This window comes from Stenotrophomonas sp. Pemsol (assembly GCF_003586545.1).
Lineage (GTDB): Bacteria > Pseudomonadota > Gammaproteobacteria > Xanthomonadales > Xanthomonadaceae > Stenotrophomonas > Stenotrophomonas sepilia.
Genome location: NZ_CP025780.1, coordinates 62033 through 117716 on the forward strand (window position 1 = coordinate 62033; position 55684 = coordinate 117716).

The 55684-nt window shown below is 63.3% G+C and carries 55 protein-coding genes (2 of these 55 cut by a window edge); 27 read left to right on the forward strand and 28 right to left on the reverse strand.

The features are described 5' to 3' along the window. A protein-coding gene (locus PEM_RS00285) for an acetyl-CoA hydrolase/transferase family protein (protein ID WP_005415038.1) crosses the window boundary here: on the reverse strand, window positions 1-383 show its start. The gene continues 1132 nt to the left of window position 1, outside the view; 383 of the gene's 1515 nt are visible here — the first part of the coding sequence; its start codon is at window positions 381-383; the stop codon falls past the left edge of the window. Between the two features lie 386 nt (window positions 384-769). Here PEM_RS00285 and glnE point away from each other — a divergent pair, with 386 nt between their 5' ends. Continuing rightward, window positions 770-3565 carry a bifunctional [glutamate--ammonia ligase]-adenylyl-L-tyrosine phosphorylase/[glutamate--ammonia-ligase] adenylyltransferase gene (gene glnE / locus PEM_RS00290; protein ID WP_119706032.1) on the forward strand — a complete coding sequence of 932 codons (2796 nt, stop codon included), beginning with the start codon at window positions 770-772 and terminating at the stop codon, window positions 3563-3565. 175 nt (window positions 3566-3740) lie between these two features. On the opposite strand, the gene PEM_RS00295 is transcribed toward glnE, so the two are convergent. From PEM_RS00295 to PEM_RS00320, 6 genes are all read right to left on the reverse strand, one after another. Continuing rightward, window positions 3741-4301 carry a queuosine precursor transporter gene (locus tag PEM_RS00295; RefSeq protein ID WP_005415040.1) on the reverse strand — a complete coding sequence of 187 codons (561 nt, stop codon included), beginning with the start codon at window positions 4299-4301 and terminating at the stop codon, window positions 3741-3743. A 75-nt stretch (window positions 4302-4376) separates the two neighbouring features. Continuing rightward, window positions 4377-4889, reverse strand: a complete 513-nt coding sequence (locus PEM_RS00300) for a hypothetical protein (protein ID WP_065197240.1) — start codon at window positions 4887-4889, stop codon at window positions 4377-4379. A gap of 32 nt (window positions 4890-4921) precedes the next feature. Next, complete coding sequence (locus PEM_RS00305; RefSeq protein WP_032953871.1) at window positions 4922-5425, reverse strand: hypothetical protein; 504 nt, start codon at window positions 5423-5425, stop codon at window positions 4922-4924. A gap of 19 nt (window positions 5426-5444) precedes the next feature. Then, window positions 5445-6296 carry a DUF2145 domain-containing protein gene (locus PEM_RS00310; RefSeq protein WP_119706033.1) on the reverse strand — a complete coding sequence of 284 codons (852 nt, stop codon included), beginning with the start codon at window positions 6294-6296 and terminating at the stop codon, window positions 5445-5447. A 48-nt stretch (window positions 6297-6344) separates the two neighbouring features. Continuing rightward, window positions 6345-6575, reverse strand: a complete 231-nt coding sequence (locus PEM_RS00315) for a hypothetical protein (protein ID WP_005415044.1) — start codon at window positions 6573-6575, stop codon at window positions 6345-6347. Window positions 6576-6729: 154 nt separating this feature from the next. Beyond that, the gene (locus tag PEM_RS00320) at window positions 6730-7689 is read right to left on the reverse strand and encodes a mitochondrial fission ELM1 family protein (RefSeq protein ID WP_005415045.1); all 960 of its coding nucleotides are present in this window, start codon (window positions 7687-7689) and stop codon (window positions 6730-6732) included. A gap of 126 nt (window positions 7690-7815) precedes the next feature. On the opposite strand from PEM_RS00320, the gene PEM_RS00325 reads away from it, so the two are divergent. Beyond that, complete coding sequence (locus PEM_RS00325; RefSeq protein WP_005415046.1) at window positions 7816-8406, forward strand: malonic semialdehyde reductase; 591 nt, start codon at window positions 7816-7818, stop codon at window positions 8404-8406. Between the two features lie 86 nt (window positions 8407-8492). Next, a complete protein-coding gene (locus PEM_RS00330; RefSeq protein WP_005415047.1) occupies window positions 8493-9200 on the forward strand; it encodes a YceI family protein in 708 nt (235 codons plus the stop codon). A 199-nt stretch (window positions 9201-9399) separates the two neighbouring features. Here PEM_RS00330 and PEM_RS00335 read toward each other — a convergent pair whose 3' ends face one another. Next, a complete protein-coding gene (locus PEM_RS00335) occupies window positions 9400-9801 on the reverse strand; it encodes a hypothetical protein (protein ID WP_119706034.1) in 402 nt (133 codons plus the stop codon). A 206-nt stretch (window positions 9802-10007) separates the two neighbouring features. Between PEM_RS00335 and PEM_RS00340 the strand changes: the two genes are divergently transcribed. After that, window positions 10008-10829 (forward strand): hypothetical protein, encoded by an 822-nt coding sequence (locus PEM_RS00340; RefSeq protein ID WP_119706035.1) that lies wholly within the window; start codon window positions 10008-10010, stop codon window positions 10827-10829. Window positions 10830-10891: 62 nt separating this feature from the next. Here the strand turns inward: PEM_RS00340 and PEM_RS00345 are convergent, their stop codons facing one another. Both PEM_RS00345 and PEM_RS00350 read right to left on the reverse strand, forming a co-directional pair. Beyond that, window positions 10892-11689, reverse strand: coding sequence for a siderophore-interacting protein (locus PEM_RS00345; protein ID WP_119706036.1), 798 nt, complete (start codon window positions 11687-11689; stop codon window positions 10892-10894). Window positions 11690-11747: 58 nt separating this feature from the next. Then, window positions 11748-12308: a PadR family transcriptional regulator gene (locus PEM_RS00350; protein WP_119706037.1), complete on the reverse strand. Its 561-nt coding sequence runs from the start codon at window positions 12306-12308 to the stop codon at window positions 11748-11750. A gap of 545 nt (window positions 12309-12853) precedes the next feature. On the opposite strand from PEM_RS00350, the gene aceE reads away from it, so the two are divergent. The 3 genes from aceE (at window position 12854) to PEM_RS00365 (ending at window position 19437) form a co-directional block, all read left to right on the forward strand. Further along, the gene (gene aceE / locus PEM_RS00355) at window positions 12854-15541 is read left to right on the forward strand and encodes a pyruvate dehydrogenase (acetyl-transferring), homodimeric type (RefSeq protein ID WP_012478970.1); all 2688 of its coding nucleotides are present in this window, start codon (window positions 12854-12856) and stop codon (window positions 15539-15541) included. A gap of 390 nt (window positions 15542-15931) precedes the next feature. Next, window positions 15932-18103 (forward strand): ATP-binding protein, encoded by a 2172-nt coding sequence (locus PEM_RS00360; protein ID WP_119706038.1) that lies wholly within the window; start codon window positions 15932-15934, stop codon window positions 18101-18103. Next, window positions 18100-19437: a hypothetical protein gene (locus PEM_RS00365; RefSeq protein WP_119706039.1), complete on the forward strand. Its 1338-nt coding sequence runs from the start codon at window positions 18100-18102 to the stop codon at window positions 19435-19437. Before PEM_RS00360 ends, PEM_RS00365 begins: the two co-directional genes overlap by 4 nt. 348 nt (window positions 19438-19785) lie before the next feature. On the opposite strand, the gene PEM_RS00370 is transcribed toward PEM_RS00365, so the two are convergent. The 3 genes from PEM_RS00370 to PEM_RS00380 form a co-directional block, all read right to left on the reverse strand. Continuing rightward, window positions 19786-21528 (reverse strand): DUF262 domain-containing protein, encoded by a 1743-nt coding sequence (locus PEM_RS00370; RefSeq protein ID WP_119706040.1) that lies wholly within the window; start codon window positions 21526-21528, stop codon window positions 19786-19788. A 645-nt stretch (window positions 21529-22173) separates the two neighbouring features. Then, a complete protein-coding gene (locus PEM_RS00375) occupies window positions 22174-22629 on the reverse strand; it encodes a very short patch repair endonuclease (protein ID WP_119706166.1) in 456 nt (151 codons plus the stop codon). Between the two features lie 101 nt (window positions 22630-22730). Next, the gene (locus PEM_RS00380; protein ID WP_162911560.1) at window positions 22731-24230 is read right to left on the reverse strand and encodes a DNA cytosine methyltransferase; all 1500 of its coding nucleotides are present in this window, start codon (window positions 24228-24230) and stop codon (window positions 22731-22733) included. A gap of 329 nt (window positions 24231-24559) precedes the next feature. On the opposite strand from PEM_RS00380, the gene PEM_RS00385 reads away from it, so the two are divergent. Then, entirely contained in the window at window positions 24560-25684 is a 1125-nt protein-coding gene (locus PEM_RS00385; RefSeq protein WP_162911561.1) for a DUF3883 domain-containing protein, read from the forward strand. A 575-nt stretch (window positions 25685-26259) separates the two neighbouring features. On the opposite strand, the gene PEM_RS00395 is transcribed toward PEM_RS00385, so the two are convergent. Together PEM_RS00395 and PEM_RS00400 are read right to left on the reverse strand one after the other, a co-directional pair. Then, on the reverse strand, window positions 26260-26628 hold the full coding sequence (locus PEM_RS00395) for a hypothetical protein (RefSeq protein WP_119706043.1): 369 nt from the start codon (window positions 26626-26628) through the stop codon (window positions 26260-26262). A 487-nt stretch (window positions 26629-27115) separates the two neighbouring features. Beyond that, complete coding sequence (locus tag PEM_RS00400; protein WP_119706044.1) at window positions 27116-27331, reverse strand: hypothetical protein; 216 nt, start codon at window positions 27329-27331, stop codon at window positions 27116-27118. A 170-nt stretch (window positions 27332-27501) separates the two neighbouring features. Here PEM_RS00400 and PEM_RS00405 point away from each other — a divergent pair, with 170 nt between their 5' ends. The 8 genes from PEM_RS00405 to PEM_RS00445 all read left to right on the forward strand — a co-directional run bounded on the left by PEM_RS00405 (window position 27502) and on the right by PEM_RS00445 (window position 36422). Further along, window positions 27502-28146 carry a DUF1629 domain-containing protein gene (locus PEM_RS00405; protein ID WP_119706045.1) on the forward strand — a complete coding sequence of 215 codons (645 nt, stop codon included), beginning with the start codon at window positions 27502-27504 and terminating at the stop codon, window positions 28144-28146. A gap of 98 nt (window positions 28147-28244) precedes the next feature. After that, window positions 28245-28886, forward strand: coding sequence for a DUF1629 domain-containing protein (locus PEM_RS00410; RefSeq protein WP_119706168.1), 642 nt, complete (start codon window positions 28245-28247; stop codon window positions 28884-28886). 87 nt (window positions 28887-28973) lie between these two features. Next, the gene (locus PEM_RS00415; protein WP_119706046.1) at window positions 28974-29618 is read left to right on the forward strand and encodes a DUF1629 domain-containing protein; all 645 of its coding nucleotides are present in this window, start codon (window positions 28974-28976) and stop codon (window positions 29616-29618) included. 374 nt (window positions 29619-29992) lie between these two features. Beyond that, window positions 29993-30649, forward strand: a complete 657-nt coding sequence (locus PEM_RS00420; protein ID WP_119706047.1) for a DUF1629 domain-containing protein — start codon at window positions 29993-29995, stop codon at window positions 30647-30649. A gap of 104 nt (window positions 30650-30753) precedes the next feature. Then, window positions 30754-31398: a DUF1629 domain-containing protein gene (locus PEM_RS00425; RefSeq protein WP_240431573.1), complete on the forward strand. Its 645-nt coding sequence runs from the start codon at window positions 30754-30756 to the stop codon at window positions 31396-31398. A gap of 297 nt (window positions 31399-31695) precedes the next feature. Further along, window positions 31696-32337, forward strand: a complete 642-nt coding sequence (locus PEM_RS00430; protein WP_119706049.1) for a DUF1629 domain-containing protein — start codon at window positions 31696-31698, stop codon at window positions 32335-32337. 31 nt (window positions 32338-32368) lie between these two features. Continuing rightward, a complete protein-coding gene (locus tag PEM_RS00440) occupies window positions 32369-35740 on the forward strand; it encodes an XVIPCD domain-containing protein (protein WP_162911562.1) in 3372 nt (1123 codons plus the stop codon). 73 nt (window positions 35741-35813) lie between these two features. Beyond that, window positions 35814-36422, forward strand: a complete 609-nt coding sequence (locus PEM_RS00445; protein WP_162911563.1) for a hypothetical protein — start codon at window positions 35814-35816, stop codon at window positions 36420-36422. 78 nt (window positions 36423-36500) lie between these two features. Here the strand turns inward: PEM_RS00445 and PEM_RS00450 are convergent, their stop codons facing one another. Further along, the gene (locus PEM_RS00450; RefSeq protein WP_162911564.1) at window positions 36501-37094 is read right to left on the reverse strand and encodes a hypothetical protein; all 594 of its coding nucleotides are present in this window, start codon (window positions 37092-37094) and stop codon (window positions 36501-36503) included. 193 nt (window positions 37095-37287) lie between these two features. After that, window positions 37288-38157, reverse strand: coding sequence for a hypothetical protein (locus tag PEM_RS00455; protein ID WP_119706054.1), 870 nt, complete (start codon window positions 38155-38157; stop codon window positions 37288-37290). A gap of 215 nt (window positions 38158-38372) precedes the next feature. On the opposite strand from PEM_RS00455, the gene PEM_RS00460 reads away from it, so the two are divergent. The 4 genes from PEM_RS00460 to PEM_RS00475 all read left to right on the forward strand — a co-directional run bounded on the left by PEM_RS00460 (window position 38373) and on the right by PEM_RS00475 (window position 42276). Further along, a complete protein-coding gene (locus PEM_RS00460; RefSeq protein WP_119706055.1) occupies window positions 38373-39299 on the forward strand; it encodes an XVIPCD domain-containing protein in 927 nt (308 codons plus the stop codon). After that, complete coding sequence (locus tag PEM_RS00465; protein WP_119706056.1) at window positions 39296-39931, forward strand: hypothetical protein; 636 nt, start codon at window positions 39296-39298, stop codon at window positions 39929-39931. Before PEM_RS00460 ends, PEM_RS00465 begins: the two co-directional genes overlap by 4 nt. Before the next feature lie 180 nt (window positions 39932-40111). Continuing rightward, entirely contained in the window at window positions 40112-40945 is an 834-nt protein-coding gene (locus PEM_RS00470; protein WP_240431574.1) for an XVIPCD domain-containing protein, read from the forward strand. Between the two features lie 185 nt (window positions 40946-41130). After that, complete coding sequence (locus PEM_RS00475; protein ID WP_111174678.1) at window positions 41131-42276, forward strand: YncE family protein; 1146 nt, start codon at window positions 41131-41133, stop codon at window positions 42274-42276. Between the two features lie 68 nt (window positions 42277-42344). On the opposite strand, the gene PEM_RS00480 is transcribed toward PEM_RS00475, so the two are convergent. Then, window positions 42345-42737, reverse strand: a complete 393-nt coding sequence (locus PEM_RS00480) for an XVIPCD domain-containing protein (protein WP_111174677.1) — start codon at window positions 42735-42737, stop codon at window positions 42345-42347. Between the two features lie 75 nt (window positions 42738-42812). Beyond that, window positions 42813-43292 (reverse strand): nuclear transport factor 2 family protein, encoded by a 480-nt coding sequence (locus PEM_RS00485; protein ID WP_111174676.1) that lies wholly within the window; start codon window positions 43290-43292, stop codon window positions 42813-42815. A 227-nt stretch (window positions 43293-43519) separates the two neighbouring features. On the opposite strand from PEM_RS00485, the gene PEM_RS00490 reads away from it, so the two are divergent. Further along, window positions 43520-44332: an alpha/beta hydrolase gene (locus tag PEM_RS00490; protein ID WP_061478594.1), complete on the forward strand. Its 813-nt coding sequence runs from the start codon at window positions 43520-43522 to the stop codon at window positions 44330-44332. 9 nt (window positions 44333-44341) lie between these two features. After that, a complete protein-coding gene (locus tag PEM_RS20195; RefSeq protein ID WP_005415066.1) occupies window positions 44342-44515 on the forward strand; it encodes a hypothetical protein in 174 nt (57 codons plus the stop codon). A gap of 112 nt (window positions 44516-44627) precedes the next feature. On the opposite strand, the gene PEM_RS00495 is transcribed toward PEM_RS20195, so the two are convergent. Further along, window positions 44628-45308 carry a hypothetical protein gene (locus PEM_RS00495; protein ID WP_111174675.1) on the reverse strand — a complete coding sequence of 227 codons (681 nt, stop codon included), beginning with the start codon at window positions 45306-45308 and terminating at the stop codon, window positions 44628-44630. 134 nt (window positions 45309-45442) lie between these two features. On the opposite strand from PEM_RS00495, the gene PEM_RS00500 reads away from it, so the two are divergent. Together PEM_RS00500 and PEM_RS00505 are read left to right on the forward strand one after the other, a co-directional pair. Further along, window positions 45443-46102, forward strand: coding sequence for a hypothetical protein (locus PEM_RS00500; RefSeq protein WP_111174674.1), 660 nt, complete (start codon window positions 45443-45445; stop codon window positions 46100-46102). A 103-nt stretch (window positions 46103-46205) separates the two neighbouring features. Next, entirely contained in the window at window positions 46206-47174 is a 969-nt protein-coding gene (locus tag PEM_RS00505) for a polysaccharide deacetylase family protein (protein ID WP_111174673.1), read from the forward strand. 3 nt (window positions 47175-47177) lie between these two features. Here the strand turns inward: PEM_RS00505 and PEM_RS00510 are convergent, their stop codons facing one another. The 4 genes from PEM_RS00510 to PEM_RS00520 form a co-directional block, all read right to left on the reverse strand. Beyond that, window positions 47178-48020 (reverse strand): MnmC family methyltransferase, encoded by an 843-nt coding sequence (locus tag PEM_RS00510; protein ID WP_053498994.1) that lies wholly within the window; start codon window positions 48018-48020, stop codon window positions 47178-47180. Between the two features lie 64 nt (window positions 48021-48084). Then, entirely contained in the window at window positions 48085-48462 is a 378-nt protein-coding gene (locus tag PEM_RS00515) for a hypothetical protein (RefSeq protein WP_095379426.1), read from the reverse strand. A 115-nt stretch (window positions 48463-48577) separates the two neighbouring features. Then, complete coding sequence (locus PEM_RS20200) at window positions 48578-49246, reverse strand: hypothetical protein (RefSeq protein ID WP_141239403.1); 669 nt, start codon at window positions 49244-49246, stop codon at window positions 48578-48580. 145 nt (window positions 49247-49391) lie between these two features. Then, complete coding sequence (locus PEM_RS00520) at window positions 49392-49811, reverse strand: hypothetical protein (RefSeq protein WP_111174928.1); 420 nt, start codon at window positions 49809-49811, stop codon at window positions 49392-49394. A 90-nt stretch (window positions 49812-49901) separates the two neighbouring features. Between PEM_RS00520 and PEM_RS00525 the strand changes: the two genes are divergently transcribed. Next, complete coding sequence (locus PEM_RS00525) at window positions 49902-50186, forward strand: hypothetical protein (protein ID WP_005415073.1); 285 nt, start codon at window positions 49902-49904, stop codon at window positions 50184-50186. Window positions 50187-50273: 87 nt separating this feature from the next. On the opposite strand, the gene dmeF is transcribed toward PEM_RS00525, so the two are convergent. Next, entirely contained in the window at window positions 50274-51239 is a 966-nt protein-coding gene (dmeF, locus tag PEM_RS00530) for a CDF family Co(II)/Ni(II) efflux transporter DmeF (protein ID WP_111174930.1), read from the reverse strand. A 50-nt stretch (window positions 51240-51289) separates the two neighbouring features. Here dmeF and PEM_RS00535 point away from each other — a divergent pair, with 50 nt between their 5' ends. Further along, on the forward strand, window positions 51290-51574 hold the full coding sequence (locus tag PEM_RS00535) for a metal/formaldehyde-sensitive transcriptional repressor (protein ID WP_095379406.1): 285 nt from the start codon (window positions 51290-51292) through the stop codon (window positions 51572-51574). Here PEM_RS00535 and PEM_RS00540 read toward each other — a convergent pair. Next, window positions 51562-51948, reverse strand: coding sequence for a MerC domain-containing protein (locus PEM_RS00540; RefSeq protein WP_111174931.1), 387 nt, complete (start codon window positions 51946-51948; stop codon window positions 51562-51564). The genes PEM_RS00535 and PEM_RS00540 overlap by 13 nt on opposite strands. A 69-nt stretch (window positions 51949-52017) precedes the next feature. Here PEM_RS00540 and PEM_RS00545 point away from each other — a divergent pair, with 69 nt between their 5' ends. Beyond that, window positions 52018-53343, forward strand: coding sequence for a GTP-binding protein (locus PEM_RS00545; protein ID WP_005415077.1), 1326 nt, complete (start codon window positions 52018-52020; stop codon window positions 53341-53343). A 186-nt stretch (window positions 53344-53529) separates the two neighbouring features. Here PEM_RS00545 and PEM_RS00550 read toward each other — a convergent pair whose 3' ends face one another. Both PEM_RS00550 and PEM_RS00555 read right to left on the reverse strand, forming a co-directional pair. Then, the gene (locus PEM_RS00550) at window positions 53530-55137 is read right to left on the reverse strand and encodes an ATP-binding cassette domain-containing protein (RefSeq protein ID WP_111174932.1); all 1608 of its coding nucleotides are present in this window, start codon (window positions 55135-55137) and stop codon (window positions 53530-53532) included. Between the two features lie 225 nt (window positions 55138-55362). Beyond that, window positions 55363-55684, reverse strand: the final stretch of a protein-coding gene (locus PEM_RS00555; protein WP_111174935.1) for a LysR family transcriptional regulator. The gene runs 578 nt beyond the window's last position; the window shows 322 of its 900 coding nt (coding positions 579-900); its start codon lies beyond the right edge, outside the window — the gene reads right to left on this strand; its stop codon occupies window positions 55363-55365.

A 55684-nucleotide genomic window follows, 5' to 3' on the forward strand; every position in this document is an offset into this window, starting at 1 on the left:
CCATAGAAGCCGAACCACACGTGCTGGGCGACGTGGCTGAGGTGGATGTCGATGTAATCCAGCTTGCCCTCGTTGATGCGGTTGCGCGCATCCGGGTCGCTCTGGAACGGCATGCGCATGGCGATGCCATCGGCCTTGGCCAGCGCGCCATCGAGTTCCGGCGCGGTCGAGGCGCCGGTCATCAGCTTGATCTGGAAGGGATTGCCCTGGGCATGCACCGCTTCGATGCGGCGGGCCAGTTCGACGGGAACGGCCTTGGGATACCCGGAGCCGGTAAAGCCGCTCATGGCCACGGTTTCACCGGGCTGGATCAGCGCGGCTGCGGCCTCGGCGGAGACCACGCGGTCACGGAGACGCGCGTTGGCGATGCGATCAACAGACATGACGACAGTGTTTCTGGGGGGAATCCCGATTATCGGCCATCCTCATCCGTACGGGGGGTTCTACCTTCGTGGAATGGCTTTTCCCCCAGGGGCTCACCCATACCCACCGGTTCTGTTTTGCAGTGCAGCGTGCAAAGTGCTTTCGCAGCCCGCACGATGGCCCTGCATCCCGACGTGGGGGAGGGAGCAGAGCCCGCTGGCAGTTCGCTGCAAGCGGGCTTTTTTATTGCCTGTGGCCCAGTGTGAATACGCGGCTTCCCTTCAGGGTCGGATCCTTTTGCCAAGGGCAAAAGGCTCTGACCCCACCAGCGGCATCAAGCGGCGGCATCTCGGGGGCAGAGCCCTTCGCCGTTGGCAAAGGGATCCGACCCCGCGAGAATCAGGGCATGACCCTCGCCCCCGCTGACCTGCCCGCCCCGCTGCAGCCCCTTGTCGACCGCGCCCTGGCGCGCCTGGCCCAGGTCCTGCCCGAGCCCGTTCCTGCCGAACTGCTGCCGCTGCTGACCCGACTGGCGGTGGCCAGCGACTTCGCGCTGGACACCCTGGTGCGGCAACCGGCGCTGCTGGCGCAGCTGGCTACCCCCGGTTGCCCGCCGATCCCGCCACCGGTGCTCGATCCGCTGCAGCCCAGCGACTGGCCGGCGCAGATCCGGCGCTGGCGTACTGCCATGTCGACGCGGCTGATCTGGCGCGACCTGACCGGCCTGGACGACGTGACACAGACCCTGGCCGGCGCCACCACCCTGGCCGAGGACTGCCTGCGGCTGGCGCTGGACGCGCTGCAGCAGGAATTCGCCCAGCGCCACGGTGTGGTCCGCGATGGCGAAGGCGCCGCACAGCAGCTGGTGGTGTTCGGCCTCGGCAAGCTTGGCGGCGGCGAGCTCAACTTCAGTTCCGATATCGACCTGGTCTACGCCTATCCGCACGGCGGCGAATCCGACGGCCCGCGCGCGCTGGCCGCCGAAGAGTATTTCGCCCGCCTCGGCCAGCGCCTGGCCAAGCTGCTGGACGAAACCACCGTTGATGGCTTCAGCCACCGCGTCGACCTGCGCCTGCGCCCGTTCGGCAGCGCCGGCCGCGTCGCACTGTCGTTCGCGGCGATGGACCAGTACTTCCAGCGCGAGGGCCGCGACTGGGAGCGCTATGCGTGGCTGAAGGCGCGCGCGGTCGCCGGTGATATCGAGGCCGGTGAAGCGTGGCTGCAGACCCTGCGCCCGTTCGTGTACCGCCGCTACCTGGATTTCACTGCGCTCGATGGCCTGCGCGAGATGAAGGCGGCGATCACCGCCGAAGTCGCGCGCCGCGAGCTGCACGAAGACATCAAGCGCGGCGCCGGTGGCATCCGCGAGATCGAGTTCCTGTGCCAGGCGCTGCAGCTGATCCGCGGTGGCCGCGAACCTGCGCTGCGCGAGCGCCGCCTGCTGGTGGCGCTGGACGCGCTGGTGGCTGCGGGGCAGATCGCGCCCGGGGACGGCAGTGCGCTGCGCGAGGCCTACCTGTTCCTGCGCCGCCTGGAGAACCGCCTGCAGATGCTGCGCGATGCGCAGACCCACGTGCTGCCCAGCGATGCACTGGACCGCGAGCGCATCGCCGTCGGCCTCGGCTACCCCGACTGGGACGTGCTGCGCGCGGCGCTGGCCGAACAGCAGCAGCGGGTCAGTACCGAATTCGCCGCGCTGCTGGCACCGCGCAAGGGCCAGGCCGCGCCCGACGCGCTGGCCAATTACTGGCGTAGCCTGCCCGAGGGCAGCAACGCGCCGTTGCTGGCCGAAGCCGGTTTCCTCGATGCCAATGGCGCCGACCAGTCATTGCGTGACTTCGCGCAGGGCACCGGCGTGAAGTCATTATCCGATGCGGCGCGTGCGCGGCTGGATCGCGTACTGCCCGCGTTGCTGCATGCGGCTACGCGTTCGCCGCAACCCGACGCTGCGCTCAAGCGCGTGCTTGGCCTGCTGCAGGCGGTGCTGCGCCGGACCAGCTATCTCGCGCTGCTGGACGAACAACCGAGCGCGTTGGCGCGGCTGGTGGATGTGCTGGCGCGCAGCGCGCTGCTGGCCGAGCGGCTGGCCGCGTACCCGCTGCTGCTGGACGAACTGCTGGACGTGCGCGTGTCCGGACCGATGCCCGATGCGGCCGGTATGCTGGCCGAGTGCCAGCAGGTGCTGGCGGTGGAAGATCCCGAATCCGCACTGCGCTGGCTCAACGAGACGCGGCTGGCGCTCAGCTTCCGCATGGCGATGGCCACGCTGGATGGCCGCCAGGGTGCGGTGGACAGCACGCGGCAACTGGCCGAGCTGGCGCAGGCGGTGGTCACCACCGTGCTGGCGATGGCCGAAGCGGACATGCGCGCCGCGCACGGCGGGATTCCCGGTGGACGTTTCGCGATCATCGGCTACGGCAGCCTCGGCGGGCTTGAGCTGGGCTTCGGTTCCGACCTGGACCTGGTGTTCCTGCACGACAACCCGGCTGGCGTGGAGGCCAGCGATGGCGCACGTCCGCTGGAACCGGGGCGCTGGTATGCACGACTGGCACAGAAGGTGATGGCGCTGCTTGGTGCGGTCACCGCCGCCGGGCGCCTGTACGACATCGACGTGCGCCTGCGCCCGGACGGTGGCAAGGGTTCGCTGGTGTCTTCGTTGGCCAGCTACACCGAATACCAGCGCGAACGCGCATGGACCTGGGAACACCAGGCCCTGGTGCGCGCACGCGGCGTGGCCGGTGATGCCAGCCTGCTGGCCGATTTCGAACAGGTGCGTGCACAGACACTGGGGCGTGAGCGAGATCCGGCCACGCTGTATGCCGATGTGCTGAAGATGCGCGGCCGCATGCGCACCGAACTGGACCGCAGCGACGCCGCGCGGCTGGACCTGAAACAGGGTGCCGGTGGCGTGGTGGACCTGGAGTTCCTGCTGCAGACCGGCGTGCTGGCGCGTAGTGCGCAGCATCCCGCGCTGCTGCAGCCACGCGACACGCCGTCGTTGATCGATGCGTTGGCGGTTGCCGGTTTCCTTCCGGAAGACACTGCGCAAGCACTGCATGGCGCGCATGCCACGCTGCTGGATGTTGGCCTGGCCTGCACGCTGGACCGGCGCCCGCGACTGGCACCGACCACGCCCGCGATTGAAGACGCGTGTGCGGCGATTACGGCGGCGTGCAGAGCGGCGGAGCTGCCGTTCGGGTGAGTGGGTGCACCCATTAGAGCAATTGCCCGGGGATGATCCGCTGTTGGTAGGTGCCGACCGTTGGTCGGCACAATCTGTCAGCGGTGATGAACTCTGATGGAGCGTGCCGACCAACGGTCGGCACCTACCGTGCTCATGTGCCATCCAAGGTTGGCACCTACCAGAGCATGTGCGTTCAGCTGGTGGCGCGCAGCGGCGCCATCTTCCACAGCAGCGCGCGGAACGGGGCCAGCAGGCAGACGCCGATCGCCAGCTTCACTGCCAGGTCGCCGGCGGCCCAGCTCACCCACGGCAGGGTGGAACCGGCAAACGCGATCGACCAGAAAATGGTGGTATCCACCGTCGCACTGCAGGTCGTGGCCACCATCGGCGCGCGCCACCAGCTGCCGCGGCGCAGGCGGTCGAACACGGTGATGTCCAGCAACTGCGCCACGATGAAGGCCGAGCACGAGGCAACGGCGATGCGCGGCGTGGCCACCCAGATCGACAACAGCACCGCCACCGCGAAGCCGATCCACGCCACGCGGCGCGCCGGGCCCGGGCCGAAGCGGCGGTTGATCAGGTTGCTGACCAGGAACGCGACCGGATAGCTGAAGGCGCCCCAGGTCAGCCAGTCATTGATCGGGTACTGCACCAGCACGTTGGACAGCAGCACCACCGCGCCCATCGCCAATACCGCCAGCACCAGGGCGCGGGCGGTCAGCGGGGCAAACACAGGGGCAGGACGCACGGACATGGCGAGCCAGGGGGACAAAGGGGATCGCCCATTATCCGCCCGGCCCGCGGCAAAGCCAAAACCGCTTGTTCAGCTTTACAACGCTTCGCTCATCACATCGCCCGCGGCGTAGGCCGTCGGCACGTAGGCCAGTGCCTGGCCCTGTGCGCTCTTCACGGTCCAGCCGGCACCGGCCTCGGTGGGGTCGAAATGTACCTGCTGGCCGACCACGAAGGCCGCCGTCTGGTCTTCATGCACGCGCGCCGGCCAGCGCAGGGTGGCGGTCTGATCGGCCTTGTCGGGCACCTGCAGCTGCACCTGGCGCTCGCCGGCCGCCGTGATCTCCACCTTCTTCACGTCCATCGGCGGCAGTGGCACCGCCTTGGTGCGGGCAACCCTGCCATTGCGTTCGCTGGCCTTGAACGGCGCCTTGGACAGTTCGGACAGGCCCGCCGATGCAGCGAGCGGCACCGAGACCACGATCAGCGAGGTGATCAGCACGCTGGCTTCGCTGCTGTTCAACTGCGGCGCGGCGCCGGCATGGACGGTGGGCACCAGCAGCGCGGAGAGCAGCAGGGCGGAAGCGGGAACGCGCAGGCAACGGAACATGGAGACCTCCTGGTCAGCGTGGGGACGGCGGCTCAGCGCCTGGTATCGAAGATATCGCGCGGGCCGGTGGCCTCGGGCAGGTATTCCAGCGGGCGGCCCTGGTTGTCCTTCAGCTGCCAGCCCTGGTCGGCGCCGGTTGGCTCGAAGTTCACGGTCTGGCCCACGGTGAACTGCACGGCCGGGTCGCCGACGCCGCGCGGATACTGCATCGATGCGGTGTTCTGCGGATCGTTGGCATCACGCAGCAGCACTTCGCGGCGGCCATCGACGGTGGTGGCGATTGCGCTCACCTCCATCTGCGGCAGCTTGATCTGCTGCGGGCGGGCCAGCGGCTGGCCGGCATCGGCCGCATCCTGGGCTTCCTTCGCTGCTGCGGCGCGGGCCGAGGCCACCATCTGCGTGGACATTTCCAGGCTCGGTCCCTGCGGGCCCGGGTCATGGATGATCACGATGCGGCGTTCGGCGTGGGCGGCCGTCGACCACGCCAGGCCGGTGACGATCACCATCGACAACACAGAGGTAAGCAGCGGACGCATGTCGTTCTCCTTGCGGGATTCAGGGCGTGGCGGCGGTGGCACCGGCCACCGGCACATGGGGGATCACCAGTTCCTGCTGCAGCTGGCTGCGCTGGTGCAGGAAGTCGAACACCGATTCCACCGTCACCACCGAATAGTTGCCGGAGATGCGTTCGCCGGCTGGATGGTCGGTGGTGGTGGCGTTGGCTACGAACAGGCGCGCACCCACGCGCTTGCCGAGGCCGATATGCAGCACGCTGGGCTGGTACTTCTGCTGGCGCAGCCACTGCTGTGCCTGTTCGCGCTTGACGATGGCCGGCGCGCCTTCGGTCTGCGCCATCGCCGCCGCCAGCACTTCCAGCACCCACTGGTTGGAGTTCTGGTAGTCGGTGGCGAACGGGTAGGCGACCACGTTGTACCTTGCTTCGTGCAGCGCCTTGGGCTGGATCGAGGGCGGCACCAGCATCGCGCGCAGCGCCGCACGCAAGGGGGCCGACGGCACGCCGATGCGCAGGTCGGTATGGCCGCCGCTCTCGCCGACGAAGTTGCCGAGGCCCTCGTGGTACAGCTGCGAGCTGTCGGTCTTGCAGCGGTTGAGCAGGTGCATCGCGCGCCAGCGGCCGTCGTCCTCGCGCAGCAGGAAGGCCAGGTGGCTGTGGCGCAGGCCGTAGCGGCGCAGGTCCTGGCCACCGCGCGCGGCCACCACCACGTCCACATCGAGCAGCGCGTCCAGGCGTTCGGCGGTGGTCCAGGCCACGTCCAGCATCGCCGCCTGCGACGCCACGCTCGGGTAGCGCTCGCGGCAGGCGGTGCTGTCGGCCCAGGCCGGTGCGGTCGCCAGCAGGCTGGCGATCAGCAGCGCGGCGCGGCGCAGGCGGGAAAAACGATCCATGTCGGTACCTTCAACGGCGGGCAGGCCCGCGCGCCGATCATACGCTGCTCAGCGCAGCGGGCGATCCACGCCCTTGCGCTGGAGTTCCCTGTCGCAGGCATCGCTGATCGGGGCGATCGGCAGCGGCGGGCGCTCGCCCGTCTTCGGATCGCGCAGCGCCGGCTGTTCGCGGTACGCATCCAGCTGCTGCTGGCATTGATAGGAGATCGGGTCCAGCTCGGTGGGCGCGGTCGAACACGCGGCGAGCAGGGCCAGGGGCAGCAGGAGCAGGGTACGCATGAAGGCATTCGGTCCGGTGGGGGGCACCGGACTCTAACGGTATGGGCAGATTGAAATGTTCAGAAATCGCTGCGCACCCCGGTAGTGCCGGCCGCTGGCCGGCATCGGCAGGGTGTCCGGTAATGCGCACAGCGTTGCCGGCCAGCGGCCGGCACTACCCCAAGGCCAGGCGCTGCTTTACTTCCGCCGCCACGCGCGCGGTTTCGCGCAATGGCTCGATGCGGTCGTACTGCCAGTCCAGCCAGTGCGGCTGCAAGCGCCCGCGTTCGCGCAGCTGCTGCTGGAACCGGGCCAGCCGGCCCTGCGCGGCATCGGCCAGCGCCACCATCACCGGCATGCGCGTGGCGCAGGCTTCAGAGAGCAGGTTCACCGAATCGGGCGAGACCACCACCCGGTTGGCCCAGCCGAGCAGGCCGCCATAGGGATTGGTACCGTCGCCACCATCGCCCCAGATCACGTGCGGCAGGTCGGCGAACTTCGCGCGTAGGATCTCGGCCAGGGCTGGCGGCGTGCGTCGCGAGGTGGTGGCCAGCAGGCTGCCGCCTTCGCTGCGGATCTGCTCGGCCAGCGCCTGGAACACACCGACCATCGCCGTCTCGTCCCACGGCGCCAGCGGCGTCGGCCCGCCCACCAGCAGTGCCGTGCGCGGACCGGGCAGGGTGCTGAAGCCGGCGAACGCGGCGCGACCCCAGGCCAGCCAGTCGTCGTCCACCGGGTTGAGGCTGCCGAGCAGGGTCAGCACATTGCTGCCGCGCAGGGCGTCGTGTTCGGGCACCACCACCACGTCCCAATGGCGGGCGCCGATGCGCGGGTCGAGGATCTGCACCACCTGGCTGCCGCGTGCACGCAGCACGCGCAGGGCACCGGCCGCCTGGCGACCACAGCCGATCGCCAGTGCCGGCGCCTCGGCCGCCAGCGTCGCCAAGGCCTCGCCGTAGCCATTCACATCGCCGGGCAGGCGCCGCGGCGACAGCCAGCGCCAGGGTGCGCGCGGTTGCAGGAGCAGCGGTCGGTGGGTGCCCTGGCGCAGTGCCGAGGCCAGCGCGACCGCCTGGCGGACATTGCCCGCACGGCCGTCAGTGACCGTCCATGGCGCGCTCGATCGTTTCACCATTGGCATTAATTCGTTTCAGCCCTGCTGGGTGTTGCAACAGTCGCGACACTCTACACTGCGGCTCGTCGTTTCGCCCCGCGCCGCCCGCGGGCACTGACTTCCTTTCGCCGCCCTGGAGATCCACCGATGTCCCACGCGCTCGACGCCGCCGCCCTTGATCAGCTGTTCCGTACGGCCCGCACCCAGAACGCCTTCCTCGACAAGCCGGTCCCCGAGAGCCTGCTGAAGGAACTGTACGACCTGGTGAAGTGGGGCCCCACCGCGGCCAACACCACGCCGGCGCGATTCGTCTTCGTCACCTCGAAGGAGGCCAAGGACAAGCTGGCCCCGGCGCTGTCCGAAGGCAACCTGGCCAAGACCATGGCTGCGCCGGTCACCGTCATCATCGGTTTCGACCTGGACTTCCACGAGAAGCTGCCGTACCTGTTCCCGCACACCGATGCCAAGGCCTGGTTCGATGGCCCGCAGGAAGGCCGCCACGAAGCCGCCATCCGCAACGGCAGCCTGCAGGGTGCCTACCTGATCCTGGCTGCGCGCGCGCTGGGCCTGGATGCCGGCCCGATGTCCGGTTTCGACCCGGCCAAGGTCGACGAAGCCTTCTTCGCCGGCACCTCCATCAAGTCGAATTTCCTGGTCAACCTGGGTTACGGTGACCCGGCGGGCCTGTTCCCGCGCCTGCCGCGCCTGTCGTTCGACGAAGCGGCGCGCATCGCGTAAGTCGCTGTATCGGTTTCGGGCCCGCTGTTCCGCGGCGGGCTCTTGCTGCACCGTGTACCCACCCTACGATCCGGAGAGTTCCTCAGATGAGCGCCACCCGTAAACTGCTGCTGCCGCTGGCCCTGACCCTGGCCATCGCCGCCTGCTCCAAGCCGGCCGACACCGCTGCCCCGGCTGCCGATGCCGCCGCCCCGGCCACCACCGAGCAGGCTGCCACCCCGGCGGCTGATGCCGCCGCTGCTGCGCCGGCTGCCGAAGCGATCAAGATCGCCTCGGGCACCTACAAGCTGGACCCGAGCCACACCGACGTGCTGGCGCAGTGGAGCCACTTCGGCTTCTCCAACCCCAGCGCGCACTTCGGCAACGTCGAAGGCACCCTGGTGTACAACGCCGAAGACGTGACCAAGTCCACCGTGGAAGTGAAGCTGCCGCTGAGCGGCCTGAACAGCTTCACCGCCAAGTTCGACGAGCACCTGAAGAGCGCCGACTTCTTCGACGCCGCCAAGTTCGCCGATGCCACCTTCAAGAGCACCAAGGTGGAAGCGGCCGGCACCAACAAGCTGACCGTCACCGGCGACCTGACCATCAAGGGCATCACCAAGCCGGTCACCCTGGACGTCACCGTCAACGGCGGCGGCGAGCACCCGATGGCCAAGGTTCCGGCCGCCGGCTTCGATGCCACCACCACCCTGAAGCGCAGCGATTTCGGCGTCGGCGCCTACGCCCCGAACGTCAGCGATGAAGTGAAGATCCGCATCACCACCGAAGCCACCGGCGAAAAGCCGGCCGCTTGATGCACCCAGCTCACTCGTCGTGAGAAGGCAGAAGGCCCGCTGAAGAGCGGGCCTTCTTTTTGGGTGCCGGTAGAGCCGGCCGCTGGCCGGCTGCATGCGGGGCACCCGATGCCGATGGGGTTGCCGGCCAGCGGCCGGCACTACCCGGCAGGTGCCAACCTGCATCTGGTGGGTGCGGACCGTTGGTCCGCACGATCCTTCAGCGCAGCGCGCCCAACCACACGCCACACGCTTCGCTCGGGCTCTGCTTGGCCTTCACCACCAGCCCGCTTACGCGCACGAAGGTCTGCGCGGCCTGTGCCACGACCTGGCGTGCGATCAGCGCCGCCTGCTTGGTCGCGGCCTGCTGCTTGCGCAGCTGCACGATGTTGATCGAAGGCCGACCCACCGGCGCGTACTTCTGGTCGCGGCGCAGCACGTCGGCCACCTGCGCCACTTCGAATTCGGCCTGCAGGTAGCGGTGCTGTGCTTCCACCAGGTCGCGCAGCGGCGCGCGCAGTGCAGCGGTGTCGGCGAAGGCGGCCAATGCCGCGTCGCAGGCGGCGTCATCGGCGAAGCGGGTACGCAGCGCGTCCACGCTGGCCAGGGTCAGTTTGGCCATGTGGGCCTCGTTGCTGCAGGAAAGGAGCGCGATTGTCGCATTGCCAGCTCGGTAGTGCCGGCCGCTGGCCGGCAATTGCATGGGAGTGTGCGGACCAACGGTCCGCACCCACCAGTCGATGGCGGTCCGCACCCACCGACGGCGGCGCAGCCGAGCGTGGGCTCGGTTCTACAATGGCTGCGGTATCACCCACGGAAGGAAGACCCATGCAGGACGCGCAGTACTGGTTGAACGAATTCTGGTCGGGCCTGAGCGTGCTCGATCTGGTGGGCGGCAGCGTGCTCGGTACGCTGCTCGGCCTGGTGCTGGGCATCGCCGGCTGGCGCTGGCTGCATCGCCGTGGTTGGTTGCAGCGGCGCAAGCGCTGGCATCACTGGCTGCTGGCCAGCTACGTGGTGCTGCTGCCGCTGGCCACTGCCTTCTTCGGCCTGCAGCTGGGTTTCACTGCCGGTGCGCACCGCGCGCTGTTCAAGCAGCTCGATCATTTCCAGCCGCACCTGCAGACCCTGGTGGAAGGCTGGAGCGAAGGCTTCACCGATTCGCTGGACGACCCACGCATGCGCGAGGCATTGCGCAGCCAGGGCACGGTGGGCGACGTCGCCGACACCATCGCCTCGGCCTACCTCAGCGAGCATCCGCTGCCTGGCCTGGACCGTCTTGGCAACGGCCCATTGGCACGCGGCACCGGCTGGGTGATCGGCAAGGTGCGCGAGGGCCTGCTGCGCAGCATGGTGGAAGACACGCTGGTGGACAGGGCCGGTACCCTCGGCCTGGAACCCAAGGTGGTGCGCGAGGCGCTGACCATGCACGTCGATGAGCTGCTGCACACCCGTGGCGTGTTGCGGCTGGTGAAGGCGCAGATCAACGGCATGATGCCGGGCGTGTACTTCGGGCTGCTGTTGCCGTTGCTGATCATCGCCCTGCTGGTAGCGCTGGAGATCTGGGCTGCGCAGCGGTTCGGGTGGATGCGGCAGGGGGTAGTGCCGGCCGTTGGCCGGCAATTGCAGGTTCCTGCCGAAGGTTCATGAGGTTGCCGGTGCATGGGGTCAGATCCCTTTTCCACAGGAAAAGGGATCTGACCCCGAGCCGGTCAATCGCCGTCGGTTTCGTCCGGGTGGGCCTTCCAGTAGCCGGTGGAACGAATCCAGTCGCGCGGCACGCCCAGGTGGCCTTCGATGAACTTGCGCATCATCCGTGCGCGGCGCGATTCGGTGGCGATCCAGTAGAAGACATCGCCGTCCGGGGCCTCGAAGTCGGTCAGCATGTCTTCCAGCAGCGTACTGCTGGCCGCTGGGAAGCCGTTGCGCTCCAGCCAGTGGATGCGCACGTTCTCGTACTGCGGCAGGTCCTGGCGCTCGGTCTCGTCGCGCACTTCGATGAAGGCCTGCACCTCGGCACTGTCCGGCAGCACGTCCAGCCAGCGGGCGATGGCCGGCAGTGCGGTTTCATCGCCGATCAGCACGTAGGCGTCGTAAGTGTCGGCCACCACGAACGAGCCGCGCGGGCCGCCGATCACCAGCATGTCGCCCGGCTGTGCGCGTTCGGCCCACGGCCCGGCCACGCCCTGGTCGTGCAGCACGAAGTCGATGGCCAGCTCGCCGGCTTCGTGGTCCCACCAGCGCGGGGTGTAGTCGCGCGAGGGCGAAGGCACCTTGCCTTCCGGGTAGCTGCGGCCTTCGGCGGTCAGCACCGGCAGCACCATCTCGCCCGCAGCGTTGGGGAAGAACAGCTTGATGTGGTCGTCGGCGCCGGGCGAATCGAAGCCGGCCAGGTCGTCGCCACCCAGCACCACGCGGCGCATGTGCGGGGTGACCTCTTCAGTGCGCAGCACGGTCAGTTCACGGAAGCGCACATCCAGGCGCAGGCGCGTGTTGTTGTGTTCGGTCATGGGGGTTACCTGTAAAGGTGTCGCGCGGGCGCGCGGCGTAGGGGAGACCTGGCTGGCGTCAGTCTGGCTGGGTCGTTGAAATCGGTGGTTGCTCGCTACCGGCCGTACCGTTGAGCAGGGCCGAGGCCCGCGTCAGCAGCGCCGCCACTTCGTCCGCCTCGCCCTCGGCCCAGCGGCCGTGGTGATGCACCAGCGCCCGCTTGAACTCGCGCAGGGCAGTGGCCAGCGGCGGCGGCAGCGAGGCCTTGGTGATCTCGCGGGCACGGTCGAAGGCACGTCGCTGCGCCAGGCGTACATGGGTGCGCTGCACCTTCAGCTCGAACTCGCCGGCAGCGGTGATGCGGAAGATCCGCTTGCCATCCACTTCCTCGGCCTCGATCCAGCCGGCCTGCTCGAAGCTGGCCAGCAGCGGGTACATGGTGCCGGCGCTGGGCGTGTAGGCCTGCATGAACTGGTTGCTGATCAGCTGCATCAGCTCGTAGCCATGGCGCGGCTGCTCGCCGATCAGGGCCAGCACCAGCAGGCGCAGGTCGCCGCGGCTGAGGACGCGTGGCTGGCCGTTGCGGCGCGGCACATTCGGATCGGTGGAACGGGCTCTGGCAGAAGCGGTACGGCTCATTTCGATATATCGGTAAACGAGTGTGCAAACGATATATCGATATGTCGAAAGCGACAACATCCGATCCGGCCACAAGCAGGTGCAATTTGGGCCACGGACCTTCGTGCGCACAGCAAAAGGGGCGCCCCCTGCGAGGCGCCCCGGCGATGCTGTGGAAGGGAGCAGGGCCATCGGGCCCATCACTCGCGACCCACCCTGGGCCCGCGACTGGCAGCGATCCAGAGGCAGGTGCGACATGTTGTCGCCGGTTCAGAACCGCTGCCCGGCGCCCACCTACGGTGGTTCCGGAGTTGCCCTACAACCGTCATCGGCAGCAGTAACACTGCGTCCTGCGGATGGGCGCAGCGGCCCGCAAGCGACAGCCCGCGCCGCCGCCAAGGCCCGCCGCAGGGCCATCAGCGGGCCCGGCAAGCCCCTTGCGGACACTGGCCGGTTGCATCCATACGCCTGCGTAGCCAAGTGACGAAAGCCCTTGGTGCGCTACACTTTGCGGTCTAGAAATCTATACAACAGTCGCGCGCGTGCGTGCGGTTATGGGAGCGCTAATGAACTGGTTGAACGAGGTGCTGAACAACGACCCGAATCCTGTGGAAACCCAGGAGTGGATCGAGTCGTTGAAGGCCGTTATTGATGTCGAGGGCTCCGAGCGCGCGCATCAGCTGCTGGAAGGCATGGTGGAACTGACCCGTCGTTCGGGCGCCTACCTGCCGTTCTCTCCCACCACCGAATACGTCAATACCATCGAGCCGCAGTTCGAGGCCAAGAGCCCGGGCAACGCCGAGCTGGAATGGCGCATCCGTTCGATCATCCGCTGGAACGCGATGGCCACCGTGGTGCGCGCCAACCGCAAGCCGGGTGACCTGGGCGGCCACATCGCCTCGTTCGCCTCCGGCGCCACCCTGTACGACGTGGGCTTCAACCACTTCTGGCGCGCCCCGAGCGAAAACCACCCGGGCGACCTGCTGTTCATCCAGGGCCACAGCGCCCCGGGCATCTATGCGCGTTCCTTCCTGGAAGGCCGCATCAGCGAAGAGCAGCTGGACAAGTTCCGCATGGAAGTGGACGGCGGTGGCCTGTCCTCGTACCCGCACCCGTGGCTGATGCCGGACTACTGGCAGACCCCGACCGTGTCGATGGGCCTGGGCCCGCTGGCCGCCATCTACCAGGCGCAGTTCATGCGCTACCTGGAAAACCGTGGCCTGATCGAGAAGTCCGACCGCAAGGTGTGGTGCTTCATCGGCGACGGCGAGAGCGACGAGCCGGAAACCCTGGGTGCCATCGCCCTGGCCGGCCGTGAAGGCCTGGACAACCTGATCTTCGTGGTGAACTGCAACCTGCAGCGCCTGGACGGTCCGGTGCGCGGCAACGGCAAGATCATCCAGGAACTGGAAGGCGTGTTCCGTGGCGGCGGCTGGAACGTGATCAAGCTGCTGTGGGGCGGTTACTGGGATGCCCTGCTGGCCAAGGACACCAACGGCGTCCTGAAGAAGCTGATGATGGAAACCGTCGACGGCGAATACCAGAACTGCAAGGCCTTCGGTGGCGCGTATACCCGCGAGCATTTCTTCGGCAAGTACCCGGAAACCGCTGCGATGGTCGCCGGTCTTTCCGACGACGACATCTGGCGCCTGAACCGTGGTGGCCACGACCCGCACAAGGTGTACGCCGCCTACCACCAGGCCGTGAACACCAAGGGCATGCCGACCGTCATCCTGGCCAAGACCGTGAAGGGTTACGGCATGGGCAGCGCCGGTGAGGCACTGAACCCGACCCACCAGACCAAGAAGCTGGACGACGAAGCGGTGCGCCACTTCCGCGACCGCTTCAACATTCCGGTGACCGACGCGCAGCTGGCCGACGGCCAGGTGCCGTTCTACCACCCGGGCCCGGATTCGCCGGAAGTGCAGTACCTGCAGGAACGCCGTGCCGCCCTGGGTGGTTACCTGCCGCAGCGCCGCCGCAAGGCCGACAAGACCTTCGTGGCGCCGAAGCTGGAAGCCTACGAGCGCCTGCTGAAGAGCAGCGGCGAGCGCAGCTACTCCACCACCATGGCCTTCGTGCAGAGCCTGAACATCACCCTGCGTGACAAGGAACTGGGCCCGCACATCGTGCCGATCGTGGCCGACGAAGCCCGTACCTTCGGTATGGAAGGCCTGTTCCGCCAGATCGGCATCTACGCGCCGTTCGGCCAGAAGTACAAGCCGGTGGACGCCGACCAGCTGATGTTCTACCGCGAAGACCAGAGCGGCCAGGTGCTGCAGCAGGGCATCAGCGAGCCGGGTGCGATCAGCTCGTGGATGGCCGCTGGTACCAGCTACTCGGTCAGCAACGTGCCGATGCTGCCGTTCTACATCTACTACAGCATGTTCGGCTTCCAGCGCGTGGGCGACATTGCGTGGCAGGCCGCCGACATGCGTACCCGCGGCTTCCTGCTGGGTGGCACCGCCGGCCGCACCACGCTGAACGGTGAAGGCCTGCAGCACGAAGATGGCTTCAGCCATCTGGTGGCCGGTGGCATCCCGAACGTGCGCAGCTACGACCCGACCTTCGGCTTCGAAGTGACGGTGATCCTGCAGCACGGCACCAAGCGCATGATGGAAGACCAGGTGGACGAGTACTACTACGTCACCCTGATGAACGAGAACTACACCCACCCGGAAATGCCGGAAGGTGCGGCCGAAGGCATCGTCAAGGGCATGTACCTGCTGACCGACGCCGGCAAGCCGAAGAAGGGCGAGCTGCGCGTGCAGCTGCTGGGTTCGGGCACCATCCTGCGCGAAGCCATTGCCGCCGCCGAGCTGCTGGACAAGGACTTCGGCGTGACCGCCGATATCTGGAGCTGCCCGAGCTTCAACGAACTGCGTCGCGATGGTTTCGACGTGGAACGTGCCAACCGCCTGCATCCGGAAGGTGAGCAGCGCAAGGCCTACGTGACCGAGCTGCTGGAAGGCCGCCAGGGCCCGGCGATTGCCGCCACCGACTACGTGCGTGCGTATGCGGACCAGATCCGTGCGTTCGTGCCGATGTCTTACACGGTGCTGGGTACGGATGGCTTCGGCCGTTCGGATACGCGTGCGAACCTGCGCCGGTTCTTTGAGGTGGATCGCTACTACATCGCGCATGCCGCGATTGCGGCGCTGGCGAAGGAAGGGAAGATGACCGCGAAGGATGTGGCCCGGGCGATCAAGCAGTACAAGATTGATCCGGAGAAGGCTAATCCTGTTGGGGTTTGATTGATAAACTCAAACAGGAAGGGCAGGGCTGATTGGGTCGCGAACAAGAGTACTTCGAGGCTTGTAGTCACTGACTAGTCACTGGACTTGCGCAATGAGGCGGCTCACTGAGCCGCCTCATTGCGTTTTTTACTTCAGTTTGCAAACGAGATCAGAGTGCCGGAAGGTGGGTGGCCACCGCCCAGCTAGGGCTGGCGCAGTGAACTCAGAAGCCTGTGCTAGAAATCCTGGCTGCCGTCGGATTGAACTCAGCTGCCTGCCAAGCCAATCTAACCATCCGGTTTGCTAACATTCCCTGGCGAACCGGTGAACTGGTGCTGCCGGTTGCAGACTAAAGCGAGATTGGGCTTGGTGCAGAAAATGATGCTCGGCCCGGACAAGGAGCTGTAAATGCAAACTTCAGATAAGAAGGACCCAGTTTCAGAGACTTTGTCGTTCCGGCCAAGGGCTCGTTTGCTGCAGCTTCTTGGAGACCAGCTTATCGGTAGCCCAAGGCTCGCAGTCTTCGAGCTTGTAAAGAATGCCTATGATGCAGATGCCGAACATGTCACGGTAACGCTGAGCTCACTTGGCACCACTCAAGCCAGTATCACGGTGCAAGACGATGGCGATGGGATGACTCTCGCCACAGTTAAAGACATTTGGCTTGTACCTGCGCACGACCATCGGGGGGTGCAGCGATCAAAGCTGAAGCGCACTAAGTTGAATCGTTTGCCCTTGGGCGAAAAGGGGCTGGGCCGCTTTGCGGTGCACAAGCTCGGAGACGCAATCGAGCTGGTAACTCGTGCTCCGGGTGAGCAAGAGTGCGTTATTCAAATTGATTGGGCCGCACTCATAGCAAAGGAGTTTCTTTCGGAGGCTGAGGTTAAAGTAGAGACTCGGGAGCCCTTAGTTTTCACCGGAGATAAGAAGGGGACACGCCTAACGATTGGCGAACTTCGAGAAGCAAATTGGACTCGAGGAGAGGTAAGGCGTTTGCTGAGGCAGATTACCTCCATATCTTCACCATTCAATGCCCGCTCCGACCAGTTTAATACCGAGCTCAAGATTCCTGAGCATCCGGAGTGGGTCTCTGGAGTTCCCGATATTGGTGTGCTTCTAGAAAGGGCGCCGTGGCGTTTCGTGTTCTCCTTCGAGAACGGAAAGATCGACTGGGATTACGAATTCCGCGGTATCGCAGGTATCAAACTGGAGAAGCGTGCAGTAAGTGATAACGCAGGAAATCTCCAGATCGTGGCTGATCGTGATGTTGATGATCTTGGAACCAATCAAGGTGCCACATCTAAAACTGCGAGAAAGCTAGTGGCCGATGAATCCATGACCGATGGCGTAGGGCCAGTTACTGGAGAGTTCTACGTTTTTGACCGAGATCGGGAAGTTCTACAGCTGCTTGGAGATAGTCAGCTAATTCAGAGCTTCCTTGACGAAAATGGTGGTGTTAGGGTGTATCGAGACAGCATCCGAGTGTACAACTATGGCGAGGCCGGGGATGACTGGTTGAGCTTAGATCTTCGTCGTGTAAATACCCCGACTCGAAATATCAGCCGAAATATCATCGTTGGTGCGATAGATCTATCTCTCGAGAAAAGCACCAGTCTCGTGGAGAAGACGAATAGAGAGGGCTTTGTTGAGAATACTGCCTATGCAAATCTAAGGCGTATAGTTCTTGGCGCGCTCGCCATACTCGAAATTGAACGAAAGATAGACAAAGATAACATTCGCGCCATCACCGGGAGAGGTAAGGATCGTGAGGTCGCTAACATAACGATGCCGCTTCAGGCGCTTCGCGACGCGGCCAAGAAGCACCAACTCTCTGCAGAGCTGGATCCCCTGATCAATAAGGCAGAGAAGAATTACAATGAAATGCGCGATACCATGCTTCAGGCGGGAATATCTGGCATGGGGCTCGCGATCGTGTTTCATGAGATCGAGCAAGGCGTCCGGCTTCTGTATGACGCAATCGAGGACGGACGCAATCTTCAGAACGTTCAGGTTCAGGCCCGAGAGCTAGTTCGGGTACTCGACGGGTTTAGCGAGCTTCTGCGCAAGGGCGACCGCCGAGATCATAGTCTCAAGCATTTGATCAGACGAGCGAGAGATCTTAATCGTGTCAGATTCAGAAATCACGGCGTCAGTCTTGTCTGTCCAATTCTTGAGGATGACTCGCCTGGAATAGAAAGAAGGTTCTCGTTCGGATTGCTACTCGGCGCGCTTAACAACCTCCTTGACAATGCGTTTCACTGGCTTCAGGTCAGGTGGCCGGAAGGCTCTCAGAATGACCGAAAGATTTACATCGGCATCGAGCCAGATCTCACTGGTTACCCAGCTATCATCGTTGCCGACACTGGCCCGGGCTTCCAAGATGATCCAGAGCGGCTGATAAAGCCGTTCTTTAGTCGACGCCCGGATGGTATGGGTGTCGGACTCTATTACGCGAACATGGTGATGGAGCTAAATGGTGGACATCTCGCTTTCCCAGATGCTACGGAAGTTGGGTTGCCCGACGAATTTACTGGGGCTGTTATTGCCCTTATGTTTCCGAAGGAAGGGACCTCCTCATGATGATCGTAGCGCCGCGCTTCATTGCAGTAGATGACAAGAAGGAGCATCTCGAAGCAATCGTTTCTTCCCTGCAGAAACTGGGGGCGCCTTGCATAGGTGTGCAGTACGATCTTGAAAATGACCTAAATGTCAGTCATTTTCGCGGTGTCCGATGCCTATTTATGGATCTTCATCTAACAGGTGGCAACCTCAAGACCGACCACAAGGGTGACTTCAGTAGAATTCAGCAGATCCTCGAAGAATGCATCGACTCTCGTGGCGGCCCTTTTATTCTGGTCATGTGGACTCAGCATCCCGATCTGAAGGATCAGTTGGTTGAATACCTGGAGAGGAACATTGATCCGGCCCGTCCGTACGCGCGTCCGCTTGCTGTACTTAGCCTCGCCAAGGACAGGTACTTGGTGAATTTGGACGAAGGTGTAGTTCGCGATCCGGCGGAGCTTCTTGGTGCTATTCAGGAATCCATACTTGGAAATCCACAGCTTGCCGTTCTTCTTCAATGGGAAGCTGATGTACTCAGGGCTGCGGGTGCGACGTTGGCATCGTTGTTGGAGCTAGTGCCAGTCGGTTCACGGACGAACGCGCATTACTCTGACGCGCTGGATTCGCTTCTCAGTCGCATGGTGACTGAGGCGGTCGGGACGAATCATGTCGCCGCAGATCCGCGAGCGGCTATCACGACGGCCCTTGCTCCAATACTTTCTGACCGTGTCCAAAACCAGGACGTCGCAGATGCCGAAGCCACTATATGGAGCGCGGCCGTAACCAAGCATGACGCGAGGATGCCGAGGGCCGATTCCTTCGAGGCTGGTAGCATTAACAGGATGCTTCACCTTGCCATACCTGGTACAGAGAGACTGACGGCCACAGATTGGGGAGCTGTGGTAGCTTGGCCATTCAAGTGGGACGATCCGACCTTCCTTCGTATTACTGGAATGAGCATTAAGGATATGCTGTGCCAGCAGTTCAAGATGAGAAGCGCGTCGATTGCAGATTGTCGTCCGATTCTCGTTCGAGTTGGGGCTGCGTGTGACTATGCACAAAGCAATACTGGCCCTATTACCTACTTATTGGGTTTCGAGATTCCCGAGAATGCTGCGCGTCAGGATGCCAAAGCCACTGATGCGATATGGGTCTCGCCTGTGTTTGTTCTGGATCCAGCACAAGGTCCTTACCGGATTCATGCGCATATCAGGTTTCCACAGACTCACCTGCCTGCGGACGCTGGTCAGTGGCGGGTTACTAGCCGGTTGCGCGAGCAGCTGCTTATGCAACTTATTAGTTCTGCAAGCAACTACGTGGCACGTCCGGGGATTGTTCGAATTACATGTTGAGGGGGCGCTGATCCGGAAGCATGATCTTAGTTCTCGAGTTGCGCAGCGTCGGGTCCTGTCTGAGTCATGCCGGATGACCTGAGCAGGCACCAGTGTGTCATTAGGCGCTCTTGGACCCCTGTGCTGCGGGCTCTGCGAATCTTGCCGCATAGGTCGATCAGCACAGGGGGGGGGCACATAAGTGCCCTCTCCAGATCATCTCGATTAGAATGCGCGGAAATCTCAGAACTCGTTAGGCCCGCTGCGCGACGCAGTAAGTCATGCGCGTAACTCAGAGCGAGCCGGGGCGGCGCCGCTGGTGATCAGTTGCAGTAGGTTCCAAATCATTGGCGGGCGACTATGTTCGTATCATGCCCACCTTTTGACTGCCCAGTCAGCGAGAATTTGGGAGCGCTCGGAAATCAGAGCTGGGGTCCAATTTGCGTAATCCCGTGCAAAATTTCGCGCAGCCTTGAACCCTGAATCGTCCTGGTAGACGTTTTTCTTCTTCTCATATGGGCCATTGCTTAGTGATTGATTCATTTCTCTAGATAGTGGGAGTAGGTTTGCTAAAAGGCCCTTCAAATCTTCATGCTGTTGCGTCGTGAAGTGCTCCTTCCATGTCTCCGACAGCTTGTCCGGCAATACATGCTCAATCCACATTGTTCCCTGGGGCTGGTCACCGCCAAGGTGACGATTCCATTCCAGAAGGACGAATCTCGTTACCGATGCACCATAGAGTGGTCGCTCCGCTATTGCTTGTCGCACATCATTGTCGTCGGGCCAAACAACGGTCTTGTGCTTGCGAATACATGCCTCCACCGAATCTTGTGTTGGGTTGCCATCGCAATCCTGCCACAGTCGCTTAAAGACGGCGTGGAGTCCAGTGGGCTCGTGCCCACAAACAGCTCGACGGATAAGGAACGATTCAACCTTTCCGGCAACTTCAACGGCTACCGTCGGAGCTATGGAGCCCTCTCGCACGGCATTGGTGAGCTGCATCAGGAATGGATAGGTCGAGCTTGGTGCATCGCATTCGCTGAGGCGGAGTAGGGCCTTGGCTACATCTGTAGGGAGGCCTTGCTGATTCGTGCCATTCACCACATCGAGGAATGCATCTTGGTACTTCGCGAGGTCGTTAATGATTGATCTTGGATCAGAAAGGTCTTTCCATCTGAGGCGAAGCTTGTCAAATACCTCAGACTTTTTCACATTGGGATCGTAGATTAGGCCGTATGGGAAGAAGTAGGAATCGAATAGGCTCTTCTCATCGCGCAAGAACTTGCTGTAGAAGGGCTGCCAGTCGTTTTGATCAATTTCTTCGATTCGGTCCGGTGCTTCATTTGCAACTTTCGAAAAGATCTCGTTGCGGACCAAGTCGCCAGTGGTAATTGGCTCCTGGCGCGAATTAAGGCTGTCAAATATCTTGGGGCCATCGGTTGGATTCCGGACCACAATCTGCACAACGCTCACGGCCCCCAACAGGGCGCGATAAATCCCATGTAGGCGCTCCTCTCCCTCAAGCTCAACTTGGTCTTTAAGAAATCGATGCGCTGTTCGATAGTTGTTCCATAAGCGTCCGTTGTTATGTCCTGTCGCAGAGAGTGGCTTGTACCTGAACGAGCCAAGCTTCTCCGCAAACTTGGTATCAGAGAGCATGTGTTCGAATACTCTGTTGAGCTGGGCGCGGTCTTCCTTGCACGAATGGAGCTTGGAATTGGATGCCAAACGACCTTCCCGCCCGATGCCGATGACTAGGTACTTAAGGAAAAGACCGGCTGCATCGTCATAGAGGCCATTGTCGCAGAGTGTTTTTACAATTGCGCAAATGTAAAGAAAGATGGTGGTAGTCCGCTGCTGACCATCGATAACCTCGTATACGCTCGGATCTGCAGGATTGCCGCGGCGCGCGTACATAATGATCGCCCCCAGAAAGTGCGTGTCTTCAGCATCGATAATGCTGAGGAGGTCCTTCTCGAGCTGCCGGAGCCTTTCTGGCTTCCATTTATAGGCGCGCTGAAAATAAGGAATACTGAAAACTAAGTCTCCAGAGAGCAAGTTGGAGAGCTCGGTTTCATCTGAGCTATTGGTGAGGCGCTGTGCTGTTGACATCAGGGGCCATGCTCCATGCGGAAGGTTGCTTGAGTGGGTCTTGCTTTCCTAGTGCTGCAATGGATCGATATCTGGTCTCTTAAGTGCTAATGCAACTGTAGTCAAAAAGGGTCCTGAGGGTCGTCGCCCGTTCGATCATGCCGCAACGGGGCAACACAGAACAAAGGGATTCACCCTAGCTTTCAGCGACACACTTGGCGGCCGGCCGGCCTAGCCTGAGCGCAAGCAATGGGGGTTCGATCTAGGCAAGCATCGGCTACCTCTGTACCACTTGCTTTATCTAGCCAGGAGGATCTCACGGCGGGCCCGCATGCGTCCTGCCAGGCTCTCGGCGTCGCCAAATGTCAGCTGGATGATGGCTCCTCAACATGTGCCGCCATTGTCGCCCAGGAAGCCGGTCAGCGGCCGGCACTGCAGGAGGGGGGCAGTGCATCACTAACGCCATCGCCTAGCAGCCGTTGACGATTCGGAGAAGAACACCATGGTTAGAGTGATTCGAACTCCGAGGGAAGGGTTTGTATATCTGAAGGAAGTCCCACAAATGATGACGCCATGACTGATGCTGAGGATAATATCCCAGACGCGACCTATGGCGACACATCAACCAAATGGACCAGGGTGGCAAGCTGTTGGTCACTGCATGGCTTACTGTGTTGAAATTTCGATCTTCGTGTCCTTGGTACAACCTAGAAACGACGCACATCGGATGGCTGCTGCTTGAGCTCCAATCCTCCTACTGCCTCGTAGGGCGCATTCCCATACAATGATGACTCGCCAGCCCAGCACTGTGAGCATCCTTTCGACCCGTTCGTCTCGCGCCCGGTTGCCCGCAATCTTCTTGGTCCAGAAATCCGTTCTCGTCGAGGGAATCTTTGCACGGTGGCAATTATGCCCATGCCAGAAGCAGCCATGAACGAAGATGACAGTTCGGTACTTTGTCAGTGCAATGTCCGGCGAGCCTGGAAGATCTTTCTTGTGCAGTGCATATCTGAACCCAAGCGAATGGAGGGCTCTTCTGAGCAACATCTCGGCCTCGGTGTCACCTTTGCGAACCCGACTCATGTTCCAACTACGTTGTGCCCGATCGCTGCGATCGGTCATCACCGCCACCTCTGCGTGCAGGGAAATGAAAATGACCGTCCAGCAGAACTCGGTACGAGACACCAAGGTTGCAACTGAACGGTCGTCGTGACTGGAATCTTCTAAGTGCCGACCCGCTCAGTCGGAGGGGTCGCTCCGAAGTTTGCGGAGACGGAACTCATGAGAGTTCCAATCATCTCAGATGCAATTGCTTTTGCTAGCAGGGGAGGGACAGCGTTACCGATCTGCTTGAACGCGGGATTCATGGTGCCGCTGAACTTGAAGCCATCTGGGAAGGACTGGAGCCGAGCCGCCTCACGAACCGATATCGTGCGGGCCTGACTGCTATCGTAGTGAATATGGCTATAGCTGTCCTTCCCCAGGTGCGCCATCAATGTGCGCGCGGGTTGATCCGCCCACATCTTGCGCCATTTGTTCGGGAACTTGGTAGCGTCATATGGCGGAACAATAGAATCCCAGAGAGCCTTGTAGCCCGCCGACTTCTCTCCGAGCTTCTCGCCCCGGGCGCGGGCTGCCTCCAGCTTCTCCTGAAACATCTCAAGAGCGTGTGCGTAGGCCTCAGGATACTGGTCCCCCGGATTCATTCTTGCAAACAGCTCATAGTCTCGCGGTAGGTACCGAATCACGTGGTCGGAGATGCCTTGCTTTGGGGCTTCATGCCCCTCCCACGAGCGCATCAGTGCGCCGTAAGCAGTGGGCTTCTTCTTGCCATAGGGGATCGGAGTGTCAAAGCGACGCGCGCCACGCACAATCTTTCCCTGCGCAAGCAGCTCGCGTGCGTTGATACTTGGCATATCTGCCAAGGCGTCTGCTGCGGTGACGGCAGGTGGAAGATCAGGTGAGGCCGCAGGAGGAGCAATGTATGAATGAGCCCCGTCAAAGAGGTTGTGCAACGTCTTCAGAGCGACAGAACGCGAACCCTCATAGCCTGGCGGCAAGACAAGATAGTGAGTCGGCTTGGGGAAAGACACGGTCGCATTGAGTTCGCGCCTGTATGCCATCAGGAACATACGCTCACGCATCTGCGGAACGCCATAGAACGCCGCATTGAGAAGTGTGTACCCGCAGGTATAGCCCTTCGACTCCAGAACCTCACAGGTTTCTTCAGCGATGTTCTGCCCGCCATGGTTCAGCATGTCGGGCACATTCTCCATCAGAACCGCGACGGGCTGGAACGCATCTACGTACTCAAGGTACTTCTTATAGAGTTGAGCTCGCGGATCGTGAATGAAGGCCTCAGGGTGCTCTTCAATCTCGCGCAGCTTTGAGCGGCCGACGCGAGCGAACGCTTGGCATGGCGGGCCCCCGACGACGATGTCAAACGCGTCAGCGACGCTCCCAAGCCCGAGCTGCATGCAGAGCTCGGCTGGTGTGGTCTTGGTGATATCAATTGGCTTGCTGTGAGCCTCTGCACCACCATGAAAGTTCAAGCCATGCGATCTAGCAGCATCGGGGTCGAACTCAACCGCGGCGCGGAGCTCGAAGCCGGCTGACTCAAAGCCCAGAGAAATGCCCCCGCAGCCAGCGAACAGATCAAGCACGCGGGGCTTACCGCCCGCGGCGATGCGCTCTAGCTTACGAAGAATGACGTCAGTGTTCATCAATTGGTCCCTTGCCCGTTTGGCAGGCGAAGTGGTGACTCGGTTTGGTTGTTGCAGTCGTCGAGGAAACGTTGGACCGCCATGCGAATGACCCAGGCGGACGAAACGTGATGGCTGTCTGCTAAGGCCTGAACCTGGGTGTGGACGTTTTCGGGCAGCATCACCGACGTCCGCACAGACCTGCGGTCTGGTGAGATAGGGCTTCGAGCCATGACAAGGCCAGCATTGGGATGGTGGCAGCATTGTGGAGTAATCTGCGTATAAATGCACCACATATGCAGCTCCGGAGACGGCATACTTGTATTCATCTGGATAAACACGGTCGACATATGGCCCGCAAGCTAGCCCTCAAGCGTCTCACCGCTTCAGATTTGACTGTTTTCCGTTGGCATTTCACCAATCGACCCGCCGGCAACCAAAAGGCGATCAACCTGGACAGGAGCGTCTTGGTAGACAGCCTGTTCCCTGAGCTGGCCAAGCCGGGGGCGGTGCCCAACCCTCGGTACAACCTCGAGCTCAAGATCTCAGGCCCCGGGGCCTGCGCGCCTCACACGTTGGTCCGCAAGATCCTCAAGCAGCAGAAGAACTGGAGGCTCAACGGCGAATTTATCGATGGACCGATCGATGATCCGCAGAGGTACAACTACCTCGCAGCTGACGACTTTGCCTTCTTTGAGTTCCGCGGCGATCAAGTGCCAGAGGCTATCCATATGCTGCTGATTTCGGCAGCCGATCCAAAGGATGCACAGCTCCATCAAACCCTCAGTCAGATCTTTGTGACCGGCTCGATGCGTGTCATAGATGAGCACTTCATTCATGATGTATTGGAGCGGAGTGGGGTTGCCGGCCGACACGCGCTGTCTGACTGGGCAGAGGGCGCGCTGCTTGAAGAGATCGGGCTTGGCAGCGCGGCTGCTACTCTTAAGCTCTACGCCCGTCGCAACAGGCGTGGACTGACTCCAGAGGAATTTCTCGAGATCCGAGACCGCGCACAGTCAACGGGAATCTCCGGCGAACTGTACCTCAACGACTGGCTGTTGGACCTGCAGCGAGAGGGAGAGTGCTCTGACGTTGAGTGGACATCTAGCAGCAATGCGATCGCACCATATGACTTCCGACTCAGAATGCCCCCGCATGGCGTCGAACGCCGAATTGATGCCAAGTCGACCACTGGCGAATTTGAAGCCGCACTGCACATGTCGCGCGCGGAGATCGTTGAAGCAGTGCGAGGTGGCGTGTGCTACGACATATATCGTCTCTATCGACTGTCAGAGAAAGGGGCGGAGATGCGGGCTGCATATGATGTTGGGCCCGCCTTGGCTCCTATACTTGAAGCGCTCGAAAACCTTCCGTCCGGCGTCTCGGTAGATTCGGTCTCCATCCACCCGCCAATTCTTCAGTTCAGCTCAGACATCCACTATCTGCCGAACTCGGAGCTGGACGACGATAAGTGAGTCTCTGGACTACATCGGTGCAACTTCTCAGTGATCTGACGAGCCGGGCGGAGCGCGACTTCCTCCGGCACCAGGGGGCACGCTCTTCGAACGAATTGCGGCCCTCTTTCGTCTTCATTGCCGCGATTGCCAAGGTGTCGCTCAGTCGGACCGCTCTGTCAGTAGGCCCCTCTCTGCCAGCGCGGTCCGGATAGAGGCGCTGGTGATCAGTAGGTGTGTCGTGGAATCGTCTACCAGCATAGCTGGGGTGCCTCGGATCATAAGCCTGAAGAACTCATCTCCAGAATCAAGGGAATCTAGCGCCGAGATCTTTGCAGCCAGATGCAACGCTCTCTCGCGCATATCTGCCAACTCAGCACTGGGGACCTTCTTGTAAGTGCGAAGTTCAAGCGCTGTTGTGGGCGCGTGGGGGGCGAAAGGAACTGTGAGCATTCACGCTAGAACGAGCCCGATGGCGAATCTCTCTGACTTCGTTGGAAGTCCCGTAGATCGATGACGGGCGGAGGCGCGCCGACGCTCGCAATGCTCCGTCAGCGGCGCTCCCCAACTGCGATTGGCGCTGTGAGTTGCCCGCTCTACTCCCGCACCTGCAGGCGCTCAATAGCCTGCGCAGTCAACGCCACGCACGCCATCTTCAACCCTTCCATCACCCGATCCCCCAGGTACTCCTCGGGCGCGCCGTTCTGCCGGGTCCGCTCCGCAGCCAACATCAGCTCCGCCACCACGCGCAGCCCCGCCAGCGCGCAATCCGCATCCGCCAGCTGTAGACACCGCCCAGGCAGTTGATGCCGTTCCGGCCAAGGCTGGCCATCCGCAGCTGCACCAGTTCCGATGCGGCGCAGCGTGGCTACGAAGGCGTTGGGATCGACGGACGGTTCGCGCTCGGGTGAGGCGTTGTCCGGATCGTACTGCGCGTGCAGGGAACGGAAGTCCGATGTGTTCATGGCAATGCTCCGTACAGGACAGATAGCAACGCCACCGATAGAGGCGGCGGACGGTGCGCGTCTCGAAAACCGGTGAATACCCAATCCGGCGGGTCCGAGGACCCCCACGCACCGCCCGCCATGGATCGCGAACGGATTGCCAGCCGGCGCCATCCGAAGATGACGCCGACTGGCAAGCGCAAAGCACTGGGTATTCAGACGGGTTTTCGAGTCCCGCGCCACCTAGTGCGAGGTGGCACGCCAAGGTGTACTCGCATGGTTGCGAGATGCCAAGAAACCGTAGGCCGCAGAGGCCGCAAATGCTGACGCTTACGGCATTGTTGCATGGCGCGCGCGTGGCAGAACCCTTGCGGTGCAGTGGTTTCGGCCGGTGTTAAGCTACCGCCCGAATGCGCATTGAAAAGCACGGTTTGCAGCTGTTCGGGATCCCAAAAGCGACACGTAGCCCACAGCGCCCATTCGCGCAGCGTGCCGATTGCGACACGGCTTAACTTCGCAGCGCCACGCCCGGCCGTGGCCACAGCGCATCGTCGCGCTCCAGGTCGTAGTCGCTGCCGAACGCCAGTGCTGCTTCGCGTGGAGGAAGGTCCGCGTAGCAACTCAGCAGGTACTCATCCATGCCGGCATCGCGATGGTCGATGGCGAACAGGTGGAGAAGTTCCTTGTCGAACGCTTCCAGCCATGTGGGGTCGATCTTGGTCATGTCATCCTCCAGAGGGGAAAGGGAGGATGGCTGGAGCGCGTCTCAAGACGTGGGACGCATGCTTGACCAGGTTCGGAATCTCGCAGTGATCTGATTGCACCAGGCGCAAGGTCGGGGTAGAACGGGGCAGACTCGCTACGGCGCATCATAGCTAAAGGAGGCGAAAGAGCATGGAAGCATTGAAGTCGAACCAGCCTGTTCCTGGCGAGTTCTTCCTCCTGATGCCTGATACCACGCGTGGGGGAAAGGGGCACGGCGTCGTGTTCGAGAACGCGAAGCGGCTGCGCATCCCGCCGCGCCTGATCCTGCGACCCGAAGAGGGCGGCTTTCCGCCCATGGCGGAGAAGCCGTTGCTCGTCTACTCGGCAAAGAAGGGGAGCCTCCCAGAGGATCTGGAGGGGGGCATGAGCGGGTACTGGATGGTCTCCGAACGATTACGCGGTGCTCTTGTGTCTGTAGATCCGGCTGGCTTCGAGTTTGTGGAGTGTGATTACCGTCTTGCCGATGGATCCAAGGGGCCGCGGTACTTCCTGTGTGATGTAACCCGTGAGCTCGATGCGGTGGACGAAGAAGCCTCGAAACTTCGGATCATCACTGACGCAGGCTATCGAGGTGGGAAGTTCTACGACCTTAGGGGCGGAGCCAGTCTGGCGTTCCGCAAGCAGATCATCGGTCAAGCCAGAATATTCCGGACGCCTTACTCGGGAAACCTCGTCCTCTGCGACAGAGAGCTCCGCGACGCTGTGTGGAACGCTGGAATCGGTGGGCCGCGCGTATCCCGGGGCCTCTGGTTCACAGACGCGGCCAGCATCTGAGTCAGAGCTCTGAGGATCGTACCCTTGGATGCCTTCTGGATTCGCTTCAACTGCTTACGAGGAATCTCGATTCACATTCACAGCGTGAGATGACAAGCATGGGATCAGCTTCCACCTACCAGCCGCGCAAGGGCGAGTTCTTCAAGCTACGACCGGATGCTACCCGTGGAGGAGAGGGTCACGGGGTGGTTTTTGATAACGTGGACGCGTTGCTTGCGACTCCCAGGCTGATCCTCTTACCCGAGGCCGGTGGCTTCCCTCCACTGCGTGAAACCCCGCGCTTGGTCTATCGGGAGCGGCAGGGTGTCCCTCCACAGGACCTGGAAGGCGGGCTGAGCGGCTACTGGCTGGTCTCCGAGCGTTTGCGCCAGGTCATGGAAGAGATTGACCCTGACGCGTTCGTTTTCGCTGATACCGACTATCGCTTGGATGACGGTTCAAAGGGACCAACCTACTTCCTTTGCGACGTGGTCCGTACGCTGGACGCCTTGGATGAAGAAGCCTCCCAGCTCAACATCGTGATCAGCGATGAGTACGAGGCAGGGAAATATTACCGCCTGACCGGTGATATCCGGTTGGCGTTCAAACGCGAAGTGCTGGGTTCGGCTCACGTGTTCAGACTGCCGTTCCATGGCGGGGTATTCTGCGACCGAACGTTCAAAGATGCGGTGGAAGCTGCCGGCATCGTCACGGCCAAGAGATCCAACGGGCTCTGGTTTGAAGATGTGGTGAACTGCTGAGTCGGTCCCACCGGCGCTAACCTCGCGACCTATGCTGCAAGTGTGCGGAGTGCGGTACATGCCTAAAATTGGGAGAGAAACAAGCACATGCCCTCGTCAAAACGTAATCAGCCTGTGCCTGGTGAATTCTATCTGCTGATGCCCGACACGACTCGAAGGGGAAGAGGGCACGGCGTTGAGATCGAGAATGAGGGCGCACTGCTGACGCCACCCAGGCTGATCATCCGCCCTGAAGAAGGTGGTTTCCCTCCTCTGGCGCAGAGACCGCGCCTGGCTCTCGAACCAAAGCTGGGGGATCCACCGCAGGATCTCGAGGGAGGAATGAGTGGCTACTGGTTGGTATCAGAGCGCCTCAAGATGGCCTTCACCGATATAGATCCCGTTGCCTTTGAGTTCGTGGAGTGTGATTACGTGCTTCCGAAGGGCACAGAGGGCCCAACGTACTACCTGTGCGAGGTTGCTCGCGAGCTGGATGCCGTCGATGAGGAAGCATCGAAGTTCCGGGTCATCGTCGATGAGGGCTATCCGGGCGGAAAGTTCTACGACCTTCGTGGCGGAGCAAGCTTGGCATTCAAGAGGGATGTAATCGGGCGCAGTCATGTCTTCAGGAGCCCGTACTCCGGCGATCTTGTCTACTGCGATCGCGTGTTCCGGGATGCCATACGCGCTGCGGGAATTGGAAGCGCGTGTGAAACGCGTGGCCTGAGGTTCAAGGACGCAGCCAATGTCTGATATGACGCGCGTCATTCTAAGCAGAATCCGCATGTAAAAATTGAAGACGGCTGCGGCGCGTCTCATGGAACGGGATCGGTAGTCGAACTTAAGATCGATTTCATTTTTGTCCGATTGCTTGCCGGTGCAGAACGGTTTAAAAGGCAGCCATGCCTATTCAGTGCTTGAGTTGAAGACAGGGCGGTAAGAGGCGGGTCGCATCGAGACTTCAGAGCGGCCAGAGGAATTGGCGAGATGCAGTAGTGCGCTATGTCGGTGGAGGGGGCTTCAGACTGTGAGCGCGCGGGCATGACTCGAAGAGGGCATGGAAGGTTGGCACCCTTTGATAAGATCTTGGCACGCTTATTTAGATTGATTCTGAGGTGAGGCGAGCAATGACTTCGAATCTGCCAAAGAAGGGCGAGTTCTTCGAGTTGCGCCCAGATGCCCGACGGCGCGGCAAAGGGCATGGCGTCGTTTTTGAGAACGAGTCTTCCCTGAAGACCCCTCCAAATTTCCTCTTGCGTCCCGATCAGGGGGGCTTCCCGCCTCTGCGCGAGACCCCGCGCCTGGTGTATTACCCAAGCGAAGGGTGGCCACCGGAGGATCTTGAAGCTGGAATAAGCGGCTATTGGCTCGTTTCCGGGCGCCTCCGCGAGGTGATGGCGGCCGTGGACCCAGGTGCTTTCGCGTTCAGGGAGACTGCCTATCGACTCGCTGATGGAGCAATGGGTGGTCCCTATTTCCTTTGCGATGTCATCAGAACCATTGATGCCTTGGATGAGGCAGCATCCCATCTGAAGATCATCGTTAGTGACGACTATGAAGAGGGGAAGTACTACGACCTGACCGGCGACGCGCGTCTGGCATTCAAGCGGGAGGCCATCGTTGACGCTCACGTGTTCCGGCTCCCCTACTACGAGGGAGTCTTCTGCGACCACATCTTCAAGAACGCAGTAGAAGGTGCCGGCATCGTGACCGCCAGAACATGCAACGGGCTCTGGTTCGAAGACGTTGTGAACTGTTGGGCCAGACGGTCCTCCGAAGATTGAGTAGCACTGCGGTTTGGAGCCCAATCTTTAATGACAATGCGATCTCGATCTGTGCGTTCCGAACAATGTTTGCCTGAGCTCGCTGACGCCAGTGGATAACGAGAATGAATGAGGACGGCATGAATAGAGTTGCGCCCCCTAAAGGTCGCTTCTACGTGCTTAGCCCCGATATGGGTGCGCCTGGTCGTGGTCATGGGGTCAAATTGGACAATGAAGAGGAAATCCCTTGGCCGACCTACATGAGCGAGCCTTCTGAGGTGGGCGGGCTTGCATCACTCAGGGTTGTTCCCAAGCTTCGCTTCGATAGCCAAGTGGGTGATATGCCTTTGGATCTGCAAGGCGGATTCAACGGCTATTGGCTGATTTCTCAACCCCTGAAGGATGTAATGGAGAACATCGATGCCGAAGGCTTTGCCTTTGCGAAGTGTGCCTTTCAGCTCGAGGACGGTTCAGAAGGTGAGCCTCACTACTTGTGTGAGGTGATAAGAATTCTGGACGCGATTGACGAGAATGCATCGAGTGTGAAAATTCTGGATGGCTACCGGAACGGCAAGTACTACAGCCTCTCAGGTGGCGGCAAGTTGTCCTTCAAGGAAGCGGAAGTGGCTGATGCGCATGTATTCATGGATATCCATTCGGGCAGCCGTGTCCACTGTGACAGAGTGCTTCGCGACGCGCTCATCGAGCATGGATTTGGAACGGTGATCAATCCGCGCGGCGTGTGGATTGAAGACGCTGCAGGCTACTAGTTCAGCGGAACTTTTCGCCCTCTTGGGAACGGAATCCTATGCCAGAAGAAAGCGTAATTCTACAAAGTCATCATGTCTTTGAGCAGGTGGTGTTCAGGGATCATCCTCTCGTCAAGAGGCTTGTCGAGGCGGGATACCTGGCTAAGGATGAGTCGCTCAATCATCTCTACCTTCCGTCTGGAGGTGGGCTCGCGGAGGACCTCGACACCTCTCCACATCCTCGCTGTCAGGTCCAAGTGTGATCGATGTAAGCTCTCTCACAGATCGTATTTGCAAGAAGCCCAAAGGAAAACGACGATGGAACCGATGGCAATCAATGGGCCTGAATCGGGAAGATTCTTCCTGTTTGCGCCGGACTTGGAAAGCAATCGTCCTTTCAGAGGAGCGATCTTCGAGAACGTTCAGGCGCTGCTGTCGCCACCGCGAATAATCCTCAGGCCAGAGAACGGTGGATTTCCCGAGCTCCGGGAGAAGCCCCGAATTGTGTTCGATGCTTCTCAGGGGCCTGCGCCGCGGGATCTGGAGGGTGGCTTCAGTGGGTACTGGCTGGTCTCGGAGCGACTCCAGAGCGTAATGAACGCGCTGGATCCAGGCGCCTTTGCATTCGCCGAATGTGATGTTCGCTTTGCAGATGGCGCGCAGGGGCCACGCCACTTTCTGTGTGACGTAGTGAGAGAGCTGGACGCAGTGGACGAGGATCGTTCACGGCTGGATATCGAGATTGACGATGACTTCGTCAATGGCAAGTTCTACTCGATTGCAGGCGGGGCCAGCTTGGCCTTCAAGAACGATGCACTGGCAGGAGCGCATGTCTTCCTCACACCGTTCAGCACGTTCGTGATCGCTGATCGTAGGTTTGTGGATGCTGTGCATGCTGCTGGAGTGCCGGATGATCCGGAGTTGAGTGGAATATCTTTTATTGATGCATCAGATATCTGATTAAGTGCGGCTGCACGGAAGGAGCCTCCAGATGCCTCGAGTCGTTCCCATTTTTCAGCAGCATCACGCCATCGAGCAACAGACGCTTGGCAATAGTCGCTTGCTCAAGGCTCTGGCTGATGCGGGTCGCTTCAACATCGATGCCGATCAGAACCTGATCAATATGCCCCAGGACAAGGCGCTCGCGCAGGCCTTGGGGGTGTCACCTCACAACGGCGGACCGATTCGTGAGTATCGAATCGGCTTGGAGGCCAATCTCGCCCGCCTCGAGAGAAGCCGGGATGGCCAAGCAGCGCTGGCTGGCGACCTGGAGGCAATGGATCGCATCGCTGCCAAAGTTCATCGGTTGAGCGACATTTCACAGGTCGGCTTGGTCAACGGAGACCTGCGGACGAACACTGCTTTAGGACAAAGCACAGATCAGGCACGTGTCCAGACGAGGGAGTTCTACAGGAGGCCCGAGGAGTACGCCCAGCAGTACTCTGGACAGCTGGAGCACCACCAGCAGTCTTCCGTTCTTTCCAGGCAATGGAGCGCCGTCACACCCAACGAGAGCCGCGTTGTATACACGCTCCAGCACTTTCAAGGATCCGGACAGCCGCTGATACGTGGCGGCAACATCGAGCTGCAGCGTAACGGATTGTCGAATGCTATCGCTGATGCCCATCAAGCCGGGCGTCTCCAGATGTCTCCGGGCGGCGTTCTTGTAGTTGAGTCTGTTCTTGGTGAAGAGGCCGCGTCACGCCTTCGTGCTCCGGTCGGGCAACGCGGCGGAGTTACCCTGGACTTCCTCCTCGGCGAAGCCTCCACGAGCCAACTGATCCGCTCCGGCGGCCTGCTCGCCTCCGGCGCCGACGCTGTCGTTACCGCCCGCCGCACCTCGCAACTGCTGGAAGAAGGCAACGGCACGGCCGCCCAGTCCGAGCTCACCCACGCTCTGGCACGCAACGGCGGTGGCTGGATCGGCGGCATGGCCACCGCATCACTGATCGGCACGTCGAGTTTCGTCCCTGCGGCCATCGTCGCGGGCGATGCGCTGCTGATGAGCAAGGCGTTCGACAAGGGTGCCGATCTGCTCGACAACCGCGCCGTCTACCGGCAGACCGACAAGGCCGATGTCACATGGCAGTTCGATGGCCGCAACTGGCAGCGCCAGGCGGTTATGGACAGCACAGGCGACGGCATTGGTACTCCGGCTGAGCGCAGTGTGGGCGCCAGTTACGAGAAGGCCCGCGAGCTGGGCGCATACGCCCATGTAAAAGCGGTAGAGCTGGCGCTGGGCAAGGCGCCGCCGCCGCAGGATCCTTTCAGCATCCCGGCGAAGGATGGCGAGAGCCGTCTGGACAACCCCAACTGGCACCGCGATGCGCAGACCGAACAGTGGACGCGGCGGGTCAAGATCAGCGTGTCCGGTGCCAACGACCGGGGGGTGTATGAGACGCAGACCGCCAGCCCCGAACGCGCCAACGAGTTGAATCGTGAGGCGGTGCAACGCATCGAGAACAACATCGCCAACGGCAAGGCCGCGATTGCCGCCAGCTACCTGGAGACTTACGTCGCTACCCGCGCCAGCGACTTCGTGCCGCTGGTGCCGGAAGCGGTGGAGCAGGCGCGTGCCAGACCCGACGCCATCCAGGGCTCGGACAACCAGCTTTACCAGCGCGATGACGCAGGACAATGGCACCACGCTGGCCAGATCGCGCAGGGCAACATGGCGCTGGAGTTGGAGCTGACCCGCACCATCCAGCAGCCGTCGCTCGATCAGTTCAACCAGACCATTGCCGCATTGGACGCGCGACGGTTGCCAACTGCGGCGGAAGTGAACCAGAACGAGCTGCGCCACAGCTACTACGCTGCGGGCATCGCGCTGACCCCGGCGTGGGAGCAGGCCATTGCCCTGGCCACGGCACGCACGCGCGAGCAGCACGGCATTGCGGGTCCCACGCTGCAGGAACTGGGGCCTGTAGCCGAAGGCAACGCGGGCGCGTCCCGGCCCATCACCCATTATCAGGTAGGCCAGGATGGCGTGGCGCGCGCCGTCGCGACTACCAGCACGCAGGAGCTGCAGGCCGCATGGAATGAGATGCGCGCGCGTGCCAATGAGCAGGCACCGTTGCCCGACTCGCCCGAGCTACGCATTGCAGCGCTGTCGGCGGGTGAGCAGGAGGCGTACCGGCAGGCACTGCAGGAAGCGAATCGGCTGGGTGCTGCGCAGGTAGATGTAGGACAGGTTGCACGAGCAGCCGCGCAGCTGGCACATGGCGACAAGCCATCCGAGCAGGATGGGAACGTGGAAGTGCGGCCTGAAGAGCCGGCGACTGCGCAATCCATCGCGCCTGCGACGGTTGCGGCAGCGCCGCCAGCGGTAGCGGTCACGCCACCGCCTACGCCTGCCCCTCAGGACAAGCCCACGCCTCAGCGGCACGCCGAGCAGCGCGATCCGCCGCGGCGTGAGGCGGAGCCTCAACCTCAGCCTCAGCCCCATCCTCAGCCCCATCCCCATCCAAACAACGAGGCGCCCACCGAAAACCGTACCGCCTCACAGACGCCGGAGCCCGCTGGGCCGATGCAGCCGCACCCGGCCGGACCTGAGCGCGCGACGCCACATGTCGCCGCGCCCTTGGATGCGGCAACGCAGATGATGCCCACGCAGCGCACAGAGCAGGCAGCGGAACCGGAGAAGATGGCCCCGATGCCTGCGGTTGCTCCCACTCCAAAGCAGGACATGGCAGTGCAGGAGGTCGAGCCGGTGCCGTTCAAGGAGCCGCTGCCTGCTGAGCCTGCGCGCGATCCATGGCCTTTGGAGCAGGAAGCGGCACAACACGTGCCAGAGCCCGAACCGGCTCCGTTGGGTGACCACCAGCCCGTCACTGCGGCTGTCACTGTTCCTGCCGCGCCCACGATAGCGCCAAGCCCCGAGCCAGCCGCGCCCGCACCGGATGAGGCATCGGCCCCGAGCCGGGTGGTGCAGGATCCCACCCAGCCCGGTCACCCTGACCATGCGCTGTATCAGCAGATCCGCGATGGCGTGGAAGCGCTGGACGCCAAGCACGGTCGCAGCTTCGATGAAGTCAGCGAGCGGATGACGGCCAGCCTTCTGGTACTGGCCAAGGACAACGACCTGGAGCGGGTGGACCATGTGCTGGTGAGCAACGCTACGCGCGAACACCCGGCCGGGCACACGCTGTTCGTGGTGCAGGGCGAGCCCAGCAATCCGGCACACCAGCGCGCTGCGATGCCGACCGAGCTGGCGGCGCAGACATCGGTGGAGGAATCACTGCAGCAGTTCGATGCAGTCAGCCGTGAAGCGCACCAGCGTGCGCTTGCCAATCAAATGGACCAGCAGCTGGAAGACCAGCGGGTGCAGCACGACATACAGATTCGTGCGGCGAGCGGGGGATGAGTAGGGCATTCACTGCACTGGCGACCTGGACGGAGGACTGAAGATGACGCCACATGGAATGCGCCGGATATGCATGCTCGCAGCACTACTCGTTCTTCTGGCTACCGCGTGCCGGCCCGATGCGGCTCGCGACGAAGGCTCGATAGCAGAGGCCCATCCTCCGGATCTGGTGCCGCTTGTGCGAGCCATGCCCACCTCGTCAATGGATGCACCATTGACGGTCGAGTTCGATGTGGCTGCTCCCAGCAAAAATTCCTCTCCAACGCTCATGATCGGCATTCGCGTTGACCGCACGGATAACACCGCGGCGTTTGGGGCACTGGCCGATGTTCGGGCGTCCGGGTTCCAGGCGAAGGTTTCCATGCAGCGCCTGGAATCGAGCGGATGGAAGGACGTGCCCTTGCACCGGCTGGAATGGGTCATTGGGGAACCTGCCAGAACAATTCCCATCCCCGCCGATGGTCGAGTGACAAATGCGTGGCTGGACGATGTTGACGTGCTGGCGCTGCAGAATGCTGGGCTGGAACGACCCGATGATAACTATGCACAGCTGGCCTTCGCATGGGCACGCAATCCGTCGCCGGGCCGATACCGGGTTGAAGTGCAACTGCACTCCCCTCTGCCACAGCTTGAGCCGTACCACCCGGAACTCCTGGTTGCTTACTTGCGCAGGCCCAAGTAAGGCAGCCTCGCCACCGCCGGTACGCTGAGTGTCACGGGTAAGTCAGCTCGGCATTCTGCCGATAGCGGGGGATCGTATTCATCTGTCTCCTCCTCCAAACTGGACCGCGTAGACGCAGGTTCTCGCTGTATCACCTTCATCGGAACGATAGGTCAACAGGCTGGTATCCATACCCTGGTTACCACCGGTGATGGGGCGCCGGTACTGCCTGATGCCCCCTCTCTGAAATGGCACTTCTGCTCCGGTTCTGTATCCGAGGGCTTCGAGGGCTCGTCCGGCACTTTCGGCTTCCCAGTAGCACACGCCATTCGGAGCATCCGTCACTGGCTGCTTGCCCAGCTGATAGAAGATCACCTCTTGGTTGGGAAACTCACGTGCCGACTCAACCGATAGATAAGTCACCCCATAGTTATAGCCGTCCGTTGTTGTCAGGTCCTTCGCGATGTGCCTGATGCTGACCTTTTCGTCTGGCACGAGTGACACACCGATCGCCGTGCCAAACTTGTCCGGACTGATGTCCGCCCTTGACCTGAGCGAATCCGCGTAGGCGAGAATCCGTTTTTGCAGCTCGGCCATGGAGATGCCGGCAGGCTGCGTATCTGCGGCAGCGGCACGTTCATTGACGGCAGACGTATCCGGCGATCGCGCACATGCAGACGTCAGCGTGAGCATGGCTGACAGTCCGAAAAGAGCACCAATGTGAGCTGCCCGCGGCATAGCTCGACGTAGCTGCGGCCGAAGCAATCTGGTCATGATGGCGGAGAGCAAAGCCGAAGCCTCTTTCGTTGTGATGCCCATCGGTGAGTCCCTGACGGTGTTGAAGGTACTGTGCGACCCGAATGAAGAGCGCCCGGACCTCCATCGTTCACGGCTGAACGCGATATCGTTCCAGAAGATCATGAACGCTGGTTTCCAGGCGCTGCCAGTCGCTCAGTATGACGCGTGCATAGTTCATCTCGATGGCGATGCTGTCGCCCACGTCCACGATGGAATGGCGGCACATTGCGATCTGGCCTTCGCCAGCGCGTTCAAGTGTCTTTCCCTGAACTACAAGTCCGTCAGGAATGCGATCTGCCGGGTCGCAGCTGATGAACGTTGTCAGTTGCCCCTCCGCCGAGCGGGCCACATACCAGTCTGGTTCCATCCCTGGGTTGTGCACGTAAGGCCTGCCCAGCGCAGCCTCCGAATCCTTTGCATAGGCTGCCATCAACGATGGGTCGATCGCATACGGCGTCAGACCCCAGCGTTCGGGTTGTGCAACGCGCAGCGCGAGGTTCTCTACCGGGTCCCTCCGCTCCAGTGATCCCGGCGCGCTGGTGGCTTCACTACTGGACCGACGCGCCAGATAGTTCTGGATGGGAACGCGATCGATGTATCTAAGCTCGACCAGCACCTGCCGCCGGCTGTCCTGCGTGCTGCGCACCGGGCGATCACCGGGGGGCGCTGCATCGAAATCCGGCCAGAACACCGTGAGCATGACGCCTCCATCGGCCAGGGGGCCCGTCTGGTTGTAGTAGAGGTTGGCCGGGAACATGAAGCGGTGCGGGCCAAGCCGAGCCTCTACCGGCTGCGTCGTGTAGGTCTGTCCGCCCACCGTACGTGGGCTGGTTGCGGTTTCGGACATGGGGGTTCCGTTCGGGTCCTTTTCCTTGGATGGGGCCTTCGCGCAGGCGGTGGTGCTGAGCACGGCCACCAGGGCGAAGTAGGCAAGCCGGCAAGCCGGTGCTCTGCTCATGGGCGATTCCCTTGCATGACCGGAACGACTATAGATCGGTGGAATGGCAAGCTCCAGTCGTTGCCGGGACCTTGCTCACGCCCGGGTCCAGTACTGCACGCTGGCTCACATATTCAGCAAATCGCGATCGGCGTCCTCAATTCCTCCACCTGCCCCCTATCCCACCTATGCCATCATCCGCCCAGGACCGCAGCATCCATCAAGGCTGAACAGGCATGGAGCAGGCAACACGCTACACCGTAACCGTTTATCTGGCCGCGCCCGGCACCCCGCTGAAAAGTGGGGGCATCTCGCCGCGCGGCCATATGTACCTGCAGGTGGCCGCGGGCGACGAGGCCCACAGCTACGGCTTCGCGCCACCGCGCCACGCGCCGGGTGAAACCCGCACCGGCGTGCAGTACGCACAGGTGCGCCACGATGATGCCGACGAGCATCTGGACCCGTACTACAGCCGCACCCTGGAAATCACCGAGGAGCATTACGGCTGCCTGCGTGATTTCGCCGAGGAACCGGCCGAGTTCGAATTCGATGTGGATCGCCCGGCCACCATCAACCGTTGCAGTGATTTCGTCTGGGCGGCGCTGCACTACGCCGGCCTGCATCCGCTGCCGGCGCCGCTGGATGGCAGCAGCAACCTGGGCGAGTTCGCGGTGCTGTTCAACCTGCCGGAGATCCAGTGTATCGCCGCGCCGTTCCCGGGCAGCGACCTGAATGCCGAAACCCACCACGCGATGCCCGAGCGCGAGGCCGAGCATCATCGCCAGGGCGACCGTGCCAGCGATGAACCGCCGCCGACGCCGATTGAAGTGGCCGGCACGCTGCTGGACCCTTCGCATCCCGACCATCGCCTGTTCTCGCAGCTGATCCAGAAGGTGGCGGAGCTGGATGCCGCGCACGGCCGCCCGTTCGATGCGGCCAGCCAGCGCATCAGTGCCAGCCTGCTGGTGCTGGCCAAGCAGAACAATCTCTCGCGCGTGGACCACGTGCTGCTCAGCCGGCCGACGAAGAGCAGCCATGCGGCGGAGAGCATCTTCATCGTGCAGGGCGACCGCAACGACCCGGGGCACCGCCGCGCCAGCATCGCCACCGAGGTGGCGGCCAAGACCGATGTGGCCGATTCGCTGCGGTTGAAGGAGCAATGACGCGGTCACTGCGGCGGGGGCTGGTGGTACTGGCGGTGCTGGGCGCGCTGGCGGCATGCCGTGCGTCACCAGCGCCTGAGGTTGCGCCGTCCCTGCTGACGCGCGCACAGGCCGAGGCCCGCACGGTTGTGCCGCTCACGCGGGCCGTGCAGTTGCAGAAGGCCGGTCGGATTGCCGAGGTCACGTTTGATTTGCCGGCGCCCCAGAAGCCGGCCATTCCGATCCTGAACATCGGGTTGCGGCTGCAGGATACCGATGGGCGCTCGTTGCTGGATGCGTGGGAGAAGATCAGGCTGGGAAAGCCACCCACGCGATTGCGCCTGGAGCGGATTGATGGCGGCGCACTTGGTTCTGTACAGCTATGGCAGAGCACTCCTGACGGGCGCGACTCACAGAGAATTCCAGAAGATGAGGTTGTGCGATATCTGGCTGATACAAGCTTGGATGACAACGCACTGATCGAGGCCGGTTTGCACTCGGATGAGATGCTGTATCAGGTGCTTCAGTTCGCGCAGGTCGGTTGGCTGGAGCCGGGCCGGTATCGGTTGACTGTCGACCTGATGGAGGACCGCCCGCAGTTGGAAGGGCTCCAAGCCGAACTTATTGTTGGATATCAATCGCTAGGGAAGTAAGACATGAGCAAGGAAGCAGAGCGCTATACGGTCACGATTCATCTCGCCGCACCGGGCACGCCGAGAGTCGATGTGGGCGACGCGGGCCAGAAGAGATTGTTGGATCCGTCATTTGCCGGGCACATGTTTCTTTCGCTGGCGCGATCAAATGACCCGGTACCCGTGAGCAGGGGATTCACGATGGGGAACGACCGTGCGAATCCCTCGCTGGGCAAAGTCGATGACACGGATCTGCGGGTCTACGACAAGCCCCGCTTCGAGCGCACGATCGAGATCAGCAAGGAGCAGTACGACCGCATCCTCGAGTTCTCGGCGAACCCGAAGAAGCACGGCTTCGACATGGAGTACGACTTCTTCTCCAACGCGTGCACCGATTTCGCATGGGGTGCCCTGAACCACGCTGGGCTGCGCCCGGTCGGGCTGGCCGGGGAGATCACCAACTACGAGGGCGCTACCAGGGTCCTGGACAACATCCGCGCGGTCAACGCCATTCCGCAGCAGGTGAAGGGCAGCGAGCTGGACAAGGTGCAGTGGAACCCGATGCCGAAGCAGACCTTCCGCGAGTGGATGTTCACCGAGAACGGCGAGCAGTGGCGCGGCAACAGCACCCTCGCGGCAAGCGGCACGCCCGCAGACCCGGCGCACGACGATCATGCCCGCCTCAACCAGATCCACCAGCAGGTGGCCGACCTCGGCGCTTTCGGGGCGCGCAACGGCAATGTCAGCGCCAGCCTGCTCGCGCTGTCGAAGGAGCAGCAGTTCTCGCGCGTGGACGAGGTGGTGCTGGGCGAGCAGCGCGGTGATACCGCACCGAAGCTGTTCATCGTGCAGGGGGACCGCAGTGACCCGGCACACCAGCGCGCCAGCATGCCGGCGGAGGTGGCTGCGCAGGCACCGGTGGAGGCCTCGTTCGATCGGGTCGCGCACTTGCAGCAGAATGAGCCGCAGCGAGACGCGCAGCGCCTGCAGGAGGAGCAGCAGCTTCAGCAGAGCCACGGCCCACGGATGGCATAGCGGCGGGCGCAGCATCGAGGTCGAGCGTCGGCCATGCCCGCGCCGGCGCACGCCACGCCCCCCACCTGCTACCATTCCCCCGCAACCCCAGCCAGCCCACCCCGCGCAGACAGATGTGGGGCGGGCCGTCGCCGTACGGCCCAGCGAGCCAGGACACCTTCCCGTGCCCATTCAAGGACGCTCGCATGTTCCGTACTCCTCTCTTCCGCTCGGCCGCGCTGGCCGTTGCCGTTTCGCTCAGCCTCGGCGTGCCCTCCGCGTTCGCCGACAACGCACCCGCCGCCAGTGTCACCGCCGCTGTGCAGCGCCAGGCCGTGGCCAAGGGCCTGTACGAGCTGGCCTACAGCCCGAAGCAGAACGCGGTGTTCGTGGCCTCCTCCGGCGGCTTCGGCGATGACGCCGGCCCGGCCCAGGTGCTGCGCCTGAACCCGGCCACGCTGGCCGTGGAAACCCGCATCCCGCTGGAGCGCAAGGCGTTCGGCGTGGTGCTGGATGACGCCCACAACCGCCTGTACGTGGGCAACACCGTGGACCTGTCGGTGACCGTGGTCGACACCGCGCAGAACAAGGCCGTCGGCACCCTCCAGTTGATGGAGAAGAAGACCGGCAAGGACGGCAAGGCCGCCTACACCCACGACCTGCGCGAGCTGGTGGTCGACAGCGCGGCCAACCGCCTGTACGTGACCGGCCACAGCAGCCAGCCGGACGTGAGCAGTGTGCTGTTCGTGATCGATACGAACACGCTGAAGGTGATCAACACCATCGACGGCTTGGGCAATGCCAAGGCACCGGGCCTGGCGCTGGATGCGGCCAACAAGCGCGTGTACACCAGCAACCTGCTGGCCGACCTGGTGGTGGTGGGCACCGATTCGAACACGGTGGTGGCGCAGCACAAGATCGCCGCCGAGCAGCCGATGAACATCGCGCTGGATCCGGCCGGCAAGCGCCTGTTCGTGACCGACCAGGGCTCGGAATTCCTGCGTGGCTACCAGGCCAAGAGCAGTGGCTTGGTCAGCAAGCATCCGGGCCAGCGCGTGCTGGTGCTCGACCGCAGCACCGGCAAGGAACTGGCCAGCATCCCGACCGATGCCGGCCCGCTGGGTATCCTGCTGGATGCACCGCGCAAGCGCCTGTACGTGACCAACCGCGAGGCGGGCACGGTGACGGCCTACAACAGTGACAGCTACCAGAAGGTGGCGACCTACACGGTGCCGACCCACCCGAACAGCCTGGCGCTGGATGCGAAGAACAACGTGTTGTTCGTGAGCATCAAGAACGGCGAGAAGGATGACAAGGGCGCTGACGAGAGCGTGGCGCGGATCCAGCTGTAACAGCGGTGCACAGGCTGTAAACGCAGGGGCAGGGCGCAACGCGCTGCCCCTATTTCATGTCGCAGCGTTTACCCCAGCCGCGGCGCGGGGTTCTGCATTTCCTGCGCCTGCGCCTCAACCTGCTGCTGCACATCCAACCCCAACTTCTGCATCGACTGCTCCACCGGCGTCTGCGCCGCTACCGCGGTCGGCATCATCGCGCGCAGGTGCGCCGGATTGGCCGGGTCGCCCTGCACCACGAAGATGTTGTGCCCGGCCGGGTGCTGGGCCGTGGCGTTGCTGACCAGCACGTGGTCGACCTGCTGCAGGCCCTGTTCGCGGGCGAGCACGGTCAGGCTGGCGGTCAGGCGTTCGCTGGTCTGGTCGAACGCACGGCCATGCTGCGCGTCCAGTGCGGCCACGCCCTGGCGGACCTGCTGGTTGAGGCCGTAGTCGGGGTGGTTGGGGGTGATTTCTGCCATGGCGATCGAACGGTAGCGGTGGGTCGGGGTGAACCCCGCCAGTATAGATCCGGCCGGTGAAGGGCGCCGGAAAGGTCAGTCCGCCGGCCGATGGTCATAGCTGATCACCCGTTCGGCCAGCCAGTGCCCGTCCACGCGGCGCCAGACCTGGATGAAGCGGGCCTGGCCGGTCCAGCGTTCCACGCCGTCCTTGCCGCGCTCGTAAAAGCGGTGGTCGCCGATTTCCAGGGCCCGCTCATCGTGCAGCGGAAACACCTGCAGCGAAGATTCCACGAGCTCGCGGCGCAGCTGCCAGCCACCCTCGCGCGCGCTGCTGCACAGGTTGGCCACGCTGTGGCGGAAGTCCTCGCGGCTGCTGGCCGACTTGCCGTCCTTGTCATGGAAGAACTCCATGTCGTCGGTCGTCATCGCCGCGGCCTTGTCGGCATCGCAGGCCTCGAAGGCCGCAGCGAAGAGCTGGATATCGGCGTGGCGGATCTGCACGCGCAGGGTGTCGGCGGGCGCTGGCGTGGCAACGAGGCCGGCGGCCAGCAAGGGCAGGGTGAGCGGCAGCATGGTGAGGCTCCAGGGAGGGTTCACGCAGGCTCGCATGGCGTTTGGGCCACTGCAGCCGGCTTCCGACGAAACGGCCCTGCCACGGAATGAATGCCCATATTGGCGGCCCGGTTCCAGCCTTGAGGCCGTTGCCTGTGCAGGGGATGTCATGAGCGACCGGGATTCCCTCACAGCCGCCACAGGTGACGGCCACTAGCCTGCACTCCTTCCCTTCCACAGGAGCGCCCATGCCTGCTTCCCGCATCCGCCTGCACGTTGAAGACACGGGTGGCGATGGCCGCCCGGTCATCCTGATCCACGGCTGGCCGCTGTCCGCCGATGCCTGGAAGACGCAGGTGGCGATCCTGCGCGACGCCCAGTATCGGGTGATCAGCTACGACCGGCGTGGCTTTGGCCGCTCTGACAAGCCGGCCGAAGGTTATGACTACGACACGCTGGCGGCGGACCTGGCGGGGCTGATCGAGGAGCATGACCTGCGCGACGTCACTCTGGTCGGTTTCTCGATGGGCGGCGGCGAGGTGGCGCGCTACGTGGCCAACCATGGCCAGGATCGCCTGCACAGTGTGGTGTTCGCGGCCGCTGTGCCACCGTTCCTGCTGCGCAGCGACGACAATCCGGAAGGTCCACTGACGCAGGCCAAGGCCGATGAAATGCGCAGCGGATTGGAGAAGGACCGCGAAGCGTTCTTCGATGGCTTCACCCGCGACTTCTTCAGCGCCAACGGCCAGTTGATGGTCACCGAGGAGACGCGCCAGGCGGCGATCGCGCTGTGCCATCAATCCGACCAGGCGGCGGCGCTGGGCTGCATGAAGGCGTTCGCCACGACCGATTTCCGGGATGACCTGAAGAAGATCACGGTGCCGACCTTGATCCTGCACGGCGACAGTGACGCCATCGTGCCGTTCGAGGGCTCTGGGCAGCGTACCCATAAGGCCATCAAGGGCAGCGAAGTGGTGATCCTGGAAGGCGCGCCACATGGCTGCAACACCAGCCACGCCGACCGCTTCAATCTGGCCCTGCTGAACTTCCTGAAGCGCTAAGCTGCGGCCATGCGCCAGACCAGAACACCCCCGTGGAAGAAGCCCAACCCCAAGGGCCAGACGTCGCAACCGCTGTCGGATGCGCAGAAGGCCGCGGCGCGGCAGCGGGCGGAGGAGAACGGGCGGCGCTATCCGAACCTGGTGGACAACATGTGGGCGGCGAAGCTGCCGCGTGGCTCGTGATTCAAAGGCTGGGTGCGGGCCTGGTGGAGAGCCGAGCCGATGCTCGGCTGGCGCGCGCAGCGCGTGCCGTCCGGAGAAGGGGGGCAAAGGGCAGCGGAGCATGGGCTCGGCGCTAAGGGCCGGGCAGTGGCTGCCAGCCCGACTCCCTCCACGGCGCAACCTCGCGTTGCTGTACGTCAATGGCCTCGATTGGCAACCCGGCCAGCCGTGCCAGTTCCGCACGCAGCATTTCGGTGTCCAACGGCAGCGCGATGGCCACCTGCAGGCGGTCGCCCTGCTGCCGGACCTGCACGGGCACGACCGCACGGGCTTCATGCTCACCGCCGGTGCGACCGATCGGGTAGCGCATCGCCGTGGGCCGCCCCAGCTGTGCGAGCGCGGGTTGCCATGCCTGCAGCACGACGGGCTGTGCGGCCACGGGAACCTGCGCCTCGACGACGGTTCCTGCATAACCGATGAGATTGCCCACCATCACCTGGAAGCGTGCGCCATCGGGGATGACCAGCACGGTGGCGATCAGCGCCATCAGCGAGAGGATGGCCGCGGCGAAGCGCCAACTGCGCGGCGCGGCGGCGGCGCGGGTCGCCGTGCGCAGCCCCGGCTTGCGCCGCAGCTTGCGCGCGTAGATGCGCCGATCCTTCCTGCGCGGGCTGGTGCTGTGCGCCGGCAGGTTCAACGGGACGCGTGGCAGCCGGGCGGCGCGCGCGTCGATCAGGCGCGCGAGCAGCCACCACGCGAGCACGAATGCCAGCAGGGGCAGCAGCGTTCGTACGATCAGGTACAGCATCACCATCGGGAATACCAAGGAAAATTCGGATTCAAACAACCGTGCCATCGTAACGGCGCTGCGTGGTGTGTGTCGCATCCGCCAGCCGACACGTGCGAACTGCTTGGTTAGGATGGCTCTTTGCTGTCATGGATGAACCGATGAGCGCTGCCACCTCCCGAATCCGCCGCATCTGTGGGCAGGGGCCGATCCTGCTGATGCTGCAGCTGGTCGCGTTGCTGTCCGTTGCACTGGCTTCCGGATTCTTCCATTGCCGCGTCGACCTGCTGCTGGAGCCGATCACCGCGGCGTGCGGTGGCCCGGATGAGCAGGCGCGGTTGCAGATGGCCGAACAGGTGATGGCGCGCGCCGGTGCATTGGACGACTGGCAGCCATTGAGCTGGATTCCATTGGCGGGCATCGTGCTGGCGCTGCTGGGTGCGATGGCGGTGTGCGCGAGCCGCGCGCTGTGGCTGCGCGATGGGCTGCGCACGGCGAACGTGGCGCTGCTGCTGCTGCATGGCGGCGCACTGTGCTTGGCCGGGTGGACGCTGCACCTGTACGAGAACGCATGGAACAGCGTGGCGCGCTTGTCACCCACGGCATGCCTGATGGACCTGGGGGCGGAGGGCGATACCCCGCTGGTGCAGGCGCAGTCCGTGGTGTTCCACATCCTGACGCGTGAGAACGCAACGCTGATGCGCAATCCGGACGACCTGGCGCTGGTGCTGGTGGCGTTGTTGATGGCGACGATGGTGGGCGGCATCTCCCTGTGGCGGGCGATCGTGCGGGCCCGGGTGGCACGATCGGCAGTGGCCTGACGGGCCTCCGCGGCTGACCGGATCCGAGACATGCAGGGCACACGCTCGGCGGCGCGCGGCAATCGCGCTACAGTCGACGCCTCGCCACTCCAGGGAAGACCCGATGCGCTTGTTGCTGCGTGCGTTGCCGTTGTTGCTGTGTTCGCTGGCCGTACACGCCGCCGAGGTGGACCGTCGTATCGCGGTGACCATCGATGATCTGCCATGGGCACGGCTGGATCAGATCGTGCCGCCGGATCTGCAGGCGCGGCACGAAGCGTTGATGGCCCAGCTGCGCGAGGCCGGCGTGCCGGTGGTGGGCTTCGTCAATGAGAACAAGCTTGAGGTGAATGGACAGGTGCAGCCGGCGCGGGTGCAGATGCTGCGCGACTGGCGCGATGCGGGTTATGTGCTGGGCAACCACACGTACTCGCACATGGATTTGAATGCGAAGGGCGTGGCGGCGTTCCAGCAGGATTTCCTGCGCGGCGAAACGGTGCTGCGGCCGCTGCTGGCCGAGAAGGGGCAGGCGCCACAGTGGATGCGCCACCCCTACCTGCGCGCCGGGCGCACCGCAGATGAGCGCGTGCAGATGGAGGCGTTCTTCAAGCAGCATGGCTATCGCGTGGCACCGGTGACGGTGGACAACGGGGAATGGGTGTGGGCGTTCGCCTATGCCAACGTGATGAACGAGCAGGCGGATTCGCCGGCGCGTGACGCGACGCTGGCGCAGCTGCGCAAGGGCTACGTGCCGTACATGCTGAACAAGCTGGATTACTACGAGAAGCAGTCGCAGGCGCTGCTGGGGTACGCGCTGCCGCAGGTGTGGCTGATGCACGCCAACGAGCTCAATGCGGCCACCTTTGCCGAACTGGTGGCGGCCACGAAGCGCCGCGGCTATCGCTTCATTTCACTGGACGAAGCGATGCGTGACCCGGCGTATGCGCGGGGTGGGGAAGGCTACAACGGCCGCTATGGCCCGAGCTGGCTGCATCGCTGGGCGATGGCGGAGAACAAGCCGAAGGACTTCTACGCCGGCGAACCGGAGGTGCCGGCGTGGGTGATGAAGCTGGCCAAGGTTGATTCGGAGTGAGGCTCAGCGCTTGACGGCCAGCACGCCGTCGAGCGCCAGTTCCGCCTTGAAACCAGCCTTTTCCAGGCGTTTGGCCACTTCACGCGGCACGTCGCGGCCGCTGGTCAGCTTGTTCGGCGCGCCGGTGTAATGGAACAGGCGACCGCCCTTGCGGATGACGCGGGCGAGGTGGTCGTAGAACACCTGCGAGTACAGCTCGCCGGCGATGCCGAAGCGCGGTGGGTCGTGCAGGATTGCGTCGACACTGTTGCTGGCCACCAGTTCGATCTGCTGCGAGACGTCACCGTGGCTGAACTGCAGGCGACCACCGGCGGCAGCCGAGTCTGGATCCGGCGACCACGGGTTGAGCGTGCGCAGCCACATCACATCGGCGTTCTTCTCGAATGAACGGATCTGGCCGACACCGGCCTCCAGCGCGCAGGCGGCGAAGTAGCCCAGGCCACCGCAGGTATCGAGGATGACCTTGCCGGCCGGGGCGACCAGCTCCACCTTGCGGCGTGCATCCTCGAACGGCGACAGCTTCGAGGTCGGCAGCATCTTGATGCCGTCGATCTCGAAGGTCGGTGCGCCCCATTCGGTGGGCACCAGCTTGATCAGCGAGCCGCTGTAGCGCGAGATCGGCGCGAATTCCTCGCCATCCCAGTAGTACAGCGTGCGGTCCTTCAGCTTGCCCGGCCAAGGGTAGGGCTGGCCCCGGAAGTGGAAGCCGTCCGCATCCAGCGCCACGCTGTCCTGGCTGCGGCCGAGGTCAAGCGATCCCTGCCAGTCGGCGGCGCCCTTGTCATGGGCACGGCGCAGGGTATCGGCGCTGTCGCGGGTCAGCAGGGGGCCGGTGTAATGGGGCACGGCGGGTACCGGGGCGGTTCGGGGGAGGGCATGGTACCGCAGCTGTTGTAGAGCCAAGCCGATGTCAAAGCAGGTCCACGCCATGCGTGGATGCAGGCAGGGAGGAGTCGGGCGTGGGCCCGACGCTAGCGCTGGTGCAGCTGTAACCGTGTGTGGTCCCTTCCCCCGCGATCATGCCGACGCCACGCGACGGCTGCATGCCCTGCCGCGCGCACGATCGACGATGGGCCTCCTGGGTTTGCGGTGGCTGCCGATCGAAGTCGTAGCGCATGCGGCCGTCCTCCTGCAGCAGCCAATGCACGGTAACGCGCTCATGGCGACCATCACCGAGATCCCAGTCCAGGGTGCGCATGATCAGAGTCTGGCCATCGGGCAGCTGCCGGACTTCGTCATAGGCCCCCTGAGACTGTATTGCACCGGCCATCAGCAGGAGGGGCAGCATGTTGCAATATCCAAGACTGAATGTCATTTCGTCAGTCCTTTGCCAATGAGTAGATGGCGTTGATGCATGGACGAGAAATGCCCTGCCTTTGGGCATGGGCATCTCCCTCTAGGAGCTATTGAGCGAAGATCGTCCCTCTATTGGTGGCACATTGCTTGGGGATGCAGGTCTCCATCATGGTGTTTGCAAACTTGGACTGCGAAAAATAGCAATTGACGCCAAACTGGGTTCTGCCTCTGAACGGCCCAGCGTAGTGGTCGATTTCCTGTGCAATACAGCGTCCATTGTCCACGCTGAGGGTTGAACGTCTCATGCCGCCAATAGAGCTCTCCCAACTCCCGCTCCCAATGGGAAAGATATTCTGACCAACGGGTACCCGACCACTTGGTGCAGTCGCCGTTGCCCAATCAATACTGTTCACAGGGTCGGCAGGGGGCGCGGGATCATCGCTGTAGCAAGACCAGCCGGTGGAGGGACCCGACAACGTCATGGTCCCGCTTGAGGGTGTCATTTCCACCGACTCGCAATAGGCTTGGTGATAGAGCTGCGTGGCTCTACTCTGGTCTTCATAGCGATAGCTGAGTCTCCCAAAATCATCTTGTTTCAGGCGCTGTGTCACGTCCACGATGCCGCCATTGAAGTCTGGCCAGCTGCTTGTCCTATCTACGCTGACACTTCCGTCTGGATTCGCGACTACGACATCTATGCTTAGGCGCTCGCTAGCGCCAATGGCGGTCGCGGGCAGAAAGGCCGCTATCAAAAAGGCGAGTTGCTTCAACTTCATGTCTCAGCTCCTCTTTTGGGATGGAGAGCTGATGCTGAACTGAGTTCTGGTCGCCCGACGAGATACCTATCCAGTTATCGTTGTTTTGAAAATTTTCTTATGTTTCAGACTGTTAACCACGAAAGAAGCTGTCGCAAACGTCTGCTCAAATGCACTTCACCGCATACACCGGCCCGGCCCCGATCAGCATCAACGCCATGTAGTCACTATCGCTGGCCTTGCCCTTCAACGTCGCGTCCTTGTTGAAGTGGAAGATGCCGAAGCCACCGGCCATGCGGATCAACGCGCTGTCGATCTGCTCGGCGTCATCGCGGAAGTAGCGGCTGATCTCGCTGGACGTGGCCTTGTGCAGGGCATTGGGTTCGCGCTGCCACTGCTCGCCACGGCTGAAGGAAACGAAGTACTGGCCACCTTCCTTGTCGATGCGGAAGTCGGCGGGTTTGCGCGCGCTGGTGGCGAAGCAGCCCTGCAGCGGGTCGGTGGAAAACGGAAGCCCGGCGTCACCGCTGCAGGCGGCGGTCAGCAGCAGGAGGGCACCGGGCAGCAGCAGGCGGAGCGTGCGCATGGGATGTCCCTACAGGGCAGGTGCGGCTAGTGTAGGCGGCATGCGGGCGTGGCCCGTACAGAAATTCGGCAAGGACACAGGGGTTTTCGGATGGCGCAGGGCAAGGCACCGTGGTGCGGCGTGGCCAGTTGGCTGGGTATTGCAGTGGGGTGGGGGGCAGGCACCGTGGCGGCACAGGCAGCGGTCGCTGCGGGTGGCAATGGCATGGCCGCAGGGCTGGGCGTGGGCGTGCTGGGTGCGGCGCTGGTGGGCGGCGGCCTGGCCGTAGCCTCGCGCGTGCGCGGTGAGCGCTGGCCGTGGATCGGCATCGGCGGTGCAGTGCTGAGTGCGCTGCCGCTGCTGATGTACCTGCTGCGGATGATGCTGAAGCTGTAGCGGTAGTGCCGGCCGCTGGCCGGCACCTGCAGGTTGCGTGCGGTGCTCATGGGGTGCCGGCCAGCGGCCGGCACTACCGGACGCGGGTCATGCGCTGCGATGGATCTCCACCGTCACGTGCACCAGCTCTTCATGGATCGCCAGCGCGTTGCGCACGGTATCGGCATCCAGCGTGGCGTCACTGGTGACCACGCTGGCGCTGACCGCGTACTTGCCGCGACCCACCTGCCAGACGTGCAGGTCGGCCAGGCGCGCCGGCCACGGGCCCTGTTCGATCACCTCGCGTACTTCGGCCACCACCGGCGCGTCCATCTGCGCGTCGAGCAGGATGCGGCCGCTGTCGCGCAGCAGGCCGATCGCCCACACCGTGACCAGCACGGCGCCGACCAGGCCCATCACCGGGTCCAGCCAGGTCAGGCCCAGCAGCTTGCCGCCGAGCAGGGCGATGATGGCCAGCACCGAGGTGGCGGCGTCGGCCAGCACGTGCACATACGCCGAGCGCAGGTTGAGGTCGTGACCGTGCGCATGGGTGTGATCGTGGTTGTGGCCGTGGTGATGGCCATGGTCATGCCCGTGGTGGTGATGCACGTGGCCCGGGCTGTCGTGCAGCCACCAGGCGCACAGCAGGTTCACGCCCAGCCCGACCGCAGCAATGGCGATGGCTTCGTTGTAGTGGATCGGTGCCGGTACCCACAGCCGCTCCAGCGATTGCACCGCCATCAGCGCGGCGACGCCAAGCAGGGCGATGGCGCTGGTATAGCCGGCCAGGATCTCGATCTTCCAGGTACCGAAGGCGAAGCGCGGGTCGTGCGCGTAGCGGCGCGCGCAGCGGTAGGCGAACACTGCCAGGCCCAGCGCGAGTGCGTGCGAACTCATGTGCCAGCCGTCGGCGAGCACGGCCATGGAGTTGAACCACCAGCCGCCGATAATTTCCACCAGCATCATGCTGACGGTGAGCCACAGAGCGCGGCGGGTATTGCGCTCGGCCAGCGGGTTGCCGTCGTCGGAGCGGTGTTCGTGGCGACGGGCGGCGGCGAGGGCGTCCAGATGCATGGGAAGACCAGAGGGTGGAAGGATACCCCCATAGGGTATACGATCCATCCATGGCCCATGTACACAAGAATCGAAAGCAGCTGCTGACCCGGGTACGCCGTATCGGCGGCCAGGTGGCAGCGTTGGAGCAGGCGCTGGACAAGCCCGAGGGTGAAGCAGGTGACTGTGCGGACGTGCTGGTGCAGGTTGCTGCGGTGCGCGGCGCCGCCCACAGCCTGCTGATGGAGCTGCTGCACGAGCACCTGCAGGAACATGTGGTCGGCGCCGACGACCCGCAGCAGCGGGCGGCCGAGGCCGAAGTGCTGGTCGAACTGCTGCGCCGCTACGGTAAATAGCAAGGGTAGTGCCGGTGCCGCGCGTTCCAGATATGCGTGGCGGCCAGCAGCAGGCTGCCGGTGACGGTCATCGGTGTTTCCCAGTCGTGCGAGGGCAACGCCAGCGCGCCGGCCAGCAGCAGGCCGAGCCCGGCGCCGGCGGTGGCCCAGGCCAGCACCGGCAACGGATGGCGGCGCTCGGCGCGCCATAGTGCATACCCGGTCAGCGGCAGGGCGATGGCCACGAACAGCAGGTGGACCCATTCCGCTTCGGCCCAGCTGCCGAACAGCGGCAGCGCGGTGGCAAGCAGGGGCAGCGCCAGGCAGTGCAGCAGGCACAGGCTGGACAGGGCGACCGCGCCGGCATCAAGCAGGGCGGCAGACGGCGACTTCATCGGGGGAGGTTCCTTGCGCAGCAATTGTTATACAGTAACATTTCCGTTCCGCAGCCAACCTGCTCCGACATGAACACTGTTTCCCGCGCCGACCGTCGCCTTCCGGTCACCGTGCTGTCCGGCTTCCTCGGGGCCGGCAAGACCACCCTGCTCAACCAGATCCTGCGTAACCGCCAGGGCCTGCGTGTGGCGGTCATCGTCAACGACATGAGCGAGGTCAACATCGATGCACAGCTGGTGCGAGAGGGCGGCGCCGAACTGCGCCGCACCGAAGAGACGCTGGTGGAATTCAGCAATGGCTGCATCTGCTGCACCCTGCGCGATGACCTGCTGCAGGAAGTGCGGCGCCTGGCCGACGCCGGTCGCTATGACTACCTGTTGATCGAGTCGACCGGCATCGGTGAGCCGATGCCGGTGGCGGCCACGTTCGCGGTGCGCGACGAGAAGGGCTTCAGCCTGAGTGACATCGCGCGCCTGGACACAATGGTGACGGTGGTGGATGGCGGCGCATTCCTTGCCGACTTCGGCTCGACGTTGCGCCTGGCCGAGCGCGGCCAGCAGGCCGGGCCGGATGACGACCGGGGGGTGGTCGACCTGCTGTGTGAGCAGGTCGAGTTCGCCGACGTGATCGTGGTCAGCAAGGTCGACCAGGTGGATGACGACGTGCTGCAGGACACGCTGGCCGTGTTGCGCGGCCTGAACCGCGACGCGAAGCTGCTGCTGTCCCGCTTCGGTGATGTTCCCCTGGCGGAGCTGCTGGACACCGGCCGCTTCGACTACGAGCGTGCGCAACGTGCGCCGGGTTGGGTAAAGGAACTGCGTGGCGAGCACACGCCCGAAACCGAGGAGTACGGCATCGCCAGCTTCGTCTATCGCTCGCGGCGACCGTTCCATCCCGCGCGCTTCGCCCGCGCGCTGCAGTCGGGCATGCCCGGCGTGATCCGCAGCAAGGGCTGGTTCTGGCTGGCCAATCGCATGGACTGGGTGGGTGAGCTGAACACCGTGGGCGCCGCGACGCGGACGCAGGCGGCGGGGTTCTGGTACGCCGCGCGTGATCGTGTGCGGGCTGGGCTGGAGGACACCGCGCCATTGCTGCCGCCCACGCCGCTGCCGTACAGCGACCTGGGCTGGGCGCGGCAGCAGGCCGACTGCTGGAGCGCACCGTTGCCGGGTCTGGAAGACTTCCCGGATGCGGCCGCGCATTCGGCGATGCAGCGGCTGTGGCACCCGCTGTGGGGCGACCGCCGCCAGGAGCTGGTGGTGATTGGCGTGCACATGGATGAGCGCGCGGTGCGTGCGGAGCTGGACGCGTGCCTGCTCAACGATCAGGAACTGCGTGCGGGGCCGCTGCTGTGGCAACAGCTGCCGCAGGCATTCCCGGTGTGGAAGCGGTGACGGTGCACTGAGGATCCATGGGTTGCCGGCCAACGGCCGGCACTACCCGTGGTCGATAGGCCACGCGTGGATGGATGCATGGCGGAGTCGAGCATGGCTCGACTCTACAGTGCGATCCGTTGCGGACAATCCTGTAGAGCCGAGCCGACGCTCGGCTGCTGCAGCAGGTCCACGCTTGGCGTGGATCTACAAGGCATCGCGCCACTGCCAGCCATCGGCGCCTACCTGTAACACCCGCGTCGGTTGCAACGCCTGCAGCAGGTGCCGGTCGTGGCTGACCATCATCAGGGCACCCGGCCATGCCGCCAGCAGTTCTTCCAGTGCCTGCAGTGCGCTCAGGTCCAGTGCGTTGCCGGGCTCGTCCAGCAGCAACAGCTGCGGTGCGGGGTCGGCATACAGCACGCTGGCCAGGGCGCCCTTCACCCGTTCGCCATCGCTGAGGCTATGGGCTGCCCGCTGGATGCGCTGCGCGTCCAGCCCGAGCAGGGCCAGCCGTGTGCGCAGTTCACCCGCATCCGCCACCGGGTTGGCGGCCTGCACGGTGTCGAGAATGCTGCGTTCGCCGGACAATCCCAGCAGCTGCTGGTCGAGCAGCGCCAGTGGTGCATGGCGCTGCACGATGCCGCTGCGTGCAGGCAGCTGGCCGGCCAGCACGCGCAGGAGCGTGGACTTGCCACTGCCATTGTCACCGACCACGGCGATGCGCTGGCCGCGGCGGATCTCCAATTGCAACGGTGCACTGCAGCCCTGCGGCAGCACCAGCGACTCCGCCTGCAGCAGACGTGCGTTGCCGCGTTCACCGTCACCGGCGAACAGCGCCAGCTCCGGCGCGGCGTGAACTGCCGAAGCCGCTGCGCGCAGCTGGTCGGCGCTGGCCCGCAGGCGCTCGGCTTGTACCTGCTGCGCGCGGCCGTGGCTGGCCTCTGCACGCTGTTTCTGCCGGCCAAGCAGGATCGGTGCCTGGTTGGCCTGCTTCGCATCGCGATTGCCACGTGCCTGGCGCTGCTGCTGGCGTTCGTGCTGCTCGCGCGCGCTGCGCTGTTGCTGCCGGTGCTGGGCGCGGGCGTGGTCGAGCTGTGCGGCGGCCGCTTCGCGTTCGGCGGCCCGCGCGTCGGCGTAGTGCTGCCACGGCCCGCCATAGCGATGCAGCCCGCGCGCGTCGAGCTCGACGATCTGCTGCATCTGCGCCAGCAGCTCGCGATCATGGCTGATCACCAGCAGGCCGCCGCGCCACTGCTGCAACCGTTCGTACAACTGTTGGCGATGGCGGCCATCGAGGTGGTTGCTGGGTTCGTCCAGGATCAGCCAATCGGCGCCGCTGGCCCAGGCGCCGGACAGCGCCACCTGCATGGCCTGGCCGCCACTGAGACGCGCGGCGGGTTGGGCGGGATCGAGATCGTCGGGCAGGCGGAGCGCCTGCCATTGCTGCTGCAGGCGCTCGCGCAGATCCCAATGGTCGCCGACGCAGGCGAAGTCGGCCTCATCCACGCTGCCGGCTTCGATGCGTTGCAGCGCGGCCAGTTCCGCGCCGACGCCGGCCAGTTCACCGACCGTGCCGGCGGGGGGATAGCCGGGCGTCGGCAACAGGAACACGCGGCCGCTGCTGCGCACCTGCCCGTTCTCTGGCCGCACCCGACCCGCGAGCAGGCGTGCGAGCACGCTCTTGCCGGTGCCATTGGCACCGACCAGGCCGGTGGCGACCGGATCGAAGGAAAACGACAGATCGGAAAACAGCGGGCGGCCGTCGGCCAGCCGATACGACACGCGATCGAGCGTGAGGGAATGTGTGGTCATGCGACCTCCATGGATGCCGGTTCTCCCCTGCGCGCAGGGGCGGGAAGAGTCAGGCCGTCTGTTGGGAAGACGGCGGCATCAATGGCGCATTGGTCGCGAGCCTCTGGGAGGAATGAGCGGCCAGTATAGCGGGGTTGGCTGAATGGTTTGATGGCTCTGCACTACAAGAGCATCCACGCATGGCGTGGATCTACTGTGGGCCGGGCATGGGTGGATTTCTCGCGGCTACGGCACGGTGTCCAGGCGGGCGCCGACGAAGTCGATGAACACCCGCAGCTTCGGCAATACGTGTCGGCCCGACGGCCACAGCAGGTGGAAGGTGCCGCAGGAGTGCACATGATCCTCCAGCACGGTGACCAGGCGGCCGTCGGCCAGCGCATCGCGTACCGAGTGCACCGGCACGAAGGCCAGGCCGGTATCGCGCAGCGCCAGCGCCACCCGCGCCTCGATGGTGTTGGCCACCATGTGCACCGGCAGCTCCTGCGGTGTTTCGTGGTTGGGCCAGTGGATCGGCCACGGCTCCAGCTTGCCGGTGCTGGGGAAGCGG

What these genes read in the sequence shown, in the direction of transcription:
- PEM_RS00295 (WP_005415040.1), bottom strand. Translation starts at nt 4,301, where the DNA reads ATGTCCGTGCGTCCTGCCCCTGTGTTTGCCCCGCTGACCGCCCGCGCC.
- PEM_RS00430 (WP_119706049.1), top strand. Translation starts at nt 31,696, where the DNA reads ATGGAACCGATGGCAATCAATGGGCCTGAATCGGGAAGATTCTTCCTG.
- PEM_RS00470 (WP_240431574.1), top strand. Translation starts at nt 40,112, where the DNA reads ATGGGGAACGACCGTGCGAATCCCTCGCTGGGCAAAGTCGATGACACG.
- PEM_RS00350 (WP_119706037.1), bottom strand. Translation starts at nt 12,308, where the DNA reads ATGAGCCGTACCGCTTCTGCCAGAGCCCGTTCCACCGATCCGAATGTG.
- PEM_RS00335 (WP_119706034.1), bottom strand. Translation starts at nt 9,801, where the DNA reads ATGGCCAAACTGACCCTGGCCAGCGTGGACGCGCTGCGTACCCGCTTC.
- PEM_RS00330 (WP_005415047.1), top strand. Translation starts at nt 8,493, where the DNA reads ATGAGCGCCACCCGTAAACTGCTGCTGCCGCTGGCCCTGACCCTGGCC.
- PEM_RS00340 (WP_119706035.1), top strand. Translation starts at nt 10,008, where the DNA reads ATGCAGGACGCGCAGTACTGGTTGAACGAATTCTGGTCGGGCCTGAGC.
- PEM_RS00365 (WP_119706039.1), top strand. Translation starts at nt 18,100, where the DNA reads ATGATGATCGTAGCGCCGCGCTTCATTGCAGTAGATGACAAGAAGGAG.
- PEM_RS00480 (WP_111174677.1), bottom strand. Translation starts at nt 42,737, where the DNA reads ATGGCAGAAATCACCCCCAACCACCCCGACTACGGCCTCAACCAGCAG.
- PEM_RS00395 (WP_119706043.1), bottom strand. Translation starts at nt 26,628, where the DNA reads ATGAACACATCGGACTTCCGTTCCCTGCACGCGCAGTACGATCCGGAC.
- PEM_RS00360 (WP_119706038.1), top strand. Translation starts at nt 15,932, where the DNA reads ATGCAAACTTCAGATAAGAAGGACCCAGTTTCAGAGACTTTGTCGTTC.
- PEM_RS00315 (WP_005415044.1), bottom strand. Translation starts at nt 6,575, where the DNA reads ATGCGTACCCTGCTCCTGCTGCCCCTGGCCCTGCTCGCCGCGTGTTCG.
- PEM_RS00385 (WP_162911561.1), top strand. Translation starts at nt 24,560, where the DNA reads ATGGCCCGCAAGCTAGCCCTCAAGCGTCTCACCGCTTCAGATTTGACT.
- PEM_RS00425 (WP_240431573.1), top strand. Translation starts at nt 30,754, where the DNA reads ATGAATGAGGACGGCATGAATAGAGTTGCGCCCCCTAAAGGTCGCTTC.
- PEM_RS00450 (WP_162911564.1), bottom strand. Translation starts at nt 37,094, where the DNA reads ATGCTCACGCTGACGTCTGCATGTGCGCGATCGCCGGATACGTCTGCC.
- PEM_RS00415 (WP_119706046.1), top strand. Translation starts at nt 28,974, where the DNA reads ATGCCCTCGTCAAAACGTAATCAGCCTGTGCCTGGTGAATTCTATCTG.
- PEM_RS00540 (WP_111174931.1), bottom strand. Translation starts at nt 51,948, where the DNA reads ATGAAGTCGCCGTCTGCCGCCCTGCTTGATGCCGGCGCGGTCGCCCTG.
- PEM_RS20200 (WP_141239403.1), bottom strand. Translation starts at nt 49,246, where the DNA reads ATGAAGTTGAAGCAACTCGCCTTTTTGATAGCGGCCTTTCTGCCCGCG.
- PEM_RS00445 (WP_162911563.1), top strand. Translation starts at nt 35,814, where the DNA reads ATGCTCGCAGCACTACTCGTTCTTCTGGCTACCGCGTGCCGGCCCGAT.
- PEM_RS00475 (WP_111174678.1), top strand. Translation starts at nt 41,131, where the DNA reads ATGTTCCGTACTCCTCTCTTCCGCTCGGCCGCGCTGGCCGTTGCCGTT.
- PEM_RS00400 (WP_119706044.1), bottom strand. Translation starts at nt 27,331, where the DNA reads ATGACCAAGATCGACCCCACATGGCTGGAAGCGTTCGACAAGGAACTT.
- PEM_RS00500 (WP_111174674.1), top strand. Translation starts at nt 45,443, where the DNA reads ATGAGCGCTGCCACCTCCCGAATCCGCCGCATCTGTGGGCAGGGGCCG.
- PEM_RS00380 (WP_162911560.1), bottom strand. Translation starts at nt 24,230, where the DNA reads ATGAACACTGACGTCATTCTTCGTAAGCTAGAGCGCATCGCCGCGGGC.
- PEM_RS00320 (WP_005415045.1), bottom strand. Translation starts at nt 7,689, where the DNA reads ATGGTGAAACGATCGAGCGCGCCATGGACGGTCACTGACGGCCGTGCG.
- PEM_RS00535 (WP_095379406.1), top strand. Translation starts at nt 51,290, where the DNA reads ATGGCCCATGTACACAAGAATCGAAAGCAGCTGCTGACCCGGGTACGC.
- PEM_RS00455 (WP_119706054.1), bottom strand. Translation starts at nt 38,157, where the DNA reads ATGAGCAGAGCACCGGCTTGCCGGCTTGCCTACTTCGCCCTGGTGGCC.
- PEM_RS00520 (WP_111174928.1), bottom strand. Translation starts at nt 49,811, where the DNA reads ATGCGCACGCTCCGCCTGCTGCTGCCCGGTGCCCTCCTGCTGCTGACC.
- PEM_RS00325 (WP_005415046.1), top strand. Translation starts at nt 7,816, where the DNA reads ATGTCCCACGCGCTCGACGCCGCCGCCCTTGATCAGCTGTTCCGTACG.
- PEM_RS20195 (WP_005415066.1), top strand. Translation starts at nt 44,342, where the DNA reads ATGCGCCAGACCAGAACACCCCCGTGGAAGAAGCCCAACCCCAAGGGC.
- PEM_RS00310 (WP_119706033.1), bottom strand. Translation starts at nt 6,296, where the DNA reads ATGGATCGTTTTTCCCGCCTGCGCCGCGCCGCGCTGCTGATCGCCAGC.
- PEM_RS00460 (WP_119706055.1), top strand. Translation starts at nt 38,373, where the DNA reads ATGGAGCAGGCAACACGCTACACCGTAACCGTTTATCTGGCCGCGCCC.
- PEM_RS00305 (WP_032953871.1), bottom strand. Translation starts at nt 5,425, where the DNA reads ATGCGTCCGCTGCTTACCTCTGTGTTGTCGATGGTGATCGTCACCGGC.
- PEM_RS00405 (WP_119706045.1), top strand. Translation starts at nt 27,502, where the DNA reads ATGGAAGCATTGAAGTCGAACCAGCCTGTTCCTGGCGAGTTCTTCCTC.
- PEM_RS00375 (WP_119706166.1), bottom strand. Translation starts at nt 22,629, where the DNA reads ATGACCGATCGCAGCGATCGGGCACAACGTAGTTGGAACATGAGTCGG.
- PEM_RS00515 (WP_095379426.1), bottom strand. Translation starts at nt 48,462, where the DNA reads ATGCTGCCCCTCCTGCTGATGGCCGGTGCAATACAGTCTCAGGGGGCC.
- PEM_RS00545 (WP_005415077.1), top strand. Translation starts at nt 52,018, where the DNA reads ATGAACACTGTTTCCCGCGCCGACCGTCGCCTTCCGGTCACCGTGCTG.
- PEM_RS00300 (WP_065197240.1), bottom strand. Translation starts at nt 4,889, where the DNA reads ATGTTCCGTTGCCTGCGCGTTCCCGCTTCCGCCCTGCTGCTCTCCGCG.
- PEM_RS00485 (WP_111174676.1), bottom strand. Translation starts at nt 43,292, where the DNA reads ATGCTGCCGCTCACCCTGCCCTTGCTGGCCGCCGGCCTCGTTGCCACG.
- PEM_RS00370 (WP_119706040.1), bottom strand. Translation starts at nt 21,528, where the DNA reads ATGTCAACAGCACAGCGCCTCACCAATAGCTCAGATGAAACCGAGCTC.
- glnE (WP_119706032.1), top strand. Translation starts at nt 770, where the DNA reads ATGACCCTCGCCCCCGCTGACCTGCCCGCCCCGCTGCAGCCCCTTGTC.
- aceE (WP_012478970.1), top strand. Translation starts at nt 12,854, where the DNA reads ATGAACTGGTTGAACGAGGTGCTGAACAACGACCCGAATCCTGTGGAA.
- PEM_RS00550 (WP_111174932.1), bottom strand. Translation starts at nt 55,137, where the DNA reads ATGACCACACATTCCCTCACGCTCGATCGCGTGTCGTATCGGCTGGCC.
- PEM_RS00495 (WP_111174675.1), bottom strand. Translation starts at nt 45,308, where the DNA reads ATGGTGATGCTGTACCTGATCGTACGAACGCTGCTGCCCCTGCTGGCA.
- PEM_RS00505 (WP_111174673.1), top strand. Translation starts at nt 46,206, where the DNA reads ATGCGCTTGTTGCTGCGTGCGTTGCCGTTGTTGCTGTGTTCGCTGGCC.
- PEM_RS00410 (WP_119706168.1), top strand. Translation starts at nt 28,245, where the DNA reads ATGGGATCAGCTTCCACCTACCAGCCGCGCAAGGGCGAGTTCTTCAAG.
- PEM_RS00345 (WP_119706036.1), bottom strand. Translation starts at nt 11,689, where the DNA reads ATGACCGAACACAACAACACGCGCCTGCGCCTGGATGTGCGCTTCCGT.
- PEM_RS00440 (WP_162911562.1), top strand. Translation starts at nt 32,369, where the DNA reads ATGCCTCGAGTCGTTCCCATTTTTCAGCAGCATCACGCCATCGAGCAA.
- PEM_RS00525 (WP_005415073.1), top strand. Translation starts at nt 49,902, where the DNA reads ATGGCGCAGGGCAAGGCACCGTGGTGCGGCGTGGCCAGTTGGCTGGGT.
- PEM_RS00465 (WP_119706056.1), top strand. Translation starts at nt 39,296, where the DNA reads ATGACGCGGTCACTGCGGCGGGGGCTGGTGGTACTGGCGGTGCTGGGC.
- PEM_RS00490 (WP_061478594.1), top strand. Translation starts at nt 43,520, where the DNA reads ATGCCTGCTTCCCGCATCCGCCTGCACGTTGAAGACACGGGTGGCGAT.
- dmeF (WP_111174930.1), bottom strand. Translation starts at nt 51,239, where the DNA reads ATGCATCTGGACGCCCTCGCCGCCGCCCGTCGCCACGAACACCGCTCC.
- PEM_RS00420 (WP_119706047.1), top strand. Translation starts at nt 29,993, where the DNA reads ATGACTTCGAATCTGCCAAAGAAGGGCGAGTTCTTCGAGTTGCGCCCA.